General features: G+C 73.7%; 25 protein-coding genes and 1 pseudogene (1 of these 26 running past the window's edge). 15 read left to right on the forward strand and 11 right to left on the reverse strand.

Translation table 11 applies throughout. The features are described 5' to 3' along the window. The first annotated feature begins 61 nt into the window (after positions 1–61). The 4 genes from AB0G50_RS10085 to AB0G50_RS10100 are packed head-to-tail and all read left to right on the forward strand — an operon-like array spanning position 62 to position 5,777. Entirely contained in the window at positions 62–1,792 is a 1,731-nt protein-coding gene (locus tag AB0G50_RS10085) for a fatty acyl-AMP ligase (protein WP_360104699.1), read from the forward strand. A gap of 40 nt (positions 1,793–1,832) precedes the next feature. Further along, on the forward strand, positions 1,833–3,398 hold the full coding sequence (locus AB0G50_RS10090; protein WP_360104702.1) for an acyl-CoA carboxylase subunit beta: 1,566 nt from the start codon (positions 1,833–1,835) through the stop codon (positions 3,396–3,398). Continuing rightward, entirely contained in the window at positions 3,395–4,030 is a 636-nt protein-coding gene (locus tag AB0G50_RS10095) for an acyl-CoA carboxylase epsilon subunit (RefSeq protein WP_360104705.1), read from the forward strand. Before AB0G50_RS10090 ends, AB0G50_RS10095 begins: the two co-directional genes overlap by 4 nt. 7 nt (positions 4,031–4,037) lie before the next feature. Beyond that, a complete protein-coding gene (locus AB0G50_RS10100) occupies positions 4,038–5,777 on the forward strand; it encodes a biotin carboxylase N-terminal domain-containing protein (protein WP_360105052.1) in 1,740 nt (579 codons plus the stop codon). Positions 5,778–5,783: 6 nt separating this feature from the next. On the opposite strand, the gene AB0G50_RS10105 is transcribed toward AB0G50_RS10100, so the two are convergent. From AB0G50_RS10105 to icmF, 3 genes are all read right to left on the reverse strand, one after another. After that, positions 5,784–7,970 carry a BTAD domain-containing putative transcriptional regulator gene (locus AB0G50_RS10105; RefSeq protein WP_360104708.1) on the reverse strand — a complete coding sequence of 729 codons (2,187 nt, stop codon included), beginning with the start codon at positions 7,968–7,970 and terminating at the stop codon, positions 5,784–5,786. A 234-nt stretch (positions 7,971–8,204) separates the two neighbouring features. Further along, positions 8,205–8,660, reverse strand: a complete 456-nt coding sequence (locus AB0G50_RS10110; protein WP_360104711.1) for a hypothetical protein — start codon at positions 8,658–8,660, stop codon at positions 8,205–8,207. Positions 8,661–9,148: 488 nt separating this feature from the next. Next, on the reverse strand, positions 9,149–12,388 hold the full coding sequence (gene icmF, locus AB0G50_RS10115) for a fused isobutyryl-CoA mutase/GTPase IcmF (protein ID WP_360104714.1): 3,240 nt from the start codon (positions 12,386–12,388) through the stop codon (positions 9,149–9,151). A 141-nt stretch (positions 12,389–12,529) separates the two neighbouring features. On the opposite strand from icmF, the gene AB0G50_RS10120 reads away from it, so the two are divergent. The 3 genes and pseudogenes from AB0G50_RS10120 (at position 12,530) to AB0G50_RS10130 (ending at position 14,398) form a co-directional block, all read left to right on the forward strand. Next, a complete protein-coding gene (locus AB0G50_RS10120) occupies positions 12,530–13,351 on the forward strand; it encodes a TIGR03619 family F420-dependent LLM class oxidoreductase (protein ID WP_360104717.1) in 822 nt (273 codons plus the stop codon). Between the two features lie 175 nt (positions 13,352–13,526). Further along, entirely contained in the window at positions 13,527–13,688 is a 162-nt protein-coding gene (locus AB0G50_RS10125; RefSeq protein ID WP_360104720.1) for a hypothetical protein, read from the forward strand. A 92-nt stretch (positions 13,689–13,780) separates the two neighbouring features. Next, a pseudogene (locus tag AB0G50_RS10130) lies at positions 13,781–14,398 on the forward strand (alpha-ketoglutarate-dependent dioxygenase AlkB). A 10-nt stretch (positions 14,399–14,408) separates the two neighbouring features. Here AB0G50_RS10130 and AB0G50_RS10135 read toward each other — a convergent pair. Next, the gene (locus AB0G50_RS10135; protein WP_360104723.1) at positions 14,409–14,840 is read right to left on the reverse strand and encodes a helix-turn-helix domain-containing protein; all 432 of its coding nucleotides are present in this window, start codon (positions 14,838–14,840) and stop codon (positions 14,409–14,411) included. Positions 14,841–14,858: 18 nt separating this feature from the next. Then, positions 14,859–16,568 (reverse strand): AMP-binding protein, encoded by a 1,710-nt coding sequence (locus AB0G50_RS10140; protein WP_360104726.1) that lies wholly within the window; start codon positions 16,566–16,568, stop codon positions 14,859–14,861. A 73-nt stretch (positions 16,569–16,641) separates the two neighbouring features. On the opposite strand from AB0G50_RS10140, the gene AB0G50_RS10145 reads away from it, so the two are divergent. Beyond that, positions 16,642–18,213: a protein kinase gene (locus AB0G50_RS10145; RefSeq protein WP_360104729.1), complete on the forward strand. Its 1,572-nt coding sequence runs from the start codon at positions 16,642–16,644 to the stop codon at positions 18,211–18,213. 364 nt (positions 18,214–18,577) lie between these two features. On the opposite strand, the gene AB0G50_RS10150 is transcribed toward AB0G50_RS10145, so the two are convergent. The 5 genes from AB0G50_RS10150 to AB0G50_RS10170 form a co-directional block, all read right to left on the reverse strand. Then, positions 18,578–20,644 carry a transglutaminaseTgpA domain-containing protein gene (locus tag AB0G50_RS10150; RefSeq protein ID WP_360104732.1) on the reverse strand — a complete coding sequence of 689 codons (2,067 nt, stop codon included), beginning with the start codon at positions 20,642–20,644 and terminating at the stop codon, positions 18,578–18,580. Between the two features lie 544 nt (positions 20,645–21,188). Beyond that, positions 21,189–22,334, reverse strand: coding sequence for a DUF58 domain-containing protein (locus tag AB0G50_RS10155; RefSeq protein ID WP_360104735.1), 1,146 nt, complete (start codon positions 22,332–22,334; stop codon positions 21,189–21,191). Continuing rightward, positions 22,331–23,314, reverse strand: a complete 984-nt coding sequence (locus AB0G50_RS10160) for a MoxR family ATPase (RefSeq protein ID WP_360104738.1) — start codon at positions 23,312–23,314, stop codon at positions 22,331–22,333. Before AB0G50_RS10160 ends, AB0G50_RS10155 begins: the two co-directional genes overlap by 4 nt. Continuing rightward, positions 23,311–25,509: a hypothetical protein gene (locus AB0G50_RS10165; RefSeq protein ID WP_360104741.1), complete on the reverse strand. Its 2,199-nt coding sequence runs from the start codon at positions 25,507–25,509 to the stop codon at positions 23,311–23,313. Before AB0G50_RS10165 ends, AB0G50_RS10160 begins: the two co-directional genes overlap by 4 nt. A gap of 90 nt (positions 25,510–25,599) precedes the next feature. Then, positions 25,600–26,091 carry a MarR family transcriptional regulator gene (locus tag AB0G50_RS10170; RefSeq protein WP_360104744.1) on the reverse strand — a complete coding sequence of 164 codons (492 nt, stop codon included), beginning with the start codon at positions 26,089–26,091 and terminating at the stop codon, positions 25,600–25,602. A 93-nt stretch (positions 26,092–26,184) separates the two neighbouring features. Here AB0G50_RS10170 and AB0G50_RS10175 point away from each other — a divergent pair, with 93 nt between their 5' ends. Beyond that, complete coding sequence (locus AB0G50_RS10175) at positions 26,185–26,730, forward strand: YceI family protein (protein ID WP_360104747.1); 546 nt, start codon at positions 26,185–26,187, stop codon at positions 26,728–26,730. Positions 26,731–27,104: 374 nt separating this feature from the next. After that, a complete protein-coding gene (locus tag AB0G50_RS10180; protein ID WP_360104750.1) occupies positions 27,105–27,608 on the forward strand; it encodes an ATP-binding protein in 504 nt (167 codons plus the stop codon). 83 nt (positions 27,609–27,691) lie between these two features. On the opposite strand, the gene AB0G50_RS10185 is transcribed toward AB0G50_RS10180, so the two are convergent. Then, positions 27,692–28,525 carry an EamA family transporter gene (locus tag AB0G50_RS10185; RefSeq protein WP_360104753.1) on the reverse strand — a complete coding sequence of 278 codons (834 nt, stop codon included), beginning with the start codon at positions 28,523–28,525 and terminating at the stop codon, positions 27,692–27,694. Positions 28,526–28,703: 178 nt separating this feature from the next. On the opposite strand from AB0G50_RS10185, the gene AB0G50_RS10190 reads away from it, so the two are divergent. The 5 genes from AB0G50_RS10190 to AB0G50_RS10210 form a co-directional block, all read left to right on the forward strand. Next, positions 28,704–29,318, forward strand: coding sequence for a GTP pyrophosphokinase family protein (locus tag AB0G50_RS10190; RefSeq protein WP_360104756.1), 615 nt, complete (start codon positions 28,704–28,706; stop codon positions 29,316–29,318). 495 nt (positions 29,319–29,813) lie between these two features. Beyond that, positions 29,814–31,115, forward strand: a complete 1,302-nt coding sequence (locus AB0G50_RS10195) for a serine hydrolase domain-containing protein (protein ID WP_360104759.1) — start codon at positions 29,814–29,816, stop codon at positions 31,113–31,115. Positions 31,116–31,178: 63 nt separating this feature from the next. After that, entirely contained in the window at positions 31,179–38,795 is a 7,617-nt protein-coding gene (locus tag AB0G50_RS10200; protein WP_360105055.1) for an amino acid adenylation domain-containing protein, read from the forward strand. Between the two features lie 7 nt (positions 38,796–38,802). Further along, positions 38,803–57,321, forward strand: coding sequence for a non-ribosomal peptide synthase/polyketide synthase (locus AB0G50_RS10205; RefSeq protein ID WP_360104762.1), 18,519 nt, complete (start codon positions 38,803–38,805; stop codon positions 57,319–57,321). Continuing rightward, on the forward strand, positions 57,318–57,671 hold the 5' portion of the coding sequence (locus AB0G50_RS10210; protein WP_360104765.1) for an MFS transporter. It continues 855 nt past the right edge of the window; the window shows 354 of its 1,209 coding nt (coding positions 1–354); its start codon is at positions 57,318–57,320; its stop codon lies beyond the right edge, outside the window. Before AB0G50_RS10205 ends, AB0G50_RS10210 begins: the two co-directional genes overlap by 4 nt.

A 57,671-nucleotide genomic window follows, 5' to 3' on the forward strand; every position in this document is an offset into this window, starting at 1 on the left:
GTGCGCGGTCAGCGGGACCGCGCACGGGCCACTTCCGCCACAGGGACAGGGACTTCGACACATGACCACCATCGAACCCGATCAACGCGTCGGTCTGCGCACGCTGCCCGATGCCCTGCGGACGCGCAGCGAGGAGCAACCCGACGACGTGGCCTACGTCTTCCTGCACAACGGCGAGGAACCCCGGGAGACGCTGACCTACCGCGGCCTCGACGAGGGCGCCCGGTCCCGGGCCGGCGCGCTCACCGCGCTGGGGGCGGCGGGCGGCAACGCCGTGCTGCTCTACCCGTCCGGCCTGGAGTTCATCCACACGCTGCTGGGCTGCATGTACGCCGGTGTCGGCGCGGCGCCCGCCCAGGTTCCCCAGCACCGCAACGGGATCCGCCGGATGCGCCGGATCGCCGACGACGCGGGCACCACCACCGTGCTGACCACCGCCGCGGTGCGGCAGAGCCTGCTCGAGCAGTTCGGCGACCTGCCGGAGCTGGCCGGACTGACCTTTGTGGACACCGCCGCGCTGCCCGCGACCGACTGGGAGCCGGGCGAGGGTCCCGGGCCGGACGACGTGGCGCTGTTGCAGTACACCTCGGGCTCCACCGGCGACCCCAAGGGCGTCGTCGTCACCCACGCGAACTTCCTCGCCAACGTCGCCGAAACCGACGAGCTGTGGCCGTGCGAGCCGGACGGCACGGTCGTGTCGTGGCTGCCGATGTTCCACGACATGGGCATGCTGTTCGGCGTCGTGATGCCGCTGTGGGCGGGCATCCCGGCCTACCTGATGGCACCGGAGTCGTTCATCCGCCGTCCCGCGCGGTGGCTGGAGGCCATCGCCCGGTTCCGCGCCACGCACTCCGCCGCGCCGAACTTCGCCTACGAGCTGTGCGTGCGCGCCGCCGCGGCCGGCAACACCGCCGACGTCGGCGACCTGTCGAGCTGGCGGGTGGCCGCGAACGGCGCGGAACCCGTGCGCTGGCAGACGATCCGCGACTTCCTGGACACCTTCGCGCCCAACGGGCTCGACCCGCGCGCGATGTGCCCGGGCTACGGCCTGGCCGAGAACACCCTCAAGGCCACCGGCAGCCGGCACGACCGCGCCACCGAGCCGCTGTGGATCTCGGCCGCGGCGCTGGGCGAGGGCCGGGTCGAGGTCGTCGGCGAGTCCGCCGCGGCGACGCCCGCGGTGAGCAGCGGCGTGGCGGTGTCGGGCACGGTCGTGCGGATCGTGGACCCGGTCACCCACCACGCGTGCCCGCCCGGCTCGGTCGGCGAGATCTGGATCGACGGGCCGTGCGTGGCCGCCGGGTACTGGGGCAGGCCGGAGCGCAGCGAGGAGACCTTCCGCGCCCGCGTCGTCGGCCTGCCCGGCGCCCACCTGCGCACCGGCGACCTCGGCTTCACCCACGACGGCGAGCTGTACGTCACCGGCCGGCTCAAGGACGTGATCATCCGCAAGGGCCGCAACATCTACCCGCAGGACGTCGAGCTGTCCGCGGAGACCGCCGCGCCCGGCCTGCACCCCAACTGCGCCGCGGCGTTCTCGGTGGACGACGGCCGCGCCGAGCGGCTCGTGGTCGTGGTCGAGGCCGACGGTCGCGCGCTGCGCGCCACGCCGCCGGCCGCGCTGGCCGAACTGGTGGTCGCGGCCGTCCACGCCGACCACCGCCTGCGCGCCGACGAGGTCCTGGTGGTGCGCCGCGGCGCCCTCTCCAAGACCTCCAGCGGCAAGGTCCAGCGCCGCGCGTGCCGCAAGCGCTACCTGGAAGGGGACCTGGTCCCGGTGAACCCCCGATGACCACCGCGGGACCCGGCCCCGCGCGGGCGGTGACGCCGACATGACCCGGCGCACCACCGCGGAGCGGTTGGCCGAGCTGGAGCGGCGGCGGGACGAGGCCGTGGCGCCGTTCGACCGGGACGCCGTGCGGCGGCAGCACGAGAAGGGCAAGCTGACCGCGCGGGAGCGGGTCGAGGCGTTGCTCGACCCCGGCTCGTTCGTGGAGCTGGACGCGTTGGCGCGGCACCGCTCGCACAACCTCGGCATGCAGCGGCAGCGGCCGTTCGGCGACGGCGTCGTCACCGGGCACGGCACGATCGACGGCCGCCGGGTGTGCGTGTTCGCGCAGGACTTCACCGTGTTCGGCGGCAGCCTCGGCGAGGTCTACGGCGAGAAGATCCTCAAGGTGATGGACCTGGCGATCCGCACCGGCTGCCCGATCATCGGCATCAACGACTCGGGCGGCGCGCGGATCCAGGAGGGCGTCGTCTCGCTGGCCCTGTACGCGGAGCTGGTCAAGCGGCACGTGCAGGCCTCCGGCGTGGTGCCGCAGATCTCGCTGATGACCGGACCGTGCGCGGGCGGCGCGGTGTACGCGCCGGCGATCACCGACTTCGTGGTGATGGTCGACGGCATCTCGCACATGTTCGTCACCGGGCCGGACGTGCTGCGCACCGTCACCGGCGAGGACGTCGACCGCGAGGAGCTGGGCGGCGCGCGCAGCCACAACACGGTGTCCGGCAACGCGCACCACCTCGCGGCGGACGAGAAGGACGCGTTCGAGTACGTCCGCGCCCTGCTGGGTTTCCTGCCGGGCAACAACATGGAGGACCCGCCCGTCTTCGCCGCGACCGAGCCGGAGGCGTTCACCGAGTCCGACCTGGCGCTGGACGCGGTGATCCCGGACGACCGCAACCACCCGTACGACATGCTGCGCGTGGTGCACGGCGTCCTGGACGACGGCGAACTCCTCGAGGTGCAGCCGTTGTTCGCCACCAACGTGGTGTGCGGCTTCGGCCGGGTCGACGGGCACAGCGTGGGCGTGGTGGCCAACCAGCCGATGCGGCTGGCGGGCGCGCTGGACATCGACGCCAGCGAGAAGGCGGCCCGCTTCATCCGCACCTGCGACGCCTTCGGCGTCCCGGTCGTCACCTTCGTGGACGTCCCGGGGTTCATGCCGGGTCTGGACCAGGAGCGGCACGGCATCATCCGGCGCGGCGCGAAGCTGATCTACGCCTACGCCGAGGCCACCGTGCCGATGGTGACGGTGGTGACGCGCAAGGCCTACGGCGGCGGGTACGGCGTGATGGGGTCCAAGCACCTCGGCACGGACGTCAACCTCGCCTGGCCCACCGCGGAGATCGCCGTGATGGGCGGCGACAGCGCGGTGAACGTCCTGTACCGGCGGGAGGTCCGCGACGCGGCCGACCCGGACGCGGAACGGGAACGACTGCGCGCGGAGTACGAGGACGCGCTGTGCAACCCGTACGTGGCCGCCGAGCGCGGCTACGTGGACGCGGTGATCCTGCCGCGCGAAACCCGCTCCCAGGTGGCCGGCGCGCTCCGCGCCCTGCGCGACAAGCGGGTCACCCGCCTGCCGCGCAAGCACGGGAACATCCCGCTGTGACCGCCGACGTCCCGGTGCTCCGGCACGGCCCGCCGCCGGACACCGGCCACCGGTCGGGCCGGCCGGCACGCGAGGTGACCGAGGACCTCCCCGCACACCAGGGCGATCCACCCGGGTCGAACGCCGACGCCACCGCGCTCCACCACGACCCGACACCGCAGTCCGGCCGACAGTCAGGCCCGGAGGCATCGCGGTCGAACGCCGACATCGCCGTACTCCACCAAGAACCGACACCGCGCGCCGACCGGCAGCCGAACCCGGTCCCGGACAAGGCGAACGCCGCCCTGCGCCACCACGACCCGCGCTCCGGCCGGCAGTCGGACCCGGCGGCGAACGCCGACGCCACCGCGCGCCCCGACATCCCGGCGGCGACCGGAGAGGGGCGTGCTCCCGTGCTTCACGACGAACCGGCACCGCGAGCCGGGCTCCACCCGTCCGGGGCGGTGCGGGTGGCGGACGTCGTCGTGGCGCGGGGTGATCCCACGCCGGAGGAGTTGGCCGCGGTGCTCGTCGCCGCGGCCCTGCTCGACGCGGGCGCGGAGTCGCCCGGACGGCCGGCGCGCACCGCGTGGCGGCGGCAACCAGACAACCGGGGTCCGGGCGCGTGGCGGCGCGGCCCGGTCCCGTCGTGAAAGGGGAATCCCAGTGCGCAAGGTGCTGATCGCCAACAGGGGCGAGATCGCGGTCCGGGTCGCGCACGCGTGCCGGGACGCCGGTGTCGCCAGTGTCGCCGTGTACGCCGACCCGGACCGCGACGCGCCGCACGTCGAGGCGGCCGACGAGGCGTACGCGCTGGGCGGTGACACGCCGGCGACCAGCTACCTCGACATCGGCCGGATCCTCGACGCCGCCGCCCGGTCCGGCGCGGACGCGGTGCACCCCGGGTACGGCTTCCTGTCCGAGAACGCCGAGTTCGCCGACGCGGTCGTGGCCGCCGGGTTGACCTGGATCGGTCCGCCGGCGGCCGCGATCCGCGCGCTGGGCGACAAGGTCGCGGCCCGGGACATCGCCCGCCGCGTCGGCGCGCCCCTGGTGCCCGGCACGCCCGGTCCGGTGTCCGGCTCGGACGAGGTGGTGGAGTTCGCGCGCCGGCACGGCCTGCCGGTCGCGATCAAGGCGGCGTTCGGCGGCGGCGGCCGGGGCCTGAAGGTGGCGCGCACGCTCGAGGAGATCCCCGAGCTGCACGCCTCCGCGGTCCGCGAGGCCGTGGCCGCCTTCGGGCGCGGCGAATGCTTCGTCGAGCGCTACCTCGACCGGCCGCGGCACGTCGAGACGCAGTGCCTGGCCGACGTGCACGGCTCCGTCGTCGTCGTGTCCACGCGGGACTGCTCGCTGCAACGCCGGCACCAGAAGCTCGTGGAGGAGGCGCCCGCGCCGTTCCTGACCGCCGCGCAGAACGCCGAGCTGTACCGCGCCTCCAAGGACATCCTGCGCGCCGCGGGCTACGTCGGCGCCGGCACCTGCGAGTTCCTGGTGGCGGCCGACGGCACGATCTCGTTCCTGGAGGTCAACACCCGGCTCCAGGTCGAGCACCCGGTGACCGAGGAGGTCACGGGCATCGACCTGGTCGGCGAACAGCTGCGGATCGCCCGCGGCGAGGCCATCGGCTACGACGACCCGCCCGCGCGCGGCCACTCGATCGAGTTCCGGATCAACGCCGAGGACCCCGGCCGGGACTTCCTGCCCACCCCCGGCACGGTCACCGCGTTCGCGCCGCCGACGGGCGCGGGCGTCCGGCTGGACACCGGCGTGCGGACCGGTTCGGTGATCGGGCCGGCGTGGGACTCGTTGTTGGCCAAGCTGATCGTCACCGGCGCCACCCGCGAGCAGGCGCTGCGCCGCGCGGCCCGGGCGCTGGCCGGGTTCCGGGTCGAGGGCACCGCGACGGTGCTGCCGTTCCACCGGGCCGTCACCGCCGACCCGGCGTTCACCGCCGAGCCGTTCACCGTGCACACGCGGTGGATCGAGACGGAGTTCGCCACCACCCTCCCGCCGTTCCCCGACACCGCCGCGCCGACGCCCGATCGGCCGGCCCGCCGCACGATGACCGTCGAGGTGGGCGGCAAGCGGCTGGAGGTCAGCCTGCCCGAACTCGTCGCGGCCGCCGCGCCCGCCCGGAGCAAACCCCGGCGCGCGACCGGTCGGGTGGCCGCGAGCACCGGCGGCGACGCGCTCGCGGCGCCGATGCAGGGCACCATCGTGACGATCGCCGTCGAGGACGGCGCGACCGTGGCGGAGGGCGACCTCGTCGTCGTCCTCGAGGCCATGAAGATGGAACAGCCGCTGAAGGCGCACCGGGCGGGCATCGTCAAGGGCCTCACCGCGGAGCTCGGCTCGACGGTCGCCGCGGGCGCGGTCCTGTGCGAGATCAAGGACTGAGCGGGGTCATCTCCGGCCGGCGGCGCGCAGCCGGCGCGGCGGCCGCATCGACAGCAGCGAGCGGAAGTAGCTGCGGCGCTCGGGCCCGGCGCTGCTGGTGGCGCGGACCGCGCGGTGGAACCACGACGTCGGGTCCGGGTGCTCGTCGGGCTCGGCCGCGACGACGTGGTCGATCAACTGGTCGACCGCCGCGTCCGACAGCGCGTCCAGGGTGATCATCGCGCAGTGCTGCTTGCCGCCGGACCAGTCGCCCCGGCGCTGCACCAGTTCCGGCCGCGCGGACGCGACCACGAGCAGCGGGATCTCGGCGAAGTCGGCGAGCCCGTTGACGAAGTCCAGCAGGTCGTCGTCCGCCCGGTGCAGGTCGTCGATCACCAGCACCAGCGGGTGCCGCAGCGCGGTCCGGTCCAGGAACAGCCGCCAGTCGTCCAGCTCCGACCGCACGTCCAACCGCTCCGCCGGCGGGCCGTCCGGGTCGAAGAACACGCTCAGGCACGCGTACAGGTGCTCCACGCGCTCCGGCGGCACCATCCCGTCCACCGTCCGGCGCACCTTCACCAGCGCCTCCTCGTGGCTGTCGCCCGACCGGATGCCGCACAGCGCCGAGACCAACTCGCCCTGCACCGCGAAGACGCTGTCCTCCACCGACGACGGCGTGCGGCCGACGACGAACCGCGCCAGGTGCGAGCGCGGCGAGACCACCCGCTCGAACTCCGACAGGATCCGGGTTTTGCCGGTGCCGGGTTCGCCCAGCACGGTCACCAGGTGCGGCGTCGCCCGGTGCGAGGCGCGGTCGAACAGGTCGCACAGCAGTTCCAGCTCGAACTCCCGTTCCACGGTCGGCATCACGTCGTGGCCCACGTAGTCGCCGCGCACACCGCGCACCGCCCACTCCCGGCCGTCCGCCCGGTCCTCGAGGTGCACCATCGACCCGATCGCGCCGCGGGTCGCCGCGTCCACCCGGATCTCGCCCGCGTCGGCGCGGGACAGCAGGGTGTGGCACGAATCGAGCAGCGTCGCGGCGATCCGGTGCGGCCGACCCTCGCGCCGGTGCCCGGCGGGCGCGGGCCCCGTGCCGACCGCCGCGTGCGAGCACACCTCGAACCCCGGCGCGCCCGGGTTCACCACCGGTCCGCTCGGCGCGTTCAACCCCTCCCGGATCGCCAGCGCCACCAGCACCGCGCGCTCCGCGCCGTCCTCGGACCCGAACAGCGCCACCGACACCGACCCGATCGCCGCGGTGACCGCGCCGCCGAAGTGCTCGACGGTCCCGGTCACCCAGCGGGCCACCCCGGCCATCATCTGGTCCATCTCGTCGGCCTGCACCGACCGCGCGTCCGGCACCAGCGTCGTGCGCACCAGCAGCACGCTGACCTGTCGACCACGCCCCGGTTCCGGCCTCGGCGGCGGCGCGGGGGTCGGTGCCCGCACCACGACCGCCTCGGGCAGCGTCAGCGACGCGTCCTGGTTCAGGATCGCGTGCTGCAACGCCTGGAGGTCGCCGCCGGGCTCCAACCCGAGATCGCCGACCAGCGTGGCCCGCACCCGGCTGTACACGTCGAGCGCGTCGGCCTGCCGCCCGCTGCGGTAGAGCGCGATCATCAACTGCCGGCACGACCGCTCCCGCAGCGCCGACCCGGCCGCCATCGTCTCCAACTGCGCGATCACCGCCGTGTGCCGCCCGCACGCCAACTCGGCCTCGAAGTAGTCCTCCATCGCGTCCAGCCGGGCGTTGCGCATCGCGGTCAGCTCCGGCCAGTCGATGCCCGCCTCGACCAGGTCCGCCATCGCCGGACCGCGCCACAGCAGCAACGCCTCCCGCAACACCGCCGCGGCCTCCTCCGCCGCGCCCGCCGCCAACTTCTCCCGCCCGGCGCGGATGTCGCGCTGGAACCGGAAGAAGTCCACGTCGTCCGGGTCCACCCGGAGCCGGTAACCGGGCAGCTGCGTGACCAACTCCGGCCCGGCACCGGACCCCTCGGGACGCAGCACCCGCCGCAGCCCCCAGATCGCGTTCTGGAGGATCTTGCGGGCCGAGGTCGGCGAGTCGTCCAACGGCCACAACGCGCTCACCAACCGACTCGTGGACACCACCCGGTTGGCGTGCAGGAGCAGGTAGCCCAACGTCGCCCGCTGCCTCGTGCCGCCGAGCGCGACCCGCCGCCCGTCGTCGATGGTTTCCAAAGGTCCCATGATCCGAAACTGCACAGGCACCTCCTCGTTCGCTGACCGGACGTTCGTGGATCACCAGGCTATCCATCGCCGGGTAACCGACAGCTCATCGGCGAACCCGTCTCCCGGTTACCGCCACGAGACCACCGCCCACCATTTCCACCCGCACCGGAAATGGCGTCGACCCGAACCCGACACCGAATTGCCCGAACCGCGACCGATTCCCGCCCGCGATTTACCCGAACACCCGATTCGTCACGCCGGCGCGGCCCGCCAAATCGCCTCGTACACCGACGCGAACGACGGCAACACCCGCCGATCCGTCCGCGGCGGGCAGACCCACCGCACCGGACCACCGGGCGTGTGACTGGGCGGCAGCGCCAGGTACCCGGGCCGATCCACCAGCACCGCGTTCGGCGGCACCCGCAGGTTCCCCACCTCCGGCTGGTCCACCAGCACCACCCACGTCTCCACCCGCCCGGGGTAGGCCAGCACCGGCCCACCCCCGACCTCCACCCGCGAGGCGAACACGGCGGCCATCGCCACCCCGATCACCCCACGCCCGACCGGCAGGTACACGTTCCCGCCGCTGAGCACGAGCGGCCACCCCAACCCGATCGCACACCGCTCCACCGCCGCGTGCAGCTCGTTGGCGTACCGCACGGCGGCGCACGTCCCGAGATCGTCCATGGCCAGGCGTTCGACACCCACCCGAGCCCGGTTCACCTCGCACGCCGGCACAACCCGGACGGGCGCGCCCCGACCGGGTACCGCACGCCGGCCAGGGCGGACACGCCGGTCGGCGGAGCCGCGCGAACCGCACGAAAACCCGCCGGTACGCTGGCAAAGCCGCAGTTCACGCAGTGTCTTCCCCGCACACGCGGGGGTGTTCCGAGGTGCGGGTGGATCGTCGTGTCGTCCGCCACGTCCTCCCCGCACACGCGGGGGTGTTCCGGGCGGCGTGCGCGCTCGGCGCGTGCTGCTGTGGTCTTCCCCGCAGACGCGGGGGTGTTCCCGCGACAGACGGCCTCACGATGGCGCTCCGCGCGCCTTCCCCGCGCACGCGGGGGTGTTCCGGCCGAGAAGGTCCTGCGCGGCCTGACCGTGGCGTCTTCCCCGCACCCGCGGGGGTGGTCCGGGCGGCTTGAGCGCAAAGCCCGAACTCGCGCCGGCCTCCCCGCGCACGCGCGGGCGTCCGCCTACACGTTGCGCCGGTACTGGCCGCCCACCTCGAAGAACGCCTCCGTGACCTGGCCCAGGGTGCACACCCGCGCCGCGTCCATCAGCACCGCGAACACGTTCTCCCCCGACGCCGCCGCCTCCTTCAGCCGGCGCAGCGCGGGCTCGGCCTCCGCCGCGTGCTCCGCCGCGAACGCCAACGTCCGCTCCACCTGCGAGGACTTCTCGTCCTCCGTCGCACGGGCCAGCTCGATCGTCACGTGCTCACGCGACCCGTCGTCCGGCAGGAACGTGTTCACCCCGATCAGCGGCAGCGACCCGTCGTGCTTGCGCTGCTCGTAGAGCATCGACTCGTCCTGGATCCGGCCGCGCTGGTACCCGGTCTCCATCGCGCCCAGCACACCGCCCCGCTCGGACAGGCGGTCGAACTCCAGCAGGACCGCCTCCTCCACCAGGTCGGTCAGCTCGTCGATCACGAACGAGCCCTGCAACGGGTTCTCGTTCGCCGACAGGCCCCACTCCTTGTTGATGATCAGCTGGATCGCCATCGCCCGGCGCACCGACGACTCCGTCGGCGTGGTGATCGCCTCGTCGTAGGCGTTGGTGTGCAACGAGTTGCAGTTGTCGTACAACGCGCACAACGCCTGCAACGTGGTCCGGATGTCGTTGAAGTCCATCTCCTGCGCGTGCAGCGACCGACCCGAGGTCTGCACGTGGTACTTGAACTTCTGCGACCGCTCGTTCGCGCCGTACCGCTCCTTCATGGCCACGGCCCAGATCCGCCGCGCCACCCGGCCGATGACGCTGTACTCGGCGTCCATGCCGTTGGAGAAGAAGAACGACAGGTTCGGCGCGAAGTCGTCCACGTTCATCCCGCGCGCCAGGTACGACTCGACGTAGGTGAACCCGTTGGCCAGCGTGAAAGCCAACTGGCTGATCGGGTTCGCACCCGCCTCGGCGATGTGGTAGCCGGAGATCGACACCGAGTAGAAGTTGCGGACCTTCTGCCGGATGAACCACTCCTGGATGTCCGCCATCATCCGCAGCGAGAACTCCGTGGAGAAGATGCAGGTGTTCTGCCCCTGGTCCTCCTTGAGGATGTCCGCCTGCACCGTGCCGCGCACGTTCGCCAGCGCCCACGCCCGCAGCTCGTCCGCCTCCACCGCCGACGGCTCCCGGCCGTGCTCGGCGCGGAACACCTCCACCCGCTGGTCGATCACCGTGTTCAGGAAGAACGCCAGGATCGTCGGCGCCGGGCCGTTGATCGTCATCGACACCGACGTCGCCGGCGCGGTCAGGTCGAACCCGTCGTAGAGCGCCTTCATGTCGTCCAGCGTCGCGATCGACACGCCCGACGTGCCGATCTTGCCGTACACGTCCGGCGGGGTGTCGGGGTCGCGGCCGTACAGCGTCACCGAGTCGAACGCGGTCGACAGCCGGGTCGCCTCCGACCCCTTCGACAGGTACTTGAAGCGCCGGTTGGTGCGGAACGCGTCACCCTCGCCCGCGAACATCCGCGCCGGGTCCTCGCCGTCCCGCTTGAACGGGAAAACCCCCGCCGTGTAGGGGAAGTAGCCCGGCAGGTTCTCCTTGCGCAGGAACCGCAGCAACGTGCCGTCGTCGTCGTAGCGGGGCAGCGACACCCGGCGCACCTTGTTGCCCGACAACGTCTCCCGGGTCAACCGGGTGTGGATCTCCTTGTCCCGCACCCGGACCACCAGCTCGTCGCCGCTGTAGTCCTCGACCACCCGCGACCAGTCCGCCAGCAGCTCCGCCGACGTGCCGTCCACGTGCCGGCGCGCGGACTCCAACAACGCCGCCACGTCCGCCGTGTCGTGCCCCGCGTCCGCCAACGCGTCCCGCGCCGCCTCCAGGTGCGCCACCCGCCGCACCGCGTCCACGTGCGTCTCGGTCGCCCGGTGGTACCCGCGCACCGTCTCGGCGATCTCCGACAGGTACCGCGCCTTCGACGCCGGCACCACCGTCGACGCCGCCGTCGACACCTTGCCCTCCACCACCGGAAGCGCGCCCTCGCCCACCACGAGCCCGCGCTCCACCAGCGCCGACCGCAGGTGCTGGTACAGCGCCGTCACACCGTCGTCGTTGAACGTCGCCGCGCTCGTGCCGAACACCGGCATGTCCTCCCAGGACACGCCGAACGCCTCCCGGTTGCGCACCAACTGCCGCGCCACGTCCCGACGCGCGTCCTCCGCGCCCCGGCGCTCGAACTTGTTGATCGCCACCGCGTCCGCGAAGTCCAGCATGTCGATCTTCTCCAGCTGCGACGCGGCGCCGAACTCCGGCGTCATCACGTACAGCGAGTGGTCCACGAACGGCACGATCGCCGCGTCGCCCTGACCGATGCCGGGCGTCTCCACGACCACCAGGTCGAACCCGGCCGCCCGGCACGCCAGGATCGCGTCGGCCAACCCGTCCGGCACCTCCGAGCCCGCGCGCCTGGTCGCGAGCGAGCGGAAGAACACCCGGTCGCCCTCCAGGCAGTTCATCCGGATCCGGTCGCCCAACAGCGCGCCGCCACCCCGACGCCGGGTCGGGTCGATCGCCAGCACCGCGATCCGCAGCTTGTCCTGCTGGTCCAGCCGGAACCGGCGCACCAGCTCGTCGGTCAGCGACGACTTGCCCGAACCACCCGTGCCGGTGATGCCCAGCACCGGCACCGGACGCGCCGCCGCCGCCTTCACCAGCGTCTCGCGCACCTCGGCCGGCAGCACGCCCGCCTCGATCAACGTGATCGCCCGCGCCAGCACGTCGTCGGAACCGGTCAGGAGACCGTCCCAGGACGACGGCGGCCGCTCGGCCAGGGAGTGGTCGCAACCCTCGACCATCGTGTTGATCATCCGCGCCAGACCCAGCTGCTGGCCGTCGGCGGGCGAGAAGATCCGCGCCACGCCCCGCGAGTGCAGCAGCTCGATCTCCTCCGGCACGATGACGCCGCCACCGCCGCCGTAGACCTTGATGTGGCCCGCGCCGCGCTCGTTCAGCAGCTCGACCAGGTAGCTGAAGTACTCGACGTGCCCGCCCTGGTAGGCGCTGATCGCGATGCCCTGCACGTCCTCCTGGACGGCGGCGGCCACGACCTCCCGCACCGACCGGTTGTGCCCGAGGTGGATCACCTCGGCGCCCTGGGCCTGGAGGATCCGCCGCATGATGTTGATCGCCGCGTCGTGGCCGTCGAACAGGCTCGCCGCGGTCACGAACCTGACCGGGTGCTCGGGCTTGTGCAGATCGGTGGAGGTCACGACGGCTCCTTCGGCATCGCGGAACTCACCCCAGATTACTAGGACATCCAACTATCGGAAGCGCAAGGGGTGTGGCCTGCGCCTCACCAGGCGCGGAAAGCCCGTCGACAGCGGTCGAGCCGGCCCGGAAGCATGGTCGACATGGAACTGGGGCTGCACGGCTTGAACACCCACGGCGTCATCGCGCCCGACGACGTCCTCCGACTCGCCCGCCTCTCCGAGGAACTCGGCTACCGGTCCTGGTGGACCTCCGACCACGTGGTGCAACCGGCGGGCTCGGTGGACCCGATGCTCGACTCGCTGGTGCACCTGGCCTTCGTCGCCGCCGCGACCACCACCCTCGAACTGGCCACCGGCGTGCTGATCCTGCCGCAGCGCGACCCCCGGGTGCTCGCCAAGCAGGCCGCGAGCCTGGACGTGCTCAGCGGCGGCCGGCTGCGACTGGGCGTCGGCGTCGGCTGGGAGGAGACCGAGCTGCGCGCGCTGGGCGTGTCGCCGCGCCGGCGTGGCCGGCTCACCGACGAGCACCTGGACGCCATGGAGGCGCTCTGGGCGGCCGAGCCGACGCCGTACACCGGGTCGACGGTGTCCTTCGCGGGCGTCGACGCGCTGCCCAAACCCGTCCGCCCGCACGGTCCGCACCTGGTCGTCGGCGGCCACAGCCCCGCCGCGTTCCGCCGGGCGCTCACCCGCGCGCACGGCTGGTACGGCGTCGGCGTGTCCACCGACCTGGAGCAGCACCTCGCGGGCCTGCGCGCGGCCGCGGCCGAGGTGGACCGGCCCGAGCGGCTCGGCCGGCTGGAGATCTCCTTCATGCACTGGGGCGACGAGCCGATCACGCCCGACCTGGCGCGCCGGTACGCCGACCTGGGCGTGGACCGACTGGTCCTCTACCCGCTGCCGCTCGCGAACGCGACCGACGTGGCGACGTTCCTGGAACAGCACGCGGACCTGGCGCGATGACCGCGTGGCATCACACGATCGGAGTAGAACGGCGCGGATGGCGGGCTTTGCCGAAGGCCTGCGGGACAATGCCCGAACCGCCATCGGAGGGTTCGTTGATCTTTTGCGCCGGCCTGGCCGTTCCCCTATCCGGAGGTGCGTGTAGCTTCCGACCGAAAGGGGTACGAGGACTCTCATGAGCAGCACACCGATCTACGACGAGCTGGCCGCCATCCTGCTCGCCGACCAGCCGGTTTCCCCGGAGAAACCGGTGGTCAAACCCGACGAGACGCCGCAGCCCGCCCAGCCGGTCGCCCGCACCGGCGGTCGGCGGCGCAAGCCGGACACCGAAGCCTGACGTCCGGCACCCGGCTCACTTTCGGCCTGCACTGAAGCAATAGATGCGATGGTGATCGAACACCAGTTCGACGTTCGGGTTATCGTGTCGTCATGCAGGTCTCGCTGTTCGACGACGGCGCGCAGGCCGTCGGTGTGCGACCGCTCGACGGCCTGCGCCGCACCACCCTCGGGGACGGTGCGTGGATCGACGTCCTGCCGGGGTGGCTGACCGGAGCGGACGAGCTGTTCCGGCACCTGGCCGCGACCGTGCCGTGACACGAGGACCGGCGGCGGATGTACGAGCGCGTGGTAGCCGTACCGCGGCTGCTCTGCTTCTACCGCGAGGCCGACCCGCTGCCCCACCCCGTGCTCACCCGGGCCCGCGCCGCGCTCAGCGCGCACTACGCGACCGAACTGGGCGAACCGTTCCGCACCGCCGGCCTGTGCCACTACCGCGACGGCCGGGACAGCGTCGCCTGGCACGGCGACACCCTCGGGCGCGGCGCCCGCGAGGACACCATGGTCGCGATCGTCTCGGTCGGGTCGCCGCGTTCCCTGCTGCTCCGCCCGCGCGGCGGAGGCGAGGGCGTCCGGTACGCGCTGGGCCACGGCGACCTGGTCGTCATGGGCGGCTCGTGCCAGCGGACGTGGGAGCACGCGGTCCCGAAGACGGCGCGCGCGGTCGGCCCCCGGATCTCGGTCCAGTTCCGCCCGCGCGGCGTGCGCTGACCCCTCGGCGTCAGCGGTCCACGAACGACACCGAGGTCACCGGCAGCGCGCAGTCCGGACAGGACACCCCGACCCGGACCCGACCGCCGCAACCCTCGTGCAGCGCGGTGCGCGGCGGCCCGTCCGGCGCCAGGTGCCGGTCGCCCCACTGCATCAGCGCCAGCACCACCGGCGTCAGCTCACGCCCCTTCTCCGTCAGCACGTACTCGTGCCGCGGCGGACGGGCCTGGTACTGCTCGCGCCGCAGCACGCCGTGCTCGACCAGTCCGGACAGCCGGTCGCTGAGGACGTTGCGCGCGATGGGCAACCGGCCGAGGAACCCGTCGAACCGGGTTTCCCCGAGCAGCGCGTCCCGCACGATCAGCAAGGTCCACCGCTCGCCCACGACCTCTAGGGTGCGGGCGACCGAGCAGTCCTGGCCGTCGTAGGTGCGTCCGAGCATCCGGCGATGATAGCGACGTCATTCCACATCGCGTGGAACGCTGCCGGAGCGCAACCCCGGGAAGTCCTCCTCCCGGTACTCCCCCGGCCGCCGGTCGGCGGTCTCGCGTCCCCGCAGCTCGACCCGGCGGATCTTGCCGGAGATCGTCTTCGGCAGGTCGGTGAACTCGAGCCGGCGCACCCGCTTGTACGGCGCGAGGTGCTCCCGGGCGTGCCGCAGGATCGCGAACGCGGTGTCGGCGTCGGCCGGGAACCCGGGCGCCAGGACCACGTACGCCTTCGGCACCGCCAGCCGCAGCGGATCGGGCGACGGCACGACCGCGGCCTCCACCACCGCCTCGTGCTCCAGCAGCACGCTCTCCAGCTCGAACGGCGAGATGCGGTAGTCCGACGCCTTGAACACGTCGTCGGTGCGGCCCACGTAGGTGATGTAGCCGTCGTCGTCCACCGAGCCGACGTCGCCGGTGTGGTAGTAGCCGTCGCGCATCACCTCGGCGGTGCGCTCGTCGTCGCCGTGGTAGCCCACCATCAGGCCGAGCGGGCGGTGCGCGAGGTCCAGGCAGATCTCGCCCTCGCTGCCCGGCTCGCCGGTCACCGGGTCCACCAGCACCACCTCGTAGCCGGGCACGGGCCGACCCATCGACCCCGGCTTCACCGGTTGGCCGGGCGTGTTGGCGATCTGCACGGTGGTTTCGGTCTGCCCGAAGCCGTCCCGGATCGTCACGCCCCAGGCCCGTTCGACCTGCTCGATCACCTCGGGGTTCAGCGGCTCGCCCGCGCCGACGACCCGCACGGGCGGGGTGCGCAGCGCGGTCAGGTCGGACTGGATCAGCATCCGCCACACCGTCGGCGGCGCGCAGAAGCTGGTGACGCCGCAGCGGTCCATCTCGGACATCAACCGGACCGCGTCGAAGCGGGTGTAGTTGTGCACGAACACCGTCGCCTCGGCGTTCCACGGCGCGAACACGTTGCTCCACGCGTGCTTCGCCCACCCCGGCGAGGAGATGTTGAGGTGCACGTCGCCCGGCCGCAGCCCGATCCAGTACATCGTGGACAGGTGGCCGACCGGGTAGGACACGTGGGTGTGCTCGACCAGCTTGGGCCGCGCCGTCGTGCCGGAGGTGAAGTACAGCAGCAGCGTGTCGTCGGCGCGGGTGTCGCCGTCCGGGGTGAACGCCGCGTCGGCGTCCCGGCTCTCGTCGTAGGACAGCCAACCCGGCACCGGGTCGCCGACCGCGACCCGGGTGTAGTCGCCGGGCACGCCGTCGAACTTGGCCGCGTCCCGCGAACCGGTGACGACGTGCCGCGCGCCGCCGCGCTCGACCCGGTCCACCAGGTCCGCCGGGCCGAGCAGGGTGGTCGCCGGGATGACCACCGCGCCCAGCTTCATGGCCGCGAGCAGCGTCTCCCACAGCTCGACCTGGTTGCCGAGCATCAGCACGACCCGGTCGCCCCTCCGCACACCGTGCGACCGCAACCAGTTGGCCACCTGGTTCGAGCGGCGGGACAAACCCGCGAACGACCAGCGGCCCTCCGTGCCGTCCTCCTCCACGATCCACAGCGCGGTCCGGTCGTTGCCGGCCGCGATCACGTCGAACCAGTCCAGCGCCCAGTTGAAGCGGGTGAACTCCGGCCAGGCGAACCCGGCCCGCGCGGCGTCGTGGTCGGTGGCGTGGTCCAGCAGGAAGTCGCGTGCCGCCCGGAACCCGGCGGAGATGTCGGAGGCCATCTCCGCAGCGTGCTTCGGGTCGGGGACCGCCAACACCCCCATTCGGAGGTGTCGATCCCGGTACCATGCGCCGGTGGATCCGGACCTCCAGGCCTGGGCGCCGCCACCGCGCGCCGCCACGCCGGCCGTCGCGCTGCCGGGCTACTCGGACTTCCGGCTCGTCGCGCACGGCGGCGAGGGCACCGTGTACCGGGCGCGGCAGGACGGGCTCGGCCGGGACGTCGCGGTCAAGGTGCTGACCGTGACCGATCCCGAGACCGTCGCCCGGTTCCGCCGCGAACTGGAGATCACCGTCCGGCTCGGCCGCCAGCACCCGCACATCGTGACCGTGCTGGACACCGGTGCGGTCGACGGCCGGCCGTGCATCGTCATGGAGTTCCACGACCTCGGCTCGCTGCACGACCGGCTGACCGCGCGCGGGCCCCTGCCGGTGGCCGACGTGGTGGCGGCCGGGATCGCGGTGGCCGACGCGCTGGCGTTCGCGCACGGCCAGGGCATCCTGCACCGGGACGTGAAGCCGCAGAACGTGCTGGTGCTGCCGACCTCGTACGTGCTGGCCGACTTCGGCATCGCGCGCGGCGCGGACGCGGGCCACTCGGCGTCGCTGGGGTTGGTGAGCTACCGGCACGCCGCGCCGCAGGTGGTCGACGGGCAGCCGCCGTCGGTCGCGGACGACGTGTGGTCGCTGGGGTCGACGCTGTTCACGCTGCTCGACGGCCGGCCGCCGTTCGACGACGGCACCGACTCGATGCTCGCCTACCTCCAGCGCGTCCGCTCCGGGCAACACCGCCCGTTGCCGCCCGACGTGCCGCCCGCGCTGGCCGCGATCGTGCTGCGGTGCCTGCGCCCGGAGCGGGCCGACCGCTTCCCGGACGCGGCGTCGCTGCGCGCGGCACTGTCCGCCGTGCCCCTGGAACTGTCCACTGTGGACCCCGATCACACGGTCGCGGTGGTGCCGGCCGCGGCGCCGTCGTTCCCGGAGGGCCCGACCGAACTCCCGGACTTCGGCCCGCGCCCGGTCGTGGAGGAGCAGGCGGACCCCGCCGAGCCGGACCCGGTGCGCACCTGGACCGAGGACCTCGCCGACCTGACCGTGCGCCACCACGACCGCCCGCTGCCCGTACCGCCGCCGGCGCCGGCCGCACTGGTCGACCTGCCGGAACCGCCGCCGCGCCGCCGTCGGCGCACGCCGTGGTTGCTGGGCGGCGCGGCCGTGGCGGCGGGTCTGGTGATCGGCCTGGTGGTGAACCTCCGGCACGAGGACCACGGCGCGGCTCCGCCTTCGGCGGCTCCTTCCACTGGGCCATCGTCCACGGCGCCATCGTCGGCCGCGCCGACGTCGGTGGCCGAGGGCGGCGACCCGAAGTACGCGCCGGTGCTGAAGCCGTTGGACGACGACGGGTCGAGCATCGGGTTGACGTGGACCGACCCGACGGGCGGCAAGGCGCAGTTCGTGGTGGTGGACGTGACGACGGGAACCCCGAAACCCCTGGTGACGGTGGCGGCGGGCGCGACGACCCACCGCGTGGAGAACCTGGACCCGAGCGCACCGAAGTACTGCTTCCAACTGATCGCGATCGGCCTGGACGACCCGTCCACCCAACGCGGCGCGTCCCCCAAAACCTGCACCACCCGGGGCAACTGACCGCCGCGACCGACGGCCGGGTGCCACCGGAACCCGCGCCCCTGAGGAGTCCGAGGGCGCCCAGCGTGCCGGCGTCCTGGCCACCTCTCGGTCCGGGGCGACGCCGAGGCCTGGGCGGCGCCGAGCGTGCGGGCATCCTGCGGAACCACCGACGAGGTCGGCGCAAGCGCGGGCCTCGCGGTGCGCGCGAGCTCGGCAGGCCTGAGCGTGCCGACACCCCGCACAACCACCGATGCCGTCGGGCCCGAGGCGCCGGCGTCCCGCGGAACCGACCGACGCCGTCAGCGGTGGCGCGAGGCCTCGCGGTGCGCACGCACTCGGCGGTCCTCAGCGTGCCGACACCCCGCGCCACCGGCCGACGCGGTCAGCGGCGGCGGCGCAGGGGGCGCGGGTCCACCGGCCAGAAGAGCTTGCGGTGCCAGGGGATTCGGCGTTTCAGGGCGGCCCTGGTCTCGCGGGCCAGGCGCCAGGCCTCGTCGTCCGGTGGTGGGGTTGTGCCGGTGATCCGTGCGGCGCGGGCCGACGCGGCGGTGTCCTGGTGGCTCGGCGCGAAGGCGGCCGCGTCGGCCAGGTGGGCCAGGCGGACGGCCGGTGGCAGGTTCAGCTCGCGCGCGATGTCGGGCGCGGTGCGGTCGGGTTTCGGGGTGCGGCCGGCGAGCAGCAGGGCGTCCAGCACGTAGGCCCACGCGCCCCTCGGCCCGGCCCGGCGCAGGCGGGCTCGGCGGCCGAGGCGGAGCAACGCCAGCAGCGACAGCAGCACGAGCGGGGTCGCCGGGATCGCCAGGAGACCGAGCCACCGCTGGGCCGACGCGGGCGCGGCCTCGGGGTGCGAGGTGGCGGGCGGCGGCACGTACGGCGGTGGCGCGGACAGGTTCGTCGTGGTGGGCGTCGCGGTGATCGACGCCAGCCGGTCGAGGACCTCGCGCTTCGCGGCGGCGCTCGACGCGCCCGACGACGTGCCCGCCACCGGGTCGAACAGCACCCATCCCCAGCCGGTGAAGTAGACCTCGGGCCACGCCGTCGCGTCGCCGCCGCGCACCACGCCGTCACGCGGCTGGAACCCGACCACCACCCGCGTCGGCAACCCGACCGCCCGGCCCAGCACCGCGAACGCGGAGGCGAACTGCTCGGCGGTGCCCGCGTTCGCGCCCGGTTCGCCCGGGTTGCCGAACAGGAAGCGCTCCAGCCTCGCGTAGGACGACCCCACCGGCGCCTGGGCGTCCGGCGTGCGACCGGTGCGCACCACCTGTTCCAGCGCGACGGCCCGTTCGTACGGCGTCTTCGCGGTCCGGGTGGCCTGGCGCGCGTACTCGCCCAGCGAGTAGGGCAACCCCGGCACGGCGGTGTACCGCCGGGCGCCCGGCACCGACGCGGTCACCAGGTCGCCGTCGTCCGGCGTGTCCAGCACCCCGCGCACCCGGTAGCTCAACCCTCCGGTCACGTCACCCGGCAGCACCAGCGACCCCGAGTCCGGGTCGACCACCGCGTCGGCGAGCGTGACCCCGGTGGGCCGCCCGACGACCGGCAACCAGTTGCCGCGCAACTCGCCGATGGTGATCGACGCCTCGACCTCGCGGGTCCGCGCCCCGGCGGGCAGATCGGGTTCCGCGACCGCGCCGAGCGGCCCGTACAACGACGCCGCCCGCCACGCCGCGCCCGAGTAGTCCGACAGCGCCACCAGCCGCACCGCCTGGTCCGAGCCCTGGACGCGGAACAGCTCGGCCGACCCGAGACCCGCCCACGACGCCAACTGCGGCAGAGGGCTGGACACGCCGAGGTCCACCACCGGCGGTCGCACGAGGTCACGCGGCTCGAACGCGCCCGACGTCGGCAGCACGGACGCCACCAGCGCCACCACCGCGCCCAGCGCGGCGGGCAACCCGAGCAGCACCCGACCACCGCGCTCGACCCGGTCGACCACCACCCACCCGACCGCGACCAGCGCGACGAACCCGAGCGCCACCAGCCCGTGCGGATCGGCCCGCCCACCGGTGAGCAGCGCGGCGGCGGTGTAGAGCACGACCATCCCGCCCGCCGGCGCGACCAGCGCCCGCCCCCGCCCGTCCACCGACACGGCGACCGCCAGCGCGACGGCGAACACCAGCAGCGCGCCGGGCGCGAGCAGACCGGGCGTGGCGGGCGCGGGACGTGCCGCGGTCAGCAACCGGGGAACCAGGTCGAGCACCACGGACACCGGCGACTCGGCGCCCCGACGCGCCGCGAGGTACGCCCCGAGCGCCGCGAGCACCACCAACCCGAACAACACCAGCCCGCGCGACACCCGCCGCCACCGGACCAGCGGCGCACACCCGAACGCGACCACGACCACACCGACGAACACCGCGGCCGGCACCCAACCCTGCCACCCGACCCCGAGGTACGCCGCCGCCGCGGCCACGACCACCGCGGCCCACCCGCGCCGCGCGCTCACCGCCACCCCCGAAACCGCGTCCACGCACCGGGCGCGGCACTGTCCACAGTGGACCACGAGGTCGTGCCGGACGCCGCGAGTTGCCGGCAGGTCAACGACAAGACGACCCGAGCCGAGTCTGCGCGAGCCACCGAGCACCCGCCGAATCCGGTCGGCGCGGGACGAATCGCCGGGAACTCACCGGCGGCCGCAGGCAGGCCGACCGCGGTGATCATCGCGCCACCGCCGCGTTCCGGGCGCCCAGGGCGGTCCACGCCGGCACCCGAACCCCAGACCTCCCGAGCAGAACCCCCGCGAACCACCGAGCACCCGCCGAGCCGAGCCGACACACGGCGAATCGCGAACACACCGACGGCCGCGCCCGGGCCGACCGCGGCGACCATCACGCCACCGCCGCGTTCCGGGCACCCAGGGCGGTCCACGCCGGCACCCGAACCCCAGACCTCCCGAGCAGAACCCCCACGAACCACCGGACGCCCACCGAACCGGGCCGACGTGCGACCACTCGCCCCGAACACACCAGCGCGCGGGCCGACCGCGGCGGTCATCGCGCCACCGCCGTGTTCCAGGTGTCCAGGAGGGTTTCGGCGGTCGGCGCGCGCAGCAGCAGGACGCCGCCCCACGCGGAGACCGGGCGGATCGGGTCCGGGTCCGCCACCAGGACGACGCCGACCGACGCGCGGGCGGCCTCCAGGGTCAGTTCGGCGAAGTCCGAGGCCACGCCGCAGACCACCGCGACCACGTCCAGGTCGCGGACCTGGAGGCGCGGGACCGGGCCCGCCGGGTGCGCGGTCAGGTCGGCCAGCGCGGCCAGCAGCGCCGTCGCGTCCGATTCCGTCGCGCCCGCTGGGAGGTCCAGCGACACCGCGCCCGACGACGTCACCAGGCGCACCGGGTGACCGTCCGCCACCGCGACCGCCACCAGCGACGCCGCGACCTCCACCGCCTCCTCGAACCGCGCCGGGTCCGGGTGGCTCGGGGCGTGGTCGTCCAGCACCACGGTCAGGTGCGGGCGGGCCGGGTCGGCGTCCTCGCGGACCATCAGGGTGCCGGTGCGCGCCGACGTCGCCCAGTGCAGCCGGCGCAGGTCGTCACCCGGCACGTACTCGCGCAACCCCACCAGGTCCGTGCCACCGCGCTCGACCCGCTCGTCCGCGCCGACCTGACCGCGGCGCACCCCGCCGGGCAACCCGCGCACCGGCAGCACCCGGGGCACCACGCGAACCGGCACCACCTCGCCCAGCACCGTCCGGGCGTGCGCGAGCCCCGCCGGGCCGCGCCTGCTCACGGTCAGCGGACCGACCGCCAGCACGCCCCGGGTGTGCGTCGGGATCGGGTACTCGACCCTGGTCCGCCCACCGGGCGCGAGTTCCGGCACGTCGATCCGCACCGTCGCGCCCGCCACCTCGTCGGTCGCGTCGAACAGCACCGGGAACCGCCTGCTCACCCCGGTCAGCTCCAGCACGCCGGTGCACGAGCCCCACCGCGGCACGGTGCGCGGCCGCACCACGCGGGTCGGCACCACCGGCGTCCGGGACCGCACCGCCACCACCGCGACGAGCACCGACACCAGCAGCGCCGCGCCCAGCGCCGTCACGCCGGGGTAGCGCCACCACGACCCGACCGCGACCAGCGGCACGCCGAGCACGACCGCGCCCAGCCCGCGCGCGGTCAGCCGGACTCGGGTCATCGCGCGGCCGGCTTCGGCACCGCCACCCGCGCGACCACGTCGGCCAGCACCTCCGCCGTCGTCGTGCCGGACAACTGGGCCTCCCGCGTCGGCACGAGCCGGTGTGCCAGCACGGGTTCCACCAGCGCCTGCACGTCACCCGGCACCGCGAAGTGCCTGCCCTGCGCCGCGGCCCACACCTGCGCGCACCGGACCAGCGACCGCAACCCGCGCGTGCTCGCGCCCAGCCGCAACCGCCCGTCCTCCCGGGACGCCGTGCCCAGCGCCGCCACGTACTCGAGGATCGGCTCGGCCACGTGCACCGTCGCCAACCGCCTGCCGTACTCGAACACCAGCTGCGGGTCGCACACCGTCGGCACCGCCGCGACCCGACCCGCGCCGCTGCCCGGCCGCAGCACGTCCAGCTCGTGCTCCAGGCTCGGGTAGCCGATGGCCGTGCGGAGCATGAACCGGTCGAGCTGCGCCTCGGGCAGCCGGTAGGTGCCGTCGAGGTCGATCGGGTTCTGGGTGGCGACCACGAGGAACGGCGCGGGCACCGCGTGCGCGACGCCGTCGACGGTCACCGTGCGCTCCTCCATCACCTCCAGCAGCGCGGACTGCGTCTTCGCCGCGGCGCGGTTGATCTCGTCCGCCAGCACCACGTTCGCGAACACCGGACCCGGCCGGAACCGGACCTCGCCGGTGCGCGGGTCGTACACCGAGGTGCCCGTGACGTCGGACGGCAGCAGGTCCGGCGTGAACTGCACCCGCCGCGACACCCCGCCCAGCGCGCTCGCCACGGCCCGCGCCAACGTCGTCTTCCCGGTGCCCGGCACGTCCTCCAGCAGCACGTGGCCACCCGCGAACAGCGACACCAGCACCAGCTCGACCACGTCGCGCTTGCCCCGCACCGCCGCCTCGACGGCGTCCGCGAGCCTGCCGTGCAGCACCCCGAACGCGGCGACCTCGTCCTCGCCGACCACCGGATCCCCGTCCGTCACGCCACTTCCCCCTCGGTGCGCCGCCGCCGGCCGAACCGCAGCAGGAACGCCGTCGCGATCAACCCCAGGCCGCCGTTGACCATCGGACCGCTGCCGCTCTCCGGCGCGAACCGCGGCACCTGGCAGATCTTGGTGCCCGGGCACGAGTCCACGTCCCGGACGGTCACGCTGCGCGGCGCCGAGTCGACCGACGTCGACCCGTCGGCGGCGTAGGCGCGCACCACGAACCGGTTCACCCCGACGTCCGTGCTCACCACCGCGGAACCCGCCGAGCACGCGATGGCCGTGGCGTAGCCGTAGGTCGTGTTGATCACCTCGCACCGGCCGTTGTGGCTCGCCCAGTCCGCGGGCGGCGCGAGCGAGGCCTCGCGGGAGTACACGTCGCCGGTGTTCAGGAGCGACGTGATCACCGCCGCGCCCGCGGCCGGCATGGTCGGCGGTGGCGGCGTGGTCGTGGTGATCACCGGCGGCGGCGTGGTGGTCGTCGTGATCACCGGCGGCGGGGTCGTGGTGGTCACCACCGGAGGCGGCGTCGTGGTCGTCACGACCGGCGGCGGGGTGGTCGTCACCGGCGCGCCGGTCGACGGCACGGTGTACGAGCCCGCGCCCGCCTCGCCCGCGCCCCGGCCGTTGTACGCCGCCACCGTCACGTCGACCCGGCCGCCCGAGCAGAACGCGGTGCCCGCGCAGGACAGCGTCAGGTCCGTCGAGGTGCCCGCGACCTGCGCCGACGTCGAGCCGCCCGCGAACGCCCCGCTGGCCGTGACGGTGTACCCGACGACCGGGTCGCCGTTGTCGGCGGCCGCGCTCCAGCCGACCGAGACCACGACCGCCGAGGCGTCCTTGCCGCGCAGCGACACGGTGACGCCCGCCGGACGACCGGGCGTGCCGCCGGCGGCCGCCGTGGTCGACGGGCTCGAGGTGCCGGCGCTCGGCGCGACCGACACGACGGTGGTGGTGGCACTCGGCTCGCCACGCGGGTTCTGCCCCGGCGTCGGCGGCTCCGGGCGCGGTGGCGGCGGGCTGGGCACGCTCGGGATCGGCGAGCGGTCCGGGTCGGTGACCGGCAGGTCGGGGCTGCGGATCACCACGTTCTTCGTGCTGCCGTCGGCGTCCACGATCACGCCCTGCTCCGCGCCGGGGGTGTTGATGAACAGCTTCCCGTCGTCGAACACCAGCTCCGGGTCGCCGGAGCCCGCGGCGCGCAGGTCGTCGCCGCCGCGCGCGCCGGACCCGTCGAGCACCACGACCTTGCCGGAACCCTTGCAGGGCACGTAGACCTTGTCCCGGAACACCGCGGGGCGGCCGGGCGTCGGGCAGCCGAACGCGCCCATCTCCACCCGCAGCACCCGGTCGCCGCTGAGCAGCACGACCACGCCCGCGCCGGGCAGCGCGGCGGGCACCAGGCCGGTGGGGCTGCTGCGGGCGGCCAGCACCTCGTCGGTGAACGCGGCCGTGGTGGCCGTGAGGTCGGCGGCCGTGCCGTCGCGCACCACGACGCCGCCCTCCAGACCCAGCAGCGTCACGCCGCGCTCGTGCGGCACCAGCACCGTCCTGGGCCCGGCGCCGGGCACCGCGCGGTGCGACCGCTCCACGAACCGCTGCGCGTCGTCCGACCACTCCAGGGCGCGCAGGGTGCCCGCGTGGTCGACCGCCCACACCACGCCCGCGTCGTCCGCGACCACGTCGGCCAGCGGGCCGCCCGCGAGCCACGGCTCGCCGACGTCGACCAGCGTCACCGGGTCCGCGTTGACCACCGTGCCCGCCGCTCGGTCGACCACGAACACCTGGCCGCGCACGATGAGCACCTTGGCCGAGCCGCCCGGCGGCGCCTGCCGCCGACCGGAGGCGAGCAGCGTCGCGAGGTCGACCACGGTGATCTGGCCGGTGCGCCGGTCGAGCACGATCAGCTTGTCGTCGGACTGGGCGATCTCCAGCTGCGCGTCGCCGCCGCTGACCTGGAGCCTGGTCTGGGGTTTGCCCGAGGCCGGGTTCACCTGCACGACCTCGCCGCGCTGGTCGTCGCCCAGCCACGTGAGGCCGTCCGAGACGTCGACGGCGGTGCGCGAGACGCCCTCGCCGAGCGCCGCGCCGGCGAGCAGCAGCACGCCGAGCAGCGCCGCGCTCAGGCTCGCCGACTCGCGCCTGCCGACGCCGACCAGGCGGCGGGCGATTCTCCCCAGGTCCATGGCCACGCGGCGGATGTTAACGCGCGGGTACGACATTTCCGGCGGAGTCGCCACACCTCGTCCGGATGGCCCAGCGGGCCCTGGTGCGGACGTCCGCTAGAAGTCGCCCAGCTCCTCGCGGACCTTGGCGCACTCCGTGCTCAGGCCCTCGTCCACGGCGCGGCAGATCACGTCGAGCTGGCTCAGCTGCTCGGGGGTCAGCACGTCGAACAGGTGCTCGCGGACGGCCGTGACGTGACCCGGCGCGGCGGCCTCCAGCGCGGCGAACCCGGCGCGGGTGAGCTCGGCGATCGAGCCGCGGCGGTCGGACGGGCAGGCCCGGCGGGCCACCCACCCCTCCTTCTCCAACCGCGCGACGGCGTGCGAGAGCCTGCTGCGCGACGAGTGGCAGACCGCGGCGAGCTCGCTCATCCGCATCGCCCTCGCCGGCGCCTCGGACAGCGCCACGAGGATCTCGTAGTACGCCACCGGCATCCTCGAGTCGCGCTGGAGCTGCCGGTCGAGGTGCTCGGTGAGCTTGGTCACAGCGGTCATGAAGGATCGCCATGTCCGCTGCTCCTGGGTGCTCAGCCACCGCACGTCGCTCATGCCGTCCACTATACGGTCGTTGTTGAACCTTCAATCAGGATGCGCTATGTTCGGTTGAGAGTTCAACCAAACCCACCGAGAAGGACTGGTCCCATGACCTCGCAGACTGTGCAGATCCCCGGCTACCTCGCGGGCACGTGGGCGATCGACCCGGTGCACTCGGACGTCTCGTTCGTGGTCCGCCACCTGGGCGTGTCGAAGGTCCGCGGTCACTTCGGCACCTTCGAGGGCACCATCGTCACCGCCGAGAACCCGCTGGAGTCGACGGTCAACGCCAAGATCGACACCACCTCGATCGACACCCGCAACGGCCAGCGCGACGCCCACGTCAAGGGCGAGGACTTCCTGGACGTCGAGAAGTTCCCCGAGCTGACCTTCTCCTCCACCGGTGTCCGGGCGCACGGCGAGGGCTTCCTCGTCGACGGCGAGCTGACCCTGCGCGGCGTGACCAAGGCCGTGACGCTGGAGCTCGAGCCGAACGGCTTCGGCGACGGCTTCGAGGGCGCCAAGGTCGCGGGCTTCTCCGCCAGCACCGAGATCAACCGCCGCGACTTCGGCGTGACCGGTGGCGCCGCGGGCGCCGTCGTCGGCGACAAGATCACGATCCTGCTGGAGATCGAGGCCGTCAAGCAGGTCTGAGCCACCTCCACCGAGGGCTCGCCGGAGTGCTCCCGGCGGGCCCTTCGTGCTGTTCCGGGCCGGGGAACACGATCCGCGGCGCGGTGGTGGAGGTTTCACGGAGTCACCGACGTGACACAGGTGCGTTCCATCGGGTGGTGATGTTGTTCCCAATCGGCGGGGGTTCGGTTACGTTCTGCTCGGTGGTTGAACCACTCGTCCCGCCTGTCCGTAGGAGGGGACGGGACCAGGGGTGACCCCGGTTGACAGCGGTGCCAGGGACGCGGGTCCGGAAGCGGTCTGCTCACGGTCGGTAGACCACGTGGGTGACCCGGTCGGCGGTCATGGCACCATCTGGCGCAAGCACGTGCCGGACGCCGGCGAGGAGGATCGGTGTGAACACCCAGACCGAGCAGGTCGACGACCTTCGACTCGTCGCGTTGCCCACCGCGGTGAACGTCGCGGACATGTTCGTCCGCTTCTCGCTGAGCGAGTGGCGGCTGCGGTCCATGCAGGACGAGGCGGCCCAGACCGCGCGCCGGCTGGTGGGCGCGGCGGTCGAGGTGGCCGACCAGCGCCAACCCGGCCTGCTGCTGATCCGGCTCCGGCTGTCCGGCAGCTCGCTCGTGGTCGAGGTCGAGGGCTCGCGCGTCGCCCTGCCGCCGGAACTCGCGACCGGTCGGGCGGGTCTGGTGGACCTGACCGCAGGCGGCCGGCTCGCCTGGTGCGAACTCGGCCTGCCCTCGGGCATGAACGCCTCCGCCGTGCCGCTGCCGCGTCGCGAACCCCGCCGCTCCCCCGCCGCCGAACGCCTCGGCGACGAGCCGGACGTGGACCCCGAGGTGATCCAGCGGATCCTCAACGGCCTCGGTGGCGGCGCCGGCCGCCGCCTGGACTGACCGAAGCGCTCACGGACGCCCGCCGGGGAACTCCCGGCGGGCGTTCGTGCGTCCGGGGCGGTGACGACGCGAACCGAGACGCGTCACCGGGAGCGGGCGGCCAGGGCCGCGGCGAGGACCGCCATGCCGCACCACGACACGGGCGACAGGTGTTCGCGCAGGACGACCACGCCCAGCAGGGCCGCGACCGCAGGTTCGGCGAGGGTCAGGGTGGTGGCGGTGGCGGCCGGGGTGTGGCGCAGGCCCGCGCCGAACAGCAGGTAGGCCAGGAACGTGGTGACCACCGACAGGTGCAGCGCCACCGCCACCCCGGCGGGTTGCGCGAGCCACCCCACCCCGAGACACAGCAGCACCGGCAGGGTCAGCGCCGACGCGCCGCCGAACACCACGCCGACGACCGCGCGCGACGGGTGCCCGGCCGCGATCAGCCGGGCGCACACCACCGAGTACGCGGCGTAGGACAGGCCCGCCACGACGGCCAGTGCCACGCCGAGGGCGTCGACGTGCGCGCCACCGCCGCCGAGCACGAGCGCCGCGCACCCCGCCACCGCGGCCGTCGTCACGAGCGGGCGGGAGCGCAGACCCAGCACGACGGGCGCGGTCGCGAGGGCGATCGTGGTGGCGACCGCCACGCCGGTGCGCGCGACGGCCGGGTAGAAGGCGAGCGCGTAACCCGCCGCGGTGAGCGCGCCGAGCAGCAGGAGCCGCCGGTCGCCCGAGCGCAGCACCGCCGCTGCGCCCCGGGCGGTCAGCAGCAGGAGGGCGCCGCCGAGCACCAGGCCCGCCGCGCCGACCGCCGAGGCGGGTGCGGACGCGGGCGCCAGGGAGCTGACGGTGCCGGTGGTGCCCCACAGGACGCACGCCGCCAGGATCGGCAGCGGGCCGCGGGTGGTCGCGGAACGTGTCGGAGAGGACACGGAAGACACGGGTTCTCCGTTCGCGGGAGCCGGATGAGGGCGCGAACGGGCGCACGGCGTCGAGCGTGCGTCGAGGTGCCGGGTGCGCCCGTCAGGCGACCGGCGGCGGCAGTACCACGTGCCAGTGGGTGTTCACGATCGCCATCGTAGCCCGACGCGACGTCGGTATCCTGGCTCCATGGAGAGCGGCGTCGCGGACGACCTGCTGCGGCGGTCCCTCGTGGTCTACAAGTTCGCGGTCGAGGAGCTGATGACCAAGCTCCGGATCCTCAGCGAGGAGTTCGACCTCGTCCACAGCCACGACCCCATCGAGCACGTGACGCAGCGCGTGAAGCGGCCCGCCGCGATCCTGGAGAAGTTGCGCCGCAAGGGCTTGGCCGCCGATCTCGCGCTGGCCGCCGAGCACCTGGACGACGTGGCGGGCGTGCGGGTGGTGTGCCCCTTCGTGTCCGACGTCTACCGGGTGCGGGACATGCTGGCGCGGCAGAACGACGTGGAGATCCTCAAGACCAAGGACTACATCGCCGCGCCGAAGCCCAACGGCTACCGCAGCCTGCACCTGATCGTGCGGATACCGGTGTTCCTCTCCGACCGGGTCGCGCTGGTCAAGGTCGAGGTGCAGCTGCGGACGATCGCGATGGACTTCTGGGCCACGCTGGAGCACAAGCTCTACTACAAGTACGACGACCAGGTGCCGGCCGGCTTCGTGGAGGAGCTGACCACCACCGCCGCGATCGCCGCCGAGCTGGACGAGCGGATGGAGTCGCTGCACCTGAGGGTCCAGCGCGACTGACCGTCCGCCGTGGACGGTCGGCGCCCGCCTGCCGTCGCCGGCCGGAGATTTTCACTGGACTGGACCAATGGCGCCGGTCCCGCCCGACGGCCCGGACGCGAGCGGTGCTCGGACCCTCCCCCGGACCGTGCCGCGACACCCCGGCGGCCAGTCGTGCCGCAGGTCTCAACGAGCCTCCCGCAGGTTGGTTACGCGGTTTCGGACAATTTCTCCGAAGTGGGTCTAAATGGAGCACTAAATGTCGTTCAGGTTCACTTCGGGGACATCTCCACTAACCTGGATCACAGTTGACACGCGAGTGCGAATAACCCTCGTGTCCGTGCCTGGAATTACGAGACCGAGGCGTCCAAACCAGGCCGTTCGAGTGAACCTCCAAGTACCCCCTGATAACGAGGGGTTACCCGGCCGGTAAAGCGGGAATCCCCATTTTGGTGAATGCTCCGTTCGGCGGTCGCGACAAAGAACGCCGGACGGCCAACGTAGTTCCCTGGCCGCATGGCCCATTCCCAGAAGGACGCGATGGACACCGACCTGATCTCGCGACGATTAACCGCGCTCACCCGTGCGCACCTGGTGCCGGGGGCCCAGCTCGCCGTCCTGCGCGACGGCACCACGTGGACCCGCGAGGTGGGCCTGACACCCGACACACCGGTGCCGATCGGCTCGATCACCAAGACCTTCACCGCCGCCGTGGCGATGGCCCTGGTCTCCGACGGCGACCTCGAGCTCGACGAGCCGCTCGCCGAGCACCTGCCCGAGGTCGGCGACGACCTGACCCTGCGTCACCTGCTCAGCCACACCGGCGGCCTGCCGTCGGACCCCGAGGACGTGCGCGCGACCTCGCTGCGCCGCTACGTGCGCGACGCGGTGCGCAGCCTCGACCAGCTGCACCGGCCGGGAGACGGCTTCTCCTACTCCAACATCGGCTACGTTCTCGTGGGCCACCTGATCGAGTTGGCGACTGGCATGACCTGGGCGGACGCCGTCGACTCGATCCTGCTGAGGCCGCTGGGCAGCCGTGGGCGGTTCACCGTCGGCGCCGCCGCGGACGACGCGATCGCGACCGGGCACGCGGTCAACCCGACGACCGGCCGGGTCGTGCCGGTGCGCCAGTCGCTGTCGGTGGTCGACGCGCCGGCGGGCGCGCTGGCCGCGAGCGCGCGGGACCTGGTGGCGTTCGGCGCGGTTCTCGCGGGCGCGCCGCCGCACCTCGTCGCGCCGGCCGAGTTGAAGCTCATGCGGACGCCCGCGCCGGGCGCCGAGCCGTTCGGGATGGCCGACGGGTGGGGCCTGGGGCTCGCCCTGTTCGACGGCGAGGGCTCGACGTGGGTCGGGCACGACGGCACCGCGGACGGCACCTCGTGCCACCTGAGGATCGACCCGGACGACGGCACGGTGGTCGCGCTGACCACGACCGGGAGCACCGGGTTCGCGCTGTGGCGCGACCTCGTGCCGGAATTGGCGCGGGCCGGGCTGCCGGTCGGCGATTACCGGGCGTTGCGCGGTATGGAGCTGCCCATCCCCCCGCCGAGGGAGTGCACCGGCAGCTTCCGCAACGGCGACACCGAATACCGGGTGCGGGCGGCCGGGGAAGAAGTGCTGGAACTCACAGTGGATGGCGAGCCGTTCGCGGATCTGTCGTTGTTCGACGGCCTCGTGTTCGCCATGCGCGATTCGGACACCGGCGACACCAACCAGACCGGGCGTTTCCTTCGGGATCCCGACGACGGTCGCGTGGAGTGGATCCAGATCGGTGGCCGACTGGCGCGCAAGCAAGTGCGGGAAATGTCTCGCTGAAAGAAGTTTGACGATCTTCACCCGTGGGTAGACACCCACCCGCCGCGAAAGGCTCCTGTCGTGATGACGCACGCCCTCGACCTGCCCGCCCTGGTGGCGGATCGGGCGCGCCGCACACCCGGCGCGCCCGCGATCGTGTCGGCCGACGAAGTGGTCGACTTCCGGGAACTCGACGCCCGCGCGAACCGGCTCGCGCACCTGCTGATCGCCCGGGGTGCGCGCCGGGAGCGGATCGTCGCGCTGACCATGCCGCGCTCGGTCGACATCGTGGTGGCGCGGCTGGCCGTGCTGCGGACGGGCGCGGCCTACCTGCCGGTCGACCCGGCGTACCCGGCCGAGCGCGTCGCGTTCATGCTCGCCGACGCCGAGCCGCTGCTGGTGCTCGACGCCACACCGGACACCTCCGGGTTCCCGGACACCGCGCCGGAGGTGGAGATCCACCCCGACGACCCCGCGTACGTGATCTACACCTCGGGGTCGACCGGGAAGCCGAAGGGCGTGGTCGTCACCCACCGCGGGCTGCCCGCGTTCTCCGCCGCCGAGATCGCGCACTTCGACGTGCGCGAGGGCGACCGCGTGCTCCAGTTCTCCTCGCCCAGCTTCGACGCCTCGGTGCTGGAGCTGTGCATGGCCCTGCCGGCCGGCGCGGCGCTGGTCGTGCCGCCGCCCGGCCCGCTGCTGGGCGAGCAGTTGGCCGAGGTGCTGGAGCGGCACGGGGTCACCCACGCGCTGATCCCGCCGGTCGCGCTGGCCACCGTGCCACCGCGCCCGCTGCCGGCCTTCCGCACGCTGATCGTGGGCGGCGACGCGTGCCCGCCGGACCTGGTGGCGACCTGGGCGCCCGGCCGGCGGATGATCAACGCCTACGGCCCGACCGAGTCCACTGTGGTCACCAGCTGGAGCGGTCCGCTGGAACCCGGCGGCACGCCGCCCATCGGCGAGCCCATCCCGGGCACCGAGGTCCGCGTCCTGGACGACGACCTCGCGCCCGCGACGCAGGGCGAGCTGTACGTCACGGGCGTCGGCTTGGCGCGCGGGTACCTGCGCCGGCCGGGGTTGACCGCGCAGCGGTTCGTCGCCGACCCGTTCGGCGCGCCCGGCGCGCGGATGTACCGGACCGGCGACGTGGTGCGGGTGCGCGACGACGGTCAGCTGGAGTTCGTCGGCCGGGCCGACCACCAGGTCAAGATCCGCGGGTTCCGGGTCGAGCCGGGCGAGGTCGAGGCGCTGCTGCTGGAGCACCCGGCGGTGGAGCAGGCGGTCGTGGTGGCGCGGGACGAGCCGAAGCGGCTGGTGGCCTACGTGGTGGGCGACGTGTCCGGGTTGCGCGAGCACCTGTCCGCGCGCGTGCCGAACTACCTGGTGCCCGCCGCGTTCGTGGCGCTGACCGAGTTCCCGTTGAGCCCCAACGGGAAGCTCGACCGGGCGAAGCTGCCCGCGCCGGTGGTGGGCGAGGTGCCCGAGGGGTACGTGGCACCGCGCACGGACGCGGAGCGGCGGGTCGCGTCGGTGTGGTCGGAGGTGCTGGGCGTGCCGATCGTCGGCGCGCACGACGACTTCTTCGCGCTGGGCGGTGACTCGGTCCTCGCGGTGCGGGCGCTGTCCCGGCTCGGCGGACTGCCGGTGGGCGCCCTGTTCGAGGCGCGCACGGTCGCCGCGCTCGCCGTCGAGGTGCCCGAGGCGACCGTGGCGCCACTGCCCCGCGCGCCGCGCGACGAGGCACTGCCGCTGTCCCGGGCGCAGCGCAGGCTGTTCTCGCTGGACGGCACCAACGAGCAGAACACCGGCTTCGGCCTGCGGTTGACCGGTGCGCTGGACGTGCCGAGGTTGCGCGCCGCGCTGGACGCCCTGGCCCGCAGACACGACGCGTTGCGCACCACGTTCGACGTGGTCGACGGCCGGCCGGTGCAGGTGGTGTCACCGGTCGGCTCGATACCGCTGACCGTCGGCGCGGACGTCGAGGACGCGCTGGCCCGCCCGTTCGACCTGCGGCACGGTCCGCTGACCAGGGCGCTGCTGGTGCCGCTGGCCGACGAGGACCACGTGCTCGTGGTGGCGCAGCACCACATCGTCACCGACGGCTGGTCGGTGGCGGTGCTGGTCGAGGAACTGGCCGCGCTGTACGCGGGCGTGCGGCCGGACGAGCCGGCCGTGCAGTACCCGGACTTCGCCGTGTGGGACGCGGCGCGCGAGGTCGACGGCCTGGCGTACTGGCGCGAGCGGCTGCGCGGCGTCGAGGCGCTGGACCTGCCGACCGACCACCCCCGGCCGCCGTTGCGCACCACGAACGGCGCCGTGCTGCGGCGCCCGCTGCCGGCGGACCTGGTGACCCGGCTGACCGACGTGGGCCGCGCGCACGACTCGACCTTGTTCATGACGCTCACCGCGGCGGTGCAGGTGCTGCTGTCGGCGCGCAGCCGGCAGCGCGACATCGCGGTCGGCGCGGTCGGCGCGGGTCGGGACCGGCTGGACCTGGAGCGCGCGGTCGGGTTCTTCGTGCGCACGCTGGTGCTGCGCTCGTGGGTGGACCCGGACCTGCCGTTCACCGCGTTCCTGGACCAGGTGCGGGCGACGACGCTGGAGGCGTTCGCGCACGACGACGTGCCGTTCGACCGGATCGTGGCGGACCTGCGGCCGGCTCCGGACCCGAGCCGGACCCCGCTGGTGCAGGCCGCGGTCGCGGTGCAGCAGCCGCTGGTGCGCGACCAGCGGTTCGGCGACCTGACCGTGCGCGAGCACGACCTGCCGCGCCCCAACGCCCGGTTCGACCTGGTGGTGGAGTTCCGGCCGCGCGAGGACGACCTCGTGCTGACCGTCGAGTACAACACCGACCTGTTCGAGCCGGCGACCGTCGACGGGCTGGCCGACGACCTGACCGCGGTGCTCACGGGCATCGTGGCCGACCCCGACCGGCCGTTGCGCGGGTTGGTGGAACTGGACTTCCCTCCCGACGACGTGGTGCGGGTGCGCGGACTGCCGGTGGACCTCGCGGGCGTCGAGGCCGCGCTGCGCCGCCACCACGAGGTGCGCGACGCGGTCGTGGTGGCCGACGGCGCCCGGCTGGTCGCCTACGTCGAGCCGGCCGCGGACCCGGCGGCGCTGACCGGGTTCCTGGAGCAGGTGCTGCCCGCGCACAGCGTGCCGACCGCCTACGTCGGCGTGGCCTCGCTGGACCGGGACGCGCTGCCCGTGCCGCCGCCCGAGCCGACCGCGCGCTACGTCGCGCCGCGCACGCCCGTGGAGGCCGTGCTGGCGACCGCGTTCGCCGAGGTGCTCGGCGCGCGGCGGGTCGGCGTGCGGGACAACTTCTTCGCGCTGGGCGGCGATTCCATCCTGGGCATCCAGGTGGTGACCAGGGCCCGGCAGGCCGGGCTGGTGCTGACCTCGCGGGACATCTTCGCCCACCAGACGATCGCCGCGCTCGCGCCGCACGTGACCCGGGAGGGCCCGGCCGCGAGCGAGCAGGGCGAGGTGACCGGCTCCGCGCCGCTGACCCCGATCCAGCGCTGGTTCCTCGACCGGCACACGGTCGCGCCGGAGCACTTCGACCAGTCGCTGGTGGTGCCCTTCGAGGAGGACGTGGACCGGGCCGCGCTGGGCGTCGCGCTGGACGCGCTGGTGCGCCACCACGACGCGCTGCGGATGCGCTTCTCCGCCACCGGGCAGGACAACGCGCCGCACCAGGCGGTGGACCTGTTGGCGCACCAGGACTTCGACCTCGCCTCCGGGCCGCTGCTGCGGGCCGAGCTGCTCGACCCGCGCCGGGTTCTGCTGGTGGCGCACCACCTCGTGGTCGACGGCGTGTCGTGGCGGGTGCTCGGCGAGGACCTGGCGACCGCGTACCGGCAGGCCCGCGCCGGCACCACCGTCCACATCGGACGCAAGACCACCTCGTTCCGGGACTGGGCGCGACGGCTCGCGGGCCACGACTTCGCCGACGAGCGCGAGCACTGGTCGGCGGTGCGCGGCGACGCCTCCGTGCCGCGCGACCGGGAGGGCCCGAACAACGCCGGGTCCGAGCGGGTCGTGACGGTCACGCTGTCGCCCGCCGACACCGGGGCGCTGCTGCGCGACGTGCCGGGCGTGTACCGGACGCAGGTCAACGACGTGCTGCTGACCGCGCTGGGTCGGGTGCTCGCCGACTGGACCGGCCGGGACCGGGTGCTGCTCGACCTGGAGGGCCACGGACGCGAGGAGCTGTTCGCCGACGTCGACCTGTCCCGCACGGTCGGCTGGTTCACCACGATGTTCCCGGTGGCGCTGGACCTGCCCGACGGCGACTGGGGCGAGGCGCTCAAGGCGGTCAAGGAACGGCTGCGCGCGGTGCCGCGCAAGGGGATCGGCTACGGCGTGCTGCGCCGGCTGCGCGGGTTCGACCACGCGGTGGACCCGGACGTCGGCTTCAACTACCTGGGCCGGTTCACCGCCGACCAGCGCGACCTCGACCTGTCCGCCGACCCGGACTCGCCGCGCCCGCACCTGCTGGACGTGGTCGGCCGGGTGCAGGACGACCGGTTGGAGTTCGGCTTCCACTACTCGGAGCACGCGCACGACGAGGTCACCGTGGCCACGCTGGCGTCGGCGTTCGCGGACGCGCTGCGCGGGATCGTCGCGCACTGCGCCGCGCCGGAGGCCGGTGGCCGCACCCCGTCGGACTTCCCGCTCGCGCGGCTCACCCAGCAGCAGGTCGACCGGATCACCGGCGAGGACGCCTACCCGCTGACCCCGATGCAGGCGGGCATGGTGTTCCACGGCCTCGGCCGGCGCGGCGTCTACTTCCAGCAGACCACGTTCGCGGTCGACGGCGTGACCGACTCCGCCGCGTTCGCCCGGGACTGGCAGCGGGTGGTGGACCGGACGCCGGTGCTGCGCTCGTCGGTGCTGTGGGAGGACGTGCCGGAGCCGTTGCAGGTCGTGCACGCGACCGCGACGGTGCCGTTCACCTTCCTGGACTGGAGCGGGTTCGACGAGGCGGGCCAGGCCGCGCGGTTGGAGGAGCTGCTCGCGCGGGACCGGGAGGAGGGGCTCGACCTGTCCGTCGCGCCGCTGATGCGCGTGGCGATCGCCCGGCTCTCGCCGACCTCGGTGCGGGTGCTGTGGACGTTCCACCACGTGCTGCTGGACGGCTGGAGCGTGTTCCAGGTGCTGTCGGACGTGCTGGCGCCCGACCGCGCGCCCGAGCGACCGCCGTTCCGGGACTACGTGGCGTGGTTGGGCCGGCAGGACGAGGCCGCCGCCGAGGAGCACTGGCGCGGCGTGCTCGGCGACTTCGCGGAACCGACACCGCTGCCGCTGGACCGGTCGGGCGACCTGGGCGCGGCCACGTCGTCGGCCCGGCTGTCGGTCGACCTGGACGAGGAGACCTCGACGCGGCTCTACGAGTTCGCCCGCGCGCACCGGCTCACGCCGAGCGCGATCGTGCAGGGCGCCTGGGCGCTGCTGCTGGGTCGCACCTCCGGGCAGCGCGACGTGTGCTTCGGCGCGACGGTGTCCGGCCGGCCCGCCGACCTGCCGGGCGTGGACGCGATCACCGGCATCTTCATCAACACGCTGCCGGTGCGGGTCCGGTTGGACGCCGACACCCCGGTCGCGCAGTGGCTGCGCGGGTCGCAGGCCGCCCAGGCCGAGTCGCGGCGGTTCGAGCACGTGCCGCTGACCAGGCTCCAGGCGTGGAGCGGGGTCGAGCCCGGCACGAACCTGTTCGACAGCGTGGTGGTGTTCGAGAACTACCCGGCCGACGACCTGGGCGTGCGCGAACTGGGGGCCGTGGAGACCACGAGCTTCCCGCTCAGCGCGACCGTCTACCCGTCGACCCGGCTGGGCGTCGTGCTGGGATACGAGCCGGCGCTGTTCGACGCCGCGACGGTGGCGCGCCTCGGCGACCGGCTGACCGCGCTGCTCGAAGGTCTGATCGAGGACCCGGACCGGGCGGTCGGCGACGTGCCGTGGCTGTCGGCGGCCGAACGCCGGCAGGTGCTGGTGGAGTGGAACGGCCGCGGCGGCGACCTGCCCGTCACGACCATCCCGGAGCGGTTCGCCGCCCAGGCCGCGCGCACCCCGGACGCGATCGCCGTCACCCACCTGGACGAGCACCTGACCTACCGGGAGTTGGACGAACGGGCCAACCGGCTCGCCCACCACCTGATCGGGCTCGGCGCCGGTCCCGAGAAGCTGGTCGCGTTGAAGTTTCCCCGCTCGCTCGACCTCGTGGTCGCCGTGCTGGGCGTGCTGAAGTCCGGCGCGGCGTACCTCCCGATCGACCCCGACTATCCCGAGGACCGCGTCAGGGGCACCGTCGAGGACGCCCGACCGGTGGCCGTTCTCGATTCCTTGCCGGACATTCCGGAACTACCCGGTTCACACCCCGACTTGATGCTCCATCCGGACCAACCCGCATATGTGATCTACACCTCAGGGTCGACTGGTAAACCCAAGGGTGTCGTCGTGCCGCATTCCAACGTGATCCGACTGCTGGACGCGACGGCGGACCGGTTCGGATTCGGACCGGACGACGTGTGGACGCTGTTCCACTCCTACGCGTTCGACTTCTCGGTGTGGGAGCTGTGGGGCCCGCTGCTGCACGGCGGCCGACTCGTCGTGGTGCCGCACGACGTGTCGCGCTCGCCCGCCGACTTCGCCCGGCTGGTCCGCGACGAGGGCGTCACGGTGCTCAACCAGACGCCCTCGGCGTTCTACCAACTGCTCGCCGAGCCGATCTCCGTGCGCTACGTGATCTTCGGCGGGGAGGCCCTGGACCAGGCACGACTCGCCGCGTGGGCGGGTCGCGGCGAGCTGGTGAACATGTACGGGATCACCGAGACGACGGTCCACGTCACGCACACGACGGCCGACGGCTCGATCGGCGTGCCGATCGACGACCTCCGGGTGTACGTGCTCGACGACGACTTGCGCCCGGTGCCGCCCGGTGTGGTCGGCGAGATGTACGTGGCGGGCGCCGGCCTGGCCCGCGGCTACCTCGGCCGGCCGGGGCTGACCGCCTCGCGATTCCTCGCGAATCCGTTCGCGGAAAGCGGCGCGCGAATGTACCGGACCGGCGACCTGGCGAAGTGGGAGGCCGGACGGCTGTATTACTTCGGCCGTTCGGACCACCAGGTCAAGGTGCGCGGGTATCGAATCGAACTCGGTGAGGTCGAATCCGCGATGCACGCGCATCCGTCGCTTGCAGACGTCGTTGTACTGCTACACGAGCAACGTCTGGTCGCGTACTACGTCCCGAAGCACCACGTCTCCGTTTCGGAACTCCGCGACCACGTGGCCAAGGTCCTGCCCGACCACATGGTCCCGACCGCGTTCGTCGCCCTGGAGAGGCTGCCGTTGAACGCCAACGGCAAGCTGGACCGCATCGCGCTCCCCGCGCCCGAGCGCGATGCGGTCACTTCAGCGGAGTACGTCGAACCCCGCACCGAGACCGAGCAGGCGATCGCCGCGATCTGGGCCGACGTGCTCGACGTCGACCGGGTCGGCGTGACGGACAGCTTCTTCGCCCTCGGTGGCGACTCCATCCGCAGCCTGCACATCACGTCCCGGACGAAGGCGGCGTTCGACGTCGACCTCTCGCCGCGCGACGTCCTCACCGCCCGCACCGTGTCCTCGCTGGCCGACCTGGTCGAAGACCGGGTGCTCGCGGAACTCGAAGCCCTCGCCGACCGGGAAGCGTGAACCGACGATGACGACCTCCAGGCAGGACCGGATGGCCGCGCTGCCCGCACACCTGCGGGCCAAGCTCGCCGCGCGGCTCAAGGGCGGCGAAGCCCGAACCGACGTGATCCCCCGCGTGCCGCGCGACCGGCCGCTGCCGCTCTCGCCCGGCCAGCAGCGGCTGTGGTTCCTCCACCTCCTCGAACCCGACAGCGCCGAGTACAACAGCGCGTTGGCGCTGCGGTTGCGCGGCGACCTGGACGTGCCGGCGCTCACCGGGGCGCTGCGCGCGCTGGCGGGCAGGCACGAGTCGCTGCGCACCACCTTCGAGGAGGTCGACGGCGTCGCGACGCAGGTCGTGCGCCCGGAGGTGGACCTGCCGGTGCCGGTCGCCGACGTCGACGCGGCCGCGCTGGACGCGTTCCTCGACGCCGAGGTCACCCGGCCGTTCGACCTGCGCCGCGGCCCGCTGTTCCGGGCCGTGCTGGCCAGGGTCGCCGCCGACGACCACGTGCTGCTGCTGACCTCGCACCACGTGGTGGTGGACGGCTGGTCGCTGGGCGTGCTGGGCGCCGAACTGGGCGAGCTGTGCCGGGGCGCCGAGCTGCCGGACCTGCCGCTCCAGTACGCGGACTTCGCGGTGTGGCAGCGGGACCGGCCGGTGGACGTCGGGTACTGGCGGTCGAAGCTGAGCGGGATCACCCCGCTGGAGCTGCCGACCGACCGGCCGCGACCGGCGGAGCGCACGTCGGCGGGGGCGACGCACGAGTTCGTGCTGCCCGCCGCGGCGTCGGCGGCGCTGGCGGCGTTGGCCCGCGAGCACGAGACCACGCTGTTCACCGCGCTGCTCGCGGCGACCCAGGCGTTGCTCGCCCGCTACACCGGTCAGGACGACATCGCGCTGGGCTCGGTCACCACCGGGCGCAACCGGGCCGAGCTGGCCGGGTTGGTCGGGTTCTTCGTCGGCACGGTGGTGCTGCGCTCGACGGTGGACCTGGAGCGGTCGTTCGCCGAGCACCTGGCGGTCGCGGCCGACACCGCGCTGGACGCGTTCGCGAACGACGACGTGCCGTTCGACAAGGTGGTCGAAGCCGTCGTCACGGAGCGTGACCAGAGCCGCAACCCGCTCTTCGACATGCTCGTCGTCTTGCAGAATGCAAATCGCACTCTGCCGGTTGTCCCCGGTGTCGTGGTCTCCGAGCACCCGCTGACCCGGCGGTACTCGAACTTCGACCTCAGCGTCGACTTCACCGACACCCCGGACGGCATCCACGGGTTGGTCGAGTACTCGACCGACCTGTTCGACGCCGCCACGATCGATCGCCTGACCAGGCACTTCACCCGGCTGGTCGAGGAGGTCACGGCCGCGCCCGACCGACGCCTGAGCGCCGTGCCGCTGCTGCTGGACGACGAGCCCGACCCGCGCGGCGAACCCCTCGCGCTGCCCGACACGACGTTCACCGCGCTGTTCGAGGCCCAGGCCGCGCGCACGCCGGAGCGGACCGCGCTGGTCTGCGGCGCGGACCGGCTCGACTACGCCGAGGTCGACGCGCGGGCGAACGCGGTGGCCCGGTCGCTGCTCGCCGACGGGGTGCGCCCCGGCGAGGTGGTCGCGCTGTCGCTGCCGCGCGGCGTGGACGCGGTGATCGGGATTCTCGGCGTGCTCAAGGCGGGCGCGGTGTACCTGCCCGTGGACCCGGCGCTGCCCGACCGGCGGCGGGACCACCTGGTCACCGACTCGGGCGCGGTCCGGGTGCTGACCGCGCTGCCCGGCGGTGTCGCGGACGCGCCGGACGTCGTGGTGCGCCCCGACCAGGCCGCGTACGTGATCTACACCTCCGGCTCGACGGGCGCGCCCAAGGGCGTCGTGGTCGAGCACCGGCAGCTGGTCGCGCTGCTGCACAACCACCGGGCCGAGTTCGGCGGCGCCGGCCCGATGCGGGTGGCGCTGTCGGCGGTGTTCTCGTTCGACACCTCGTGGGAGGGTCCGCTGCTGATGGCGGACGGGCACGAGTTGCACGTGCTGCCCGACGAGGTGCGGCTGGAGCCGTTCGCGCTGGTGGACTACGTGCGCGAGCACCGGATCGACTTCCTCGACCTCACCCCCTCCTACGTCCGGCAACTGCTCCCGGTCGGGCTGCTGTCCGGCGCGCACGTGCCGAAGGTGCTCATGCTGGGCGGCGAGGCGCTGGGTCCCGACCTGTGGCGCGAGCTGGCCGGCGGCCGGACCGAGGCGCACAACTTCTACGGTCCCACCGAAACCACGGTGGACGCGGTGTCCTGCCGGGTGGTCGGCGACCGGCCGGTGATCGGGCGGCCGTTGCGCAACCTGTCCGCGTACGTGTTGGACGAGGACCTCCGACCGGTGCCGGCGGGCGTGCCGGGCGAGTTGTTCCTGGCCGGACCGCAGGTCGCGCGCGGTTACCTGGGCCAACCGGGGTTGACCGCGTCCCGCTTCCTCGCCGACCCGTCCGGCGCGCCCGGCGCGCGGATGTACCGCACCGGTGACCGGGTCCGCTGGATCGGCGACGCGCTGGAGTACCTGGGCCGCACCGACGACCAGGTCAAGATCCGCGGTTTCCGGATCGAGCCCGGCGAGGTCGAGGCCGCGATCCTGAGCCACCCGGACGTCACGGGCGCCGTGGTGGTCGCGCGGGACGGCAGACTCGTCGCGTACGTGGTGACGACCGCGCCGGTCGGTTTCCGGGCGCACCTGAAGGACCTGCTGCCCGAGTACCAGGTGCCCTCGGCGTTCGTGGAGCTGGAGCGGATCCCGTTGACGCCCAACGGGAAGGTGGACAAGGCCGCGCTGCCCGCGCCGGAGGTGAAGTCGGACACCGGTTTCGTCGCGCCGTCCTCGCCCGCCGAGGTCGAGCTGGCCCGGGTGTGGGCCGAGGTGCTCGGCGCGGACGCGGTCGGCGTCCACGACAACTTCTTCGCGCTGGGCGGCGATTCCATCCTGTCCATCCAGCTGGTGTCGCGGGCCAGGCAGGCCGGGTACCGGCTGTCCTCGCGCGACGTGTTCCGGCACCAGACGGTGGCCGAGCTGGCGCTGGTGGCCGAGGTCGACGCGCCGACCGCCGAACCCGTCCGGCTGATCACCGGTCCCGCGCCGCTGACCCCGATCCAGCGGTGGTTCTTCGCCGAGCACGGCCCGTCGGCGCGCTACACCATGTCGTTGCTGGTGGAGCTCACCCCCGAGCTGGACCCCGACACCCTGCGCGCCGCGCTGGCCACCGTCGTCGCGCACCACGACGCGCTGCGCCTGCGGTTCACCCGGCACGACGACCGCTGGACCCAGGACGTCGCCCCCGTCGAGCGGGACGTGCTGACCGTCGAGTCCACTGTGGACCACCCGGTGGAACCGCCGGACCTCCACGACGGCCCGCTGCTGCGCGCCGTGCTGACCACCGGCGAGCGGCCGACGCTGCTGCTGACCGCGCACCACCTCGCGATGGACGGCGTGTCCTGGCGGATCCTGTTGGCCGACCTGGAGAACGCCTACCGCGGTCGGCCGCTCGAGCCCGTCGGCACGCCGTTCACCCAGTGGGCGCACCGGCTGGACGAGCACGTGCGGTCCGGCGCGCTGGACGACGCGCTGCCGCACTGGCGCTCGCTGCCCGCGCCCGAGCCGCTCCCGGTGGACCGGGACGGCGCGAACACCGCCGGTTCCGCGGCCACCGTCTCGGTGCGGCTGGACCGCGCCACCACCGACGCGCTGCTGCACGACGTGCCGGCGGCGTACCGGACGCAGGTCAACGACGTGCTGCTGAGCGCGCTCGGCCGGGCGCTCGCCGAGTGGACCGGTCGCGACCGCGTCCAGGTGGCGCTGGAGGGCCACGGCCGCGAGGAGTTGCTGGACGGGGTCGACCTGTCCCGCACGGTCGGCTGGTTCACCACCCAGTTCCCGGTCGTGCTGGAGATCGCCGACGACTGGGACGGCACGCTCAAGGCGGTCAAGGAGGCCCTGCGCGCGGTGCCGCACAAGGGGTTGAGCTTCGAGGCGCTGTCCGTCGGCGGCCCGCTGCCCGAGGTCTCGTTCAACTACCACGGCCGCTTCGACGTCGCGGGCTCGGACTTCTACCGGGCCCGGCGCGAGCACGCGGGTGAGGACTTCGCGCCCGACGGCCCGCGCGGTCACCTGCTGGAGGTGACCGGTCTGGTCGAGGCCGGCGAGCTGGAGCTGAGCTGGGAGTACTCGGAGCACGTGCACGACGCGGCGACCGTGCGGCGGGTGGCCGAGCGGACCGCGCGGGCCCTGCGCGAGATCGTGGCGCACTGCGCGACCGGCTGGGGTCGCACGCCGTCGGACTTCCCGTTGGTGGCGCTGACCCAGGAGCAGGTCGACCGGATCGTCACCGCGGACGTCGAGGACGTCTACCCGCTCACGCCGTTGCAGGCGGGCATGGTGTTCCACAGCCTGGTCGAACCCGGCGCGTACGTCGACCGGATGCGGTTGGTGCTGACCGGTGTCACCGAGCCGGACCTGCTGTGGCGGGCGTGGCAGCGGGTGGTGGACCGGACGCCGGTGCTCCGGTCGAGCGTGGTGTGGGAGGACGTGCCGGAGCCCCTGCTGGTGGTGCGCGAGCGGGTCGAGCTGTCCGACGACCTGACCGTGGACCTCGGCACGCCGCCGCTGCTGAAGGTCGCGGTGACGCCGCTGGACGCCGACCGGGTCGAGCTGGTCTGGACGTCGCACCACGTGCTGCTGGACGGGTGGAGCACCGGCCAGGTGTTCGGCGAGGTGCTGGAGCAGTACCGGGCGCTGCGCGACGGCAGGCCTGCCCGGCTGCCCGCCCGCCGGCCGTTCCGGGACTACCTGCGGTGGTTGGCCGAGCAGGACCGGGCGGCGGCCGAGCGGCACTGGCGCACCGTGCTGTCCGATGTGGACGGTCCGACGCCGCTGCCCTACGACCGGCCGCCGACCGGCGCGCACCGGACCTCCTCCAGCGCGTCGGTGAAGGTGGCCCTGGACCTCGGTCCGGCCGCGCGGCACGCCGGGTTGACCGCGAACACCGTGGTGCAGGGCGCGTGGGCGCTGCTGCTGGCCCGCTGCTCGGGTCGGCCGGACGTGGTGTTCGGCAGCACGGTGTCCGGCCGCCCGGCCGAGCTCGCGGGCGTCGAGACCGTGGTGGGCATGCTGATCAACACCGTGCCGACCCGCGCGGTGGTCGACTCGCGGGCGCAGGTCGGCGCGTGGCTGCGGTCCTTCCAGGAGTCCCAGGCCGAGTCGCGCCGGTTCGACCACGCGTCGCTGGCCCAGATCCAGTCGTGGACCGGTACCGGCACCCGGCTGTTCGACAGCGTGGTGGTGTTCGAGAACTACCCGTTCGAGGAGAGCGCCGAGAGCCCGCGCGTGGTCGAGGTCGACGCGACCGACGACACCACCCTGCCGCTGACGCTGACCGCGTCGCTGACCGACCGGGTCGCCCTGGAACTGGGCTACGACCCGGCGCTGTTCGACGCGGCCACCGCGACCCGGCTGCTCGGCTGGTTGCACGACCTGGTCGAGGCCATCGGCGCGGACCCGACGACGACCGTCGCGGACCTGCCCTGGTGCAGCGCCGAGGACACCCGGTTGGTGCTGCGGGAGTACAACCGCACCGACTGGGCCGCGCCGACCGCGCTGTTCACCGAGGAGTTCGCCGCGCAGGCCCGGCGCTCGCCCGAGGACGTCGCGTTGGTGTTCCGGGACGAGGAGCTGACCTTCGGCGAGCTGGAGGCGCGCGCGAATCGCTTGGCGCACTGGGTGATCGCGCACGGCGGCGGTCCGGAGAGGACGGTCGCGCTGGCCCTGCCCCGGTCGGCCGACCTGGTGGTGGCGGTGCTCGGCGTGCTCAAGGCCGGCGCGGTGTACCTGCCGGTCGACCCGACGCTGCCCGCCGAGCGGGTCGACTTCCTGCTCCGCGACGCCGATCCCGCGCTCGTGCTGCGCGCACTGCCGGACACCGCGGGGTTCCCGACCGGCGCGCCGGACGTGCGACCGCGCCGCGACCAGGCCGCGTACGTGATCTACACCTCCGGCTCGACCGGCACGCCGAAGGGCGTCGTGGTCGAGCACGGCCAGCTGGCGAACCTGTTCCACACCAACCGGCGCGACCTGATGTCGGGTCGGATGGCCTTCGCGGTCACCGCCACGTTCTCGTTCGACACCTCCTGGGAGGGCCTGCTGTTCCTGGCCGCCGGGCACCGGCTGCACGTCGTCGACGACGACCTGCGGCTGGACCCGCCGGCACTGGTGGAGTACGTGCGCCGGCACCGGATCGACATGCTCGACCTGACGCCGTCGTACGCGCGTCAGCTGGTCGAGGCCGGGCTGCTGGAGTCGGGGCTGCGCAAGCTGATGCTCGGCGGCGAGGCCGCGGATCCCGTGCTGTGGAGGCGGATCGCGGACTCCGCGGTGGACGGGGTCAACTACTACGGCCCGACGGAGGTCACCGTCGACTCGGTCGGCGGCCCGATCACCGGCGACCGGCCGCTCATCGGGCGGCCGCTCGCGAACCTGCGGGCCTACGTGCTGGACACCGACCTGCGTCCGGTGCCGCCGGGTGTGCCGGGTGAGCTGTACCTGGCGGGCGCGCAGGTGGCCCGGGGTTACCTGAACCGGCCGGGGTTGACCGCGGCGCGGTTCCTCGCCGACCCGTTCGGCGCGGCCGGCACCCGGATGTACCGCTCCGGCGACCGGGTGCGGTGGGTCGACGGCGTCCTGGACTACCTGGGTCGGGCGGACGACCAGGTGAAGCTGCGCGGGTTCCGGATCGAGCCGGGCGAGGTGGAGAACGCGCTGGCCGCGGTGCCCGGCGTGCGCGACGCGGTGGTCCTCGTGCGGGACGACCGGCTCGTCGGCTACGTGACCGGCGCTCCCGAGCAGGACCCGCGGGCCGCGCTGGCCGCGTCGCTCCCGCACTACCTGGTGCCGGCGGCGGTGCTGGTGCTCGACGCCTTCCCGTTGTCCCCCAGCGGGAAGCTCGACCGCCGCGCGCTACCCGAACCCGAGTTCGCGGGCGCGTTCGTCGCACCGCGCACCGACGCCGAGCGCGCGGTGGCCCGGGTGTGGGCCGACGTGCTGGGTCGCGCCGAGGTGGGCGCGACGGACGACTTCTTCGCGTTGGGCGGCGACTCGATCCTCAGCATCCGGGTCACCTCCGCGCTGCGGGCCGCGTTCGGCGTGCAGCTCTCGCCGCGCGCGGTGTTCGACCACCCGACGGTGTCCGGGCTCGCGACCGCGATCTCCGGCACGAGCGCGGTGGACGCCATCCCGGTGATCCCGCGCGGTGGCGTCCACCCGCAGTCGCCCGCCCAGCGGCGGCTGTGGTTCCTCGACCAGTTCGAGCCGGGCGGCACCGAGTACGTGACGCCGACGGCGCTGCGGCTGCGCGGCCCGCTCGACGTGACCCGGCTGCGGGCCGCGGTGGACGGGCTGGTGGCCCGGCACGAGTCGTTGCGCACCACGTTCTCCGACGACGCGCAGGTGGTCGGCGAGCCGTTCCCGGTGCCGCTGGAGGTCGAGGAGGGCGACGCGGAGGCCGTGCTGCTGGAGGAGGTCTCGACGCCGTTCGACCTGCGGCGCGGACCGCTGGTGCGGGCCCGGCTGGTGCGGGAGGCGACCGACGAGCACGTGTTCGTGCTGACGCTGCACCACATCGTGACCGACGGCTGGTCGACCGGCGTGCTGGCGCGCGACCTCGGCGCGCTCTACGCGGGCGAGGACCTGCCTCCGCTGTCGGTGCAGTACGTGGACTTCACCGCGTGGCGCGCCGAACCGCCGGTCGACTACTGGACCGGGAAGCTGGCCGGTGTCGCGCCGCTGGAGCTGCCGACCGACCGGCCCCGCCCGGCGGTGCGCGACGCGGCGGGCGCGATGGTCGAGTTCACCGTGCCGGCGCCGGTGGCGACCGGGTTGCGCGACCTCGCGCGGCGGCGCGGCGACACACTGTTCACCACGCTGCTCGCGGCGTGCCAGGTGCTGCTCGCCCGGTACACCGGCCAGGACGACATCGCGGTCGGCACGGCGGTGTCCGGTCGCGGCCGGGCCGAGCTGGACGACGTGGTGGGCCTGTTCGTGAACACCGTCGTGCTGCGGTCCACTGTGGACACCCGGAGCACGTTCGACGCGTTCCTGTCCGAGGTGCGGACCACCGTGCGGGACGGGTTCGCGCACCAGGACGTGCCGTTCGAGCGCGTGGTGGACGCCGTGCGCCCGGACCGCGACCCCAGCCGCAACGCGCTGTTCGACGTGATGGTGCTGGTGCAGAACACCGGGTCGGAGACGCCGGCACTGGCCGATCTCGCGGTGACCGAGGTCGGGTTGCCGCTGCTGACCTCGACGTGCGACCTGACCTTCGAGTTCGGCGAGGTGGCGGGCGAGCTGCGGGGCGCGGTCGAGTACAGCACCGCGCTGTTCGACCCGACCACCGCGGACCGGATCGTCGCGCACCTGCTGGCGCTGTTGGCCGCCGTGGTCGAGAACCCGGGGCGGGAACTCGCCGGCTACGTGCTCGGCGACGCGCCCGACCCGCGCGGCGCGGCGCTGGACGTGCCCGACCTGACCTACCCGGAGGTGTTCGGGGCACAGGCCCGGCGCACGCCGGAGCGGACCGCGCTGGTGTGCGGCCCGACCCGGTTCACCTTCGCCGAACTCGACGCGCGGGCCAACCGGTTGGCGCACCACCTGATCGCGGCCGGGGTCGGCGCGGAGAGCGTCGTCGCGGTGCTGCTGCCGCGGTCGGCGGACGTGGTGACCGCGATCCTGGCCGTGCAGAAGGCGGGTGGCGCGTACCTGCCCGTCGACCGCGACCTGCCGGCGGAACGGGTCGAGTTCCTGCTCTCCGACGCGAAACCCGCCGTGGTGCTGGACTCCTGGCCGGACCTGTCCGGGTACCCGGACACCCCGCCCTCGCCCGGTCCGCGCCCGGAGCACGCGGCGTACGTGATCTACACGTCCGGCTCGACCGGGCGGCCCAAGGGCGTGGTGGTGGAACACCGGCAGCTCAACCACCTGCTGCACAACCACCACGTCGAGTTCGCGGCCGAGCGACCGGCCCGGATCGCGCTGACCGCGGTGTTCTCGTTCGACACCTCGTGGGAGGGCCCGCTGCTGATGGCGGCCGGGCACGAGCTGCACGTGCTGACCGACGACGTGCGACTGGAGCCGACCGCGCTGGTGGACTACGTGCGCGAGCACCGGATCGACTTCCTCGACCTCACCCCCTCCTACGTCCGGCAACTGCTCCCGGTCGGGCTGCTGTCCGGCGCGCACGTGCCGAAGGTGGTGATGCTGGGCGGCGAGGCGCTCGACGCGGACCTGTGGCGCGAGCTGGCCGCGAGTCGCACCCGGGCGTACAACTTCTACGGCCCCACCGAAACCACCGTCGACGCGGTGTCCTGCCGGGTGCTCGGCGAGCGGCCGCTGATCGGCGTGCCGCTGCGCAACCACGCGGCGCTCGTGCTGGACGAGGACCTGCGGCCGGTGCCCGAGGGCGTGCCCGGCGAGCTGTTCCTCGCCGGACCGCAGGTCGCGCGCGGCTACCTGGAGCGGCCGGGGTTGACCGCGTCCCGCTTCCTCGCCGACCCGTCCGGCGCGCCCGGTTCCCGGATGTACCGCACCGGCGACCGCGTGCGGTGGGTCGGCGACGCGCTGGAGTACCTGGGCCGCACCGACGACCAGGTCAAGATCCGCGGCTTCCGGGTGGAACTGGGCGAGGTCGAGGCGGCCGTGCTGCGGCACCCCGACGTGCGGGAGGCCGCCGTCGTGGCCCGGGCGCACCACGGGCACCAGCGGCTGGTCGGCTACACCGTCGGCACGCCCGCGGACCTGGCCGGGTGGTTGCGGGAGCGGCTGCCGGACTACCTGGTGCCGTCGGTGTTCGTGGCGCTGGACGAACTGCCGCTGACGCCCAGCGGCAAGGTGGACCGCCGGGCACTGCCCGCGCCGACGTTCACCGACAGCGGGTACGTGGCGCCGACCGGGGTGGCCGCGGACCTGGCCGCGATCTGGGCCGAGGTACTGGGCGTGGACCGGGTCGGCGCGCACGACAACTTCTTCGCGCTGGGCGGCGACTCGATCCTCAGCATGCAGGTCGTGTCCCGGGCTCGGCGGGCGGGCCTGCGGGTGACCTCCAAGGACGTCTTCCTCCGGCAGACCGTGGCCGAACTGGCCCTGGCCGCGGGCGGGACGACGGTGTCGACCCGCGCGGAGATCACCGGTCCCGCGCCGCTCACCCCGGTGCAGCGGTGGTTCTTCGCCGGTCACGGCCCGCTCGCGCACTTCACCATGTCCGTGGTCGTCGAGGTGACGGCGGACGCGGCGGCGGTGCGGACGGCGGTGCGCGCGCTGGTCGCGCACCACGACGCCCTGCGCACCCGGTTCACCCACGCCGACGGCGGGTGGCGGCAGGAGCCGGTCGACGTCGAGCGGTCCGAGGTGTTCCGGTCCGCGAGCGCGGCCCACTTCGCCGCCGAGGCCCAGTTGGCCCGGCGCAGCCTCGACCTGCGGGACGGTCCGCTGCTGCGCGCGGTGCTGTTCGACGACGGCAGGCTGTTCCTGACCGCGCACCACCTGGTGGTCGACGCGGTGTCGTGGCGGATCCTGGTGGAGGACTTGGAAACCCTGCTGGCGGGCGGCACGCTGCCGCCGCGCACCACGTCGTTCGGCGCGTGGGCGCACCGGCTGGACGAGCACGTGCGGTCCGGCGGGTTCGACGGCGCGCTGGCGCACTGGGCGGGCGTCCCGGTCGAGGAGCCGGTGCCGACGAGGGCGGGCAGCGCGCGCAGCGTGTCGGTCCGGTTGGGGAGCGAGGAGACCTCGGCGCTGCTGCGCGACGTGCCCGAGGCGTACCGGACGCAGGTCAACGACGTGCTGCTGACCGCGTTGGCGTCCGCGTTCGCGGGCCGCGCGCTGGTCGCGCTGGAAGGTCACGGTCGCGAGGAGCTGTTCGCCGACGTCGACCTGTCCCGCACGGTCGGCTGGTTCACCGCGCAGTTCCCGGTGGCGCTGGAGCTGCCCGACGGCGACTGGGGCGAGGCGCTCAAGGCGGTCAAGGAACAGCTGCGCGCGGTGCCGGACAAGGGCTTGGGCTACGAGGCGCTGCGCTACGCGGACAAGGGGTTGACCGCCGAGCTGCCGCGGGTGTGCTTCAACTACCTCGGGCAGTGGGACGCCGCCGAGGTCGAGGGCGACCAGGGGCGCGAGGTGCCCGACGACGCGATCCGCCCGCACCTGCTGGACATCACCGCCGCGGTGGCCGCGGGCGAACTGGTCGTGGACTGGGAGTACTCGACCGACGCGCACGACGAGGCGGCCGTGCGGGCGCTCGCGGACCGGATGCTCGAGGCGTTGCGCGGCATCGTGGCGCACTGCGCGACCGGCTGGGGTCGCACGCCGTCGGACTTCCCGCTCGCCGGGTTGAACCAGGAGCAGGTCGACCGGATCGTCACCCCGGACGTCGAGGACGTCCACCCCCTCACCCCGCTCCAGGCCGGGATGCTGTTCCACAGCCTGGTGGACGACGGCACGGCCTACTTCAACCAACTGCGGGTCCGACTGTCCGGTGTGGACAGTGCGCGCCGGCTCGGCGAGGCGTGGCGACGGGTGGTGGACCGCACGCCGGTGCTCCGCTCGAGCGTGGTGTGGGAGGGCGTCGACGTGCCGGTGCAGGTCGTGCGCCGGGACGTGGTGCTACCGGTCGACTACGGCCCGGTGCGGCCGGAGGAGGACGCCGAGCGCGGCCTGGACCTGACCACCGCGCCGCTGATGCGGCTGACGCTCGACCAGGTTTCCGCCGACGAGGTCGACCTGCTGTGGACCTCGCACCACCTGCTGCTGGACGGCTGGAGCACGGCGCAGGTGTTCGGCGAGGTGCTCGCCGAGTACGCGGGCGCCGCGCCGATCGCCCGCCGGCCCTTCCGCGACTACCTGACCTGGTTGGCCGACCAGGACACCGCCGCCGCCGAGGCGCACTGGCGCGGCGTGCTGCGCGGGTTCGACACGCCCACCCCGCTGCCCTACGACCGGCCGCCGGTGGACGAGCACCGGGCCGAGTCGTCCGCGCAGGTGGTGCTGGACCTGCCCGCCGACGGGCTGGACTCCGTGGCGCGGGCCAACGGGCTGACCGTCAACACGCTCGTGCAGGGCGCGTGGGCGTTGCTGCTGGCCCGCACCGCGGGCGCGCGGGACGTGGTGTTCGGCAGCACGGTGTCCGGTCGCCCGGCGGAACTGCCCGGCGTGGAGGACATCGTCGGCATGTTCATCAACACCGTGCCGACGCGGGTGGTCGTGGACCCGGCGGCCGGCGTCGTGCCGTGGCTCAAGGGCGTGCAGGAGGCCGAGGCCGAGTCGCGCCGGCACGACTTCGTGTCGCTGGCGCAGGTGCGGACGTGGGGTGGCTCGCGGCTGTTCGACAGCCTGCTGGCGTTCGAGAACTACCCGGTGGAGGCGCAGGCCGAGGGCGCACCGCAGGTGCACGGCACCGACGGGCTCGACACCACGACGTTCCCGCTGACCGTGCGGGCCTACCTCGACGGGTCGCTGCACGTCGAGCTGACCTACGACCCCCGGTTGTTCGACGCGGCCACGATCCGGCTGGTCGGCGACCGGTTGACCCGGCTGCTGGACGCGATCGGCGCGGACCCGCACCGCAGGGTCGGCGAGCTGCCGTGGCTCTCCGACGAGGAACGCGAGCAGGTGCTGACGCTCTGGAACGGCACCGACATCGCGTTCCCGACCGGCACGGTCACCGGCCGGTTCGCCGCCCAGGTCGAGGCCACGCCGGACAACGCGGCGGTGACGTTCGAGGGCGTCACGCTCACCTACGCCGAGCTGGACGCGCGGGCGAACCGGTTGGCGCACCACCTGATCGGCCTCGGCGCGGGACCGGAGCGGTTCGTGGCGCTGCGGTTCGAGCGGTCGGCCGAGCTGGTGGTGGCGGTGCTCGCGGTGCTCAAGTCCGGCGCCGCGTACCTGCCGATCGACCCCTCCGCGCCCGCCGACCGGGTCCGGGGCATGGTCGAGGACGCGGAGCCGGTGGTCGTGCTGGACTCGATCCCGGACGTGTCCTCCTGTCCCGCCACCGATCCGGCCGTGCCGCTGACCCCGGCGCACGCCGCGTACGTGATCTACACCTCCGGCTCGACCGGCCGACCCAAGGGCGTGGTGGTCCCGCACGGCAACGTGATCCGGCTGTTCACCGCCACCGACCACTGGTTCTCCTTCGGCGCGGAGGACGTGTGGACGCTGTTCCACAGCTACGCCTTCGACTTCTCGGTGTGGGAGCTGTGGGGTCCCCTGCTGCACGGCGGCCGACTCGTCGTGGTGCCGCACGAGGTGTCCCGCTCGCCGCGCGACTTCGCCCGGCTGGTCCGCGACGAGGGCGTGACGGTGCTCAACCAGACCCCGTCCGCCTACTACGAACTGGTGGCCGAGGACCTCTCGCCGAGGTACGTGATCTTCGGCGGCGAGGCGCTGGACGTGCGCAAGGTCGCGGACCGGCGCGGTGGCGGCGAGCTGGTCAACATGTACGGGATCACCGAGACCACGGTGCACGTCACGCACACCCCGGCCGACGGCTCGATCGGCGTGCCGATCCCGGACCTGCGGGTGTACGTGCTGGACGAGGACCTGCGGCCGGTGCCGCCCGGCGTGACCGGCGAGATGTACGTGGCGGGCGCGGGGTTGGCCCGGGGCTACCTGAACCGGCCCGGCCTGACCGCGTCCCGGTTCCTGGCCGACCCGTTCGCGGGCGACGGGACCCGGCTGTACCGGACCGGCGACCTGGCCCGCTGGGACGACGGCCGGCTGCACTACCTGGGTCGCGCCGATCAGCAGGTGAAGGTCCGGGGTTTCCGGATCGAGCTGGGCGAGATCGAGGCGGTGCTGGCCGCGCACCCGGCCGTGACGCGGGTCGCGGCGGTGGTGCGGGAGGACCGGCTGGTCGCCTACGTGGTGTCCGACGAGCCCGTGCCGGCGGCGCGGTTCCGGGCGCTGGCCGCGCGGTCGCTGCCGGAGTACATGGTGCCCACCGCGTTCGTGGCGCTGGACCGGTTGCCGCTCACCGTGAACGGCAAGCTGGACCGGGCCGCGCTGCCCGCGCCGGGTCGCGAGTCGACCGCGCGGGACGCGTTCGTGGCGCCGCGCACGACGGCGGAAACCCTGGTGGCCGGGGTGTTCGCGGACGTGCTCGGGTTGGACCGGGTGGGCGCGGAGGACAACTTCTTCGCGCTGGGCGGCGATTCCATCCTCAGCATCCGGGTCGCCTCCCGGCTGCGCGCGGAGTTCGACGTGTCGCCGCGCGCGCTGTTCGACCACCCGACGGTCGCCCGGCTCGCGGCCTCGCTGACGCACGGCGCCGTCGACGCCATCCCGCGCGCCGCGGGTGACCCGCAGCTGTCGTTCGCGCAGCAGCGGTTGTGGTTCCTCGACCAGTTCTCCCCCGGCGGCACGGAGTACGCGACGCCGTTGGCGGTCCGGCTGGTCGGCCCGCTGGACGTGCCCCGGCTGGAGCGCGCCCTGACCGACCTGGTCGCCCGGCACGAGTCGTTGCGGACCGTGTTCCCGGCGGTGGACGGACTGCCGACCGCGGTGGTCCGCGAACCCCGGGCCGTGCGGCTGCCGGTGCTCGACGCGCTGCCCCCGGTGGAGCCGTTCGACCTGGCCGAGGGACCGCTGTTCCGGCCGGCGCTGGCCAGGGTCGGCCCGCACGAGCACGTGCTGGCGCTGACCCTGCACCACATCGTCACCGACGGCTGGTCGGGCGGCGTGCTGCTCAACGACCTGTCCGCGTTGTACGAGGGCGTCGAGCTGCCCGAGGTCGGCCTGCGGTACGCGGACTTCGCGGCGTGGCAACGGGAACAGCCGCTCGACGCGCAGCTGGCGTACTGGCGCGAGCGGTTGGCGGGCGTGCCGGCGCTGGAGCTGCCGACCGACCGGCCGCGGCCGGCGGTGCACACGACGGCGGGCGCGCAGACCGCGTTCACCGTCCCCGAACCGGTCGCGACCGCGTTGCGGGACCTGGGTCGCGCGCACGACGGCACCCTGTTCACCACCCTGGTCGCGGCCTGCCAGTTGCTGCTGAGCCGCTGGTCGGGTCAGGACGACTTCGCCCTGGGCACGGTCGCCTCCGGTCGGGAACGGCCCGAGCTGGCCGACCTGGTCGGGTTCTTCGTCAACACGCTGGCCCTGCGCGCGTCCGTGGACCACGCACGGCCCTTCCCCGAGTTCCTGGCGGAGGTGCGGCGGACCGTGCTGGACGCGGTGGCGCACCAGGACGTGCCGTTCGAACGCGTCGTGGACGCCGTGCAGCCGGACCGGGACACCAGCCGGCCGCCGCTGTTCCAGGCCGTGGTGGTGTTGCAGAACGCGCCGCAGGCCGCCGGGTTCGCCGACCTGGTGGCGCAGGACGTCGAGCAGCCGGTCACCTCGACCGGGTTCGACGTGACGGTGGAGTTCACCGAGGAGCCCTCCGGCGCGCTGCACGGTTCGGTCGAGTACAACACCGACCTGTTCGACGCGGCCACGGTCGACCGGCTGGTGGCGCACCTGACGGTGCTGCTGGCCGAGCTGGCCCGGGACGCCGACCGTCCACTGTGGAGCATCGGTGCGCTGCCCGCCGCCGAGCTGGCCGAGCTGGCCCGGTGGAACTCCGGAGGGGACGCGCTGCCGCCGGTGCCGTTCGCGGAGCTCATCGCCCGCCAGGTCGCCCGCACCCCGGACGCGCCGGCCCTGGTGGGCGCGGCCGAGGTGAGCTTCGCCGAACTCGACGCGCGGGCGAACCGGCTGGCGCACCACCTGATCTCGCGCGGCGCCGGACCGGACCAGATCGTCGCGGTGAAGCTGCCGCGCTCGGTCGACCTGGTGGTCGCCGAACTCGCGGTGCTCAAGGCGGGCGCGGCGTTCCTGCCCGTCGACCCGGCCTACCCGGCCGAGCGGATCGCGTTCATGCTGGACGACGCGGACCCGCTGCTCACCCTCGACGGCACGGTCGACGTGCCGGGTCCGACCACCGCGCCGGTGGTGGACGTGCGGCCGGAGCACCCGGCGTACGTGATCTACACGTCCGGCTCGACCGGGCGGCCCAAGGGCGTCGTGGTGACGCACGCGGGCATCGCGACGTTCGCCGCGGCCGAGATCGCGCACCTGGACGTGCGACCCGGCGACCGGGTGCTCCAGTTCTCCTCCCCCAGCTTCGACGCCTCGGTGCTGGAGCTGTGCCTGGCGCTCCCGGCGGGCGCGGCGCTGGTCGTGCCGCCGCCCGGGCCGCTGCTGGGTCAGGAGCTCGCGGACGTGGTGGCGCACAACAAGGTCACGCACGCGCTGATCCCGCCGGTCGCGCTGGCCACCGTGCCGGACGTGGCGCTGCCCGACTTCCGCACCCTGGTGGTCGGCGGCGACGCCTGCCCGCCGGACCTGGTGGAGCGCTGGGCACCGGGACGGCGGATGGTCAACGCCTACGGGCCGACCGAGTCGACGGTGGTGGCCACCTGGAGCGACGCGCTGACCCCCGGCGGCACGCCGCCCATCGGCCGGCCGATCCGCGGCACCCGCGTGCACGTGCTGGACGCGCTGCTCCAACCGGTGCCCGCCGGCGTGCCCGGCGAGCTGTACGTGGCGGGCGCGGGCCTGGCGCGCGGGTACCTGGACCGGCCGGGGTTGACCGCGCAGCGGTTCGTCGCCGACCCGTTCGGCGCGCCGGGCACGCGGATGTACCGGACCGGCGACGTGGTGCGGTGGTCGCGCGGCGAGCTGGAGTTCCTCGGTCGCGCGGACGACCAGGTCAAGATCCGCGGGTTCCGGATCGAGCTGGGCGAGGTCGAGGCGGCCGTGCTGCGGCACCCGGACGTGCGGGCGGCCGTCGTGGTGGCGCGCGCGGATTCCCGCGGGCACAAGAGGTTGGTCGGCTACGTGGTCGGCTCGACGGTCGGGTTGCGCGAGTTCCTCGGCGAGTCGCTGCCCGACTACCTGGTGCCGTCGGCGTTCGTGGCGCTGGACGCGCTGCCGGTCAGCGCCAACGGCAAGGTCGACCGCGCCCGGTTGCCCGAACCCGACTTCGGCGCGGCGGTCGCGGCGGACCACGTGCCGCCGGCCACGCCGGAGGAGAGCGCGCTCGCCGCGGTGTGGGCGGACGTGCTGGGCGTGGACCGGGTCGGCAGGCACGACAACTTCTTCGCGCTGGGCGGCGACTCGATCCTCAGCATGCAGGTGGTCGCCCGGGCGCGGCAGGCCGGGCACCGGTTCACCACCCGCGACCTGTTCGCGCACCAGACGATCGCCGAGCTCGCGCCGCACGTGACCGTCGAGGTGGCGGACTCGGCGGCCCGCGAGGAGGTGGTGGGCGACGTGCCGCTGACCCCGATCCAGCACTGGTTCCTCACCTCCGGCAGGCGAAACCCGCGGCACTTCAACCAGTCGCACCTGGTGGAGCTGGCGCCGGACGTGGACGTGGCGGCGCTGCGCCGGGCGTTGGCGACCCTGCTGGCGCACCACGACGCCCTGCGGCTGCGGTTCACCCGCGACGGCGACGGGTGGCGGCAGCACAACGCGCCCGTGACGCCGACCGACGTGCTGACCGTGACGTCGGAGGCGGACCTCACCGAGGAGTACGCGGACGCGGTGCACGCGTCGTTCGACCTGGCGACCGGACCGCTGCTGAAAGCCGTGCTGTTCCAGGGCGACACGCCGCTGCTGCTGCTCGTCGCGCACCACCTGGTGGTCGACGGCGTGTCGTGGCGGATCCTGCTGGACGACCTGGAGACCGCCTACCGCGGCGGCGACCTGGGCGCGAAGACCACGTCGTTCCTGCGGTGGGCGCGGACCCTGGAGGCGCACGTCCTCGCCGGCGGACTGGACGAGGAGGTCGAGGACTGGTCGCACGACCTGCCCGACACCCCGAAACCCACCACCCCCGGCGTCGGCCTCGCGGTCGAACTGTCCACAGAGGACACCGAGGCGCTGCTGCGCGGCGCGCCGGCGGCGTACCGGACCCGGATCAACGACGTGCTGCTGGCCGCGCTGGCGCACGCGCTGAGCCGGTGGACCGGCGACCGGCGGGTGGCCGTCGACCTGGAGGGCCACGGCCGGGAGGACGTGTTCGACGACGTCGACCTGTCCCGCACGGTCGGCTGGTTCACCACGATGTTCCCGCTGGTGCTCGACCTGCCCGACGGGTCGTGGCGGGACCGGGTGAAGGCCGTGCGACGTCAGCTGCGGTCCTTGCCGGGCAACGGTTTCGGCTACGGCGCGCTCCGGCAGCACGGCCGGCTGCCCGCGACCGGCACGCCCGCGGTGTCGTTCAACTACCTCGGCCAGTTCGACGGCGGCGAGGAGCGGTCCGAGGGCCTGTACCGCGCGGTGCGGCCGTCGATCGGGCAGGACCACGACCCGGCCGACCACGGCGAGCACGCGATCGACGTGGTCGGCGAGGCGGGCAACGGCCGGCTGGGCTTCACCTGGTACTTCCACCCCGACCTGCACCCCGAGCACGAGGTGCGCGCCGTGGCCGACGACTTCGCGGCGGCACTGCGGGCCATCGCCGAGGACTGCCGGGGTGCCCGGTGACCACCTCGTTGGCCCGCAACCGGAACTACACGCTGCTCTGGTCCGGCCAGGCGATCGCGGAGATCGGGTTCAGCGCGACCCAGCTCGCGCTGCCGCTGCTGGCGCTGGCGATCACCGGTTCGCCGGTGCTGGCCGGTCTGGTGCTCACGGTCGACTCCACCGCGCAGCTGGTGGTCGGCCTGCCCGCGGGCGCGCTGGTGGACCGCTGGGACCGGCGCCGGATCATGCTGTGCTGCGAGGCCGCCCAGGCGGTGGTGCTGGTCGGCCTCGTGGTGGCGCTGGTGACGGGCGCGGTCACGATCGCGCACCTGCTCGGGGTGGCGGTCGTGCTCGGCGCGGCGCGGGCGCTG

This window comes from Actinosynnema sp. NPDC020468 (genome assembly GCF_040642015.1).
Taxonomy (GTDB): Bacteria; Actinomycetota; Actinomycetes; order Mycobacteriales; family Pseudonocardiaceae; genus Actinosynnema.

Coding starts and splice junctions, on each gene's coding strand:
- AB0G50_RS10085 (WP_360104699.1), top strand. CDS start 62: ATGACCACCATCGAACCCGATCAACGCGTCGGTCTGCGCACGCTGCCC.
- AB0G50_RS10090 (WP_360104702.1), top strand. CDS start 1,833: ATGACCCGGCGCACCACCGCGGAGCGGTTGGCCGAGCTGGAGCGGCGG.
- AB0G50_RS10105 (WP_360104708.1), bottom strand. CDS start 7,970: ATGGGACCTTTGGAAACCATCGACGACGGGCGGCGGGTCGCGCTCGGC.
- AB0G50_RS10120 (WP_360104717.1), top strand. CDS start 12,530: ATGGAACTGGGGCTGCACGGCTTGAACACCCACGGCGTCATCGCGCCC.
- AB0G50_RS10125 (WP_360104720.1), top strand. CDS start 13,527: ATGAGCAGCACACCGATCTACGACGAGCTGGCCGCCATCCTGCTCGCC.
- AB0G50_RS10135 (WP_360104723.1), bottom strand. CDS start 14,840: ATGCTCGGACGCACCTACGACGGCCAGGACTGCTCGGTCGCCCGCACC.
- AB0G50_RS10140 (WP_360104726.1), bottom strand. CDS start 16,568: ATGGCCTCCGACATCTCCGCCGGGTTCCGGGCGGCACGCGACTTCCTG.
- AB0G50_RS10155 (WP_360104735.1), bottom strand. CDS start 22,334: ATGACCCGAGTCCGGCTGACCGCGCGCGGGCTGGGCGCGGTCGTGCTC.
- AB0G50_RS10170 (WP_360104744.1), bottom strand. CDS start 26,091: ATGAGCGACGTGCGGTGGCTGAGCACCCAGGAGCAGCGGACATGGCGA.
- AB0G50_RS10175 (WP_360104747.1), top strand. CDS start 26,185: ATGACCTCGCAGACTGTGCAGATCCCCGGCTACCTCGCGGGCACGTGG.
- AB0G50_RS10190 (WP_360104756.1), top strand. CDS start 28,704: ATGGAGAGCGGCGTCGCGGACGACCTGCTGCGGCGGTCCCTCGTGGTC.
- AB0G50_RS10195 (WP_360104759.1), top strand. CDS start 29,814: ATGGCCCATTCCCAGAAGGACGCGATGGACACCGACCTGATCTCGCGA.
- AB0G50_RS10200 (WP_360105055.1), top strand. CDS start 31,179: ATGACGCACGCCCTCGACCTGCCCGCCCTGGTGGCGGATCGGGCGCGC.
- AB0G50_RS10205 (WP_360104762.1), top strand. CDS start 38,803: ATGACGACCTCCAGGCAGGACCGGATGGCCGCGCTGCCCGCACACCTG.